The organism is Streptomyces barringtoniae, assembly GCF_020819595.1.
Taxonomy (GTDB): Bacteria; Actinomycetota; Actinomycetes; order Streptomycetales; family Streptomycetaceae; genus Streptomyces; species Streptomyces barringtoniae.
In genome coordinates this window covers 113,240-168,810 of the sequence record NZ_JAJHNP010000008.1, presented here as the reverse complement: position 1 = coordinate 168,810, position 55,571 = coordinate 113,240, and the positions used below count along the sequence as shown (strand labels likewise).

57 protein-coding genes and 1 riboswitch (2 of these 58 running past the window's edge) are annotated in these 55,571 nt (G+C 71.7%); of the genes, 33 read left to right on the top strand and 24 right to left on the bottom strand.

Features of this window, described 5'->3' with window-relative positions; all coding sequences use genetic code 11:
* A protein-coding gene (locus LMU33_RS16440; RefSeq protein WP_228621136.1) for an ArsR/SmtB family transcription factor crosses the window boundary here: on the top strand, positions 1-11 show its end. Its footprint begins 946 nt before the window's first position; 11 of the gene's 957 nt are visible here — the last part of the coding sequence; its start codon lies off the left edge, out of view; its stop codon occupies positions 9-11.
* Between the two features lie 8 nt (positions 12-19).
* Here LMU33_RS16440 and LMU33_RS16435 read toward each other — a convergent pair whose 3' ends face one another.
* Entirely contained in the window at positions 20-406 is a 387-nt protein-coding gene (locus LMU33_RS16435) for an ATP-binding protein (protein WP_228621135.1), read from the bottom strand.
* 108 nt (positions 407-514) lie between these two features.
* On the opposite strand from LMU33_RS16435, the gene LMU33_RS16430 reads away from it, so the two are divergent.
* Together LMU33_RS16430 and LMU33_RS16425 are read left to right on the top strand one after the other, a co-directional pair.
* Positions 515-1,369, top strand: a complete 855-nt coding sequence (locus tag LMU33_RS16430; RefSeq protein WP_228621134.1) for a helix-turn-helix domain-containing protein — start codon at positions 515-517, stop codon at positions 1,367-1,369.
* On the top strand, positions 1,347-1,583 hold the full coding sequence (locus LMU33_RS16425) for a DUF397 domain-containing protein (protein WP_228621133.1): 237 nt from the start codon (positions 1,347-1,349) through the stop codon (positions 1,581-1,583). The genes LMU33_RS16430 and LMU33_RS16425 overlap by 23 nt, the downstream gene beginning before the upstream one ends.
* Before the next feature lie 6 nt (positions 1,584-1,589).
* Here the strand turns inward: LMU33_RS16425 and LMU33_RS16420 are convergent, their stop codons facing one another.
* The 4 genes from LMU33_RS16420 to LMU33_RS16405 all read right to left on the bottom strand — a co-directional run bounded on the left by LMU33_RS16420 (position 1,590) and on the right by LMU33_RS16405 (position 5,137).
* Positions 1,590-2,060 (bottom strand): hypothetical protein, encoded by a 471-nt coding sequence (locus LMU33_RS16420; RefSeq protein WP_228621132.1) that lies wholly within the window; start codon positions 2,058-2,060, stop codon positions 1,590-1,592.
* 81 nt (positions 2,061-2,141) lie between these two features.
* Positions 2,142-3,674, bottom strand: coding sequence for a protein kinase domain-containing protein (locus LMU33_RS16415; protein WP_228621131.1), 1,533 nt, complete (start codon positions 3,672-3,674; stop codon positions 2,142-2,144).
* Complete coding sequence (locus tag LMU33_RS16410; RefSeq protein ID WP_228621130.1) at positions 3,671-4,426, bottom strand: FHA domain-containing protein; 756 nt, start codon at positions 4,424-4,426, stop codon at positions 3,671-3,673. The genes LMU33_RS16415 and LMU33_RS16410 overlap by 4 nt, the downstream gene beginning before the upstream one ends.
* Before the next feature lie 153 nt (positions 4,427-4,579).
* Positions 4,580-5,137 (bottom strand): hypothetical protein, encoded by a 558-nt coding sequence (locus LMU33_RS16405; RefSeq protein WP_228621129.1) that lies wholly within the window; start codon positions 5,135-5,137, stop codon positions 4,580-4,582.
* 262 nt (positions 5,138-5,399) lie between these two features.
* On the opposite strand from LMU33_RS16405, the gene LMU33_RS16400 reads away from it, so the two are divergent.
* The 6 genes from LMU33_RS16400 to LMU33_RS16370 all read left to right on the top strand — a co-directional run bounded on the left by LMU33_RS16400 (position 5,400) and on the right by LMU33_RS16370 (position 12,415).
* Positions 5,400-6,254 (top strand): bifunctional methylenetetrahydrofolate dehydrogenase/methenyltetrahydrofolate cyclohydrolase, encoded by an 855-nt coding sequence (locus tag LMU33_RS16400; protein WP_228621128.1) that lies wholly within the window; start codon positions 5,400-5,402, stop codon positions 6,252-6,254.
* Positions 6,244-6,708, top strand: coding sequence for a DUF3017 domain-containing protein (locus LMU33_RS16395; RefSeq protein ID WP_228621127.1), 465 nt, complete (start codon positions 6,244-6,246; stop codon positions 6,706-6,708). The genes LMU33_RS16400 and LMU33_RS16395 overlap by 11 nt, the downstream gene beginning before the upstream one ends.
* A gap of 218 nt (positions 6,709-6,926) precedes the next feature.
* Positions 6,927-8,096 (top strand): sensor histidine kinase, encoded by a 1,170-nt coding sequence (locus LMU33_RS16390; RefSeq protein WP_228621126.1) that lies wholly within the window; start codon positions 6,927-6,929, stop codon positions 8,094-8,096.
* A 50-nt stretch (positions 8,097-8,146) separates the two neighbouring features.
* Positions 8,147-8,815: a response regulator gene (locus LMU33_RS16385; RefSeq protein WP_228621125.1), complete on the top strand. Its 669-nt coding sequence runs from the start codon at positions 8,147-8,149 to the stop codon at positions 8,813-8,815.
* A 338-nt stretch (positions 8,816-9,153) separates the two neighbouring features.
* Complete coding sequence (locus LMU33_RS41680; RefSeq protein WP_308280786.1) at positions 9,154-10,884, top strand: helix-turn-helix domain-containing protein; 1,731 nt, start codon at positions 9,154-9,156, stop codon at positions 10,882-10,884.
* Between the two features lie 541 nt (positions 10,885-11,425).
* Positions 11,426-12,415, top strand: coding sequence for a malate dehydrogenase (locus LMU33_RS16370; RefSeq protein ID WP_228621124.1), 990 nt, complete (start codon positions 11,426-11,428; stop codon positions 12,413-12,415).
* 56 nt (positions 12,416-12,471) lie between these two features.
* Here LMU33_RS16370 and LMU33_RS16365 read toward each other — a convergent pair whose 3' ends face one another.
* On the bottom strand, positions 12,472-13,908 hold the full coding sequence (locus tag LMU33_RS16365; RefSeq protein WP_228621123.1) for an MFS transporter: 1,437 nt from the start codon (positions 13,906-13,908) through the stop codon (positions 12,472-12,474).
* A gap of 102 nt (positions 13,909-14,010) precedes the next feature.
* Between LMU33_RS16365 and LMU33_RS16360 the strand changes: the two genes are divergently transcribed.
* Positions 14,011-14,937, top strand: coding sequence for a LysR family transcriptional regulator (locus tag LMU33_RS16360; RefSeq protein ID WP_228621122.1), 927 nt, complete (start codon positions 14,011-14,013; stop codon positions 14,935-14,937).
* Here the strand turns inward: LMU33_RS16360 and LMU33_RS16355 are convergent.
* The 3 genes from LMU33_RS16355 to LMU33_RS16345 are packed head-to-tail and all read right to left on the bottom strand — an operon-like array spanning position 14,914 to position 16,691.
* Complete coding sequence (locus tag LMU33_RS16355) at positions 14,914-15,837, bottom strand: helix-turn-helix domain-containing GNAT family N-acetyltransferase (protein WP_228621121.1); 924 nt, start codon at positions 15,835-15,837, stop codon at positions 14,914-14,916. The genes LMU33_RS16360 and LMU33_RS16355 overlap by 24 nt on opposite strands.
* Positions 15,838-15,891: 54 nt before the next feature.
* Positions 15,892-16,503, bottom strand: coding sequence for a DUF2637 domain-containing protein (locus LMU33_RS16350; RefSeq protein WP_228621120.1), 612 nt, complete (start codon positions 16,501-16,503; stop codon positions 15,892-15,894).
* Between the two features lie 23 nt (positions 16,504-16,526).
* Entirely contained in the window at positions 16,527-16,691 is a 165-nt protein-coding gene (locus tag LMU33_RS16345) for a hypothetical protein (protein WP_228621119.1), read from the bottom strand.
* A 324-nt stretch (positions 16,692-17,015) separates the two neighbouring features.
* Here LMU33_RS16345 and LMU33_RS16340 point away from each other — a divergent pair, with 324 nt between their 5' ends.
* From LMU33_RS16340 to LMU33_RS16320, 5 genes are read left to right on the top strand one after another with little or no spacing between them, the layout of a single operon-like run.
* Positions 17,016-18,536: an aldehyde dehydrogenase family protein gene (locus LMU33_RS16340; RefSeq protein ID WP_228621118.1), complete on the top strand. Its 1,521-nt coding sequence runs from the start codon at positions 17,016-17,018 to the stop codon at positions 18,534-18,536.
* Positions 18,537-18,573: 37 nt separating this feature from the next.
* A complete protein-coding gene (locus LMU33_RS16335; protein WP_228621117.1) occupies positions 18,574-20,106 on the top strand; it encodes a GMC family oxidoreductase in 1,533 nt (510 codons plus the stop codon).
* Positions 20,103-21,203 (top strand): quaternary amine ABC transporter ATP-binding protein, encoded by a 1,101-nt coding sequence (locus LMU33_RS16330; protein ID WP_228621116.1) that lies wholly within the window; start codon positions 20,103-20,105, stop codon positions 21,201-21,203. Before LMU33_RS16335 ends, LMU33_RS16330 begins: the two co-directional genes overlap by 4 nt.
* Complete coding sequence (locus LMU33_RS16325) at positions 21,203-23,128, top strand: ABC transporter permease (protein WP_228621115.1); 1,926 nt, start codon at positions 21,203-21,205, stop codon at positions 23,126-23,128. Before LMU33_RS16330 ends, LMU33_RS16325 begins: the two co-directional genes overlap by 1 nt.
* Position 23,129: 1 nt before the next feature.
* Entirely contained in the window at positions 23,130-24,083 is a 954-nt protein-coding gene (locus LMU33_RS16320; protein ID WP_228621114.1) for an ABC transporter substrate-binding protein, read from the top strand.
* Between the two features lie 5 nt (positions 24,084-24,088).
* On the opposite strand, the gene LMU33_RS16315 is transcribed toward LMU33_RS16320, so the two are convergent.
* Together LMU33_RS16315 and LMU33_RS16310 are read right to left on the bottom strand one after the other, a co-directional pair.
* Complete coding sequence (locus tag LMU33_RS16315) at positions 24,089-24,826, bottom strand: isocitrate lyase/PEP mutase family protein (RefSeq protein WP_228621113.1); 738 nt, start codon at positions 24,824-24,826, stop codon at positions 24,089-24,091.
* 77 nt (positions 24,827-24,903) lie between these two features.
* Positions 24,904-25,404, bottom strand: a complete 501-nt coding sequence (locus LMU33_RS16310) for a carboxymuconolactone decarboxylase family protein (RefSeq protein ID WP_228621112.1) — start codon at positions 25,402-25,404, stop codon at positions 24,904-24,906.
* Positions 25,405-25,451: 47 nt separating this feature from the next.
* Between LMU33_RS16310 and pdxR the strand changes: the two genes are divergently transcribed.
* Positions 25,452-26,873 (top strand): MocR-like pyridoxine biosynthesis transcription factor PdxR, encoded by a 1,422-nt coding sequence (gene pdxR / locus LMU33_RS16305; RefSeq protein ID WP_228621111.1) that lies wholly within the window; start codon positions 25,452-25,454, stop codon positions 26,871-26,873.
* Positions 26,874-26,888: 15 nt separating this feature from the next.
* Here the strand turns inward: pdxR and LMU33_RS16300 are convergent, their stop codons facing one another.
* A complete protein-coding gene (locus tag LMU33_RS16300) occupies positions 26,889-27,716 on the bottom strand; it encodes a DMT family transporter (RefSeq protein ID WP_228621303.1) in 828 nt (275 codons plus the stop codon).
* Between the two features lie 126 nt (positions 27,717-27,842).
* Here LMU33_RS16300 and LMU33_RS16295 point away from each other — a divergent pair, with 126 nt between their 5' ends.
* Positions 27,843-28,190 (top strand): hypothetical protein, encoded by a 348-nt coding sequence (locus tag LMU33_RS16295; protein WP_228621110.1) that lies wholly within the window; start codon positions 27,843-27,845, stop codon positions 28,188-28,190.
* Between the two features lie 13 nt (positions 28,191-28,203).
* Entirely contained in the window at positions 28,204-29,388 is a 1,185-nt protein-coding gene (locus LMU33_RS16290; RefSeq protein WP_228621109.1) for a glutathionylspermidine synthase family protein, read from the top strand.
* Between the two features lie 11 nt (positions 29,389-29,399).
* Here LMU33_RS16290 and rocD read toward each other — a convergent pair whose 3' ends face one another.
* Positions 29,400-30,605 (bottom strand): ornithine--oxo-acid transaminase, encoded by a 1,206-nt coding sequence (gene rocD, locus LMU33_RS16285; RefSeq protein ID WP_228621108.1) that lies wholly within the window; start codon positions 30,603-30,605, stop codon positions 29,400-29,402.
* Positions 30,606-30,697: 92 nt separating this feature from the next.
* A riboswitch (ZMP/ZTP riboswitch) is annotated at positions 30,698-30,786 on the top strand.
* A 34-nt stretch (positions 30,787-30,820) separates the two neighbouring features.
* Here rocD and LMU33_RS16280 point away from each other — a divergent pair.
* The 3 genes from LMU33_RS16280 to LMU33_RS16270 all read left to right on the top strand — a co-directional run bounded on the left by LMU33_RS16280 (position 30,821) and on the right by LMU33_RS16270 (position 34,199).
* Positions 30,821-32,272, top strand: a complete 1,452-nt coding sequence (locus tag LMU33_RS16280; protein ID WP_228621107.1) for a glycine hydroxymethyltransferase — start codon at positions 30,821-30,823, stop codon at positions 32,270-32,272.
* A 126-nt stretch (positions 32,273-32,398) separates the two neighbouring features.
* A complete protein-coding gene (trpS, locus tag LMU33_RS16275; protein ID WP_228621106.1) occupies positions 32,399-33,415 on the top strand; it encodes a tryptophan--tRNA ligase in 1,017 nt (338 codons plus the stop codon).
* Positions 33,416-33,617: 202 nt separating this feature from the next.
* Positions 33,618-34,199: a 2'-5' RNA ligase family protein gene (locus LMU33_RS16270; protein WP_228621105.1), complete on the top strand. Its 582-nt coding sequence runs from the start codon at positions 33,618-33,620 to the stop codon at positions 34,197-34,199.
* Positions 34,200-34,213: 14 nt separating this feature from the next.
* On the opposite strand, the gene dprE2 is transcribed toward LMU33_RS16270, so the two are convergent.
* The gene (dprE2, locus tag LMU33_RS16265; RefSeq protein WP_228621104.1) at positions 34,214-34,954 is read right to left on the bottom strand and encodes a decaprenylphospho-beta-D-erythro-pentofuranosid-2-ulose 2-reductase; all 741 of its coding nucleotides are present in this window, start codon (positions 34,952-34,954) and stop codon (positions 34,214-34,216) included.
* A gap of 116 nt (positions 34,955-35,070) precedes the next feature.
* Here dprE2 and LMU33_RS16260 point away from each other — a divergent pair, with 116 nt between their 5' ends.
* The gene (locus tag LMU33_RS16260) at positions 35,071-35,991 is read left to right on the top strand and encodes a YihY/virulence factor BrkB family protein (RefSeq protein ID WP_228621103.1); all 921 of its coding nucleotides are present in this window, start codon (positions 35,071-35,073) and stop codon (positions 35,989-35,991) included.
* On the opposite strand, the gene LMU33_RS16255 is transcribed toward LMU33_RS16260, so the two are convergent.
* Positions 35,939-37,159: a D-alanyl-D-alanine carboxypeptidase family protein gene (locus LMU33_RS16255; protein WP_372477972.1), complete on the bottom strand. Its 1,221-nt coding sequence runs from the start codon at positions 37,157-37,159 to the stop codon at positions 35,939-35,941. The genes LMU33_RS16260 and LMU33_RS16255 overlap by 53 nt on opposite strands.
* Before the next feature lie 91 nt (positions 37,160-37,250).
* On the opposite strand from LMU33_RS16255, the gene LMU33_RS16250 reads away from it, so the two are divergent.
* Positions 37,251-37,490, top strand: coding sequence for an SCO4848 family membrane protein (locus tag LMU33_RS16250; RefSeq protein ID WP_228621101.1), 240 nt, complete (start codon positions 37,251-37,253; stop codon positions 37,488-37,490).
* A gap of 240 nt (positions 37,491-37,730) precedes the next feature.
* The gene (locus LMU33_RS16245; protein ID WP_228621100.1) at positions 37,731-39,290 is read left to right on the top strand and encodes an ABC transporter substrate-binding protein; all 1,560 of its coding nucleotides are present in this window, start codon (positions 37,731-37,733) and stop codon (positions 39,288-39,290) included.
* On the opposite strand, the gene LMU33_RS16240 is transcribed toward LMU33_RS16245, so the two are convergent.
* From LMU33_RS16240 to LMU33_RS16210, 7 genes are all read right to left on the bottom strand, one after another.
* Positions 39,291-40,070 carry a TetR/AcrR family transcriptional regulator gene (locus tag LMU33_RS16240; RefSeq protein WP_228621099.1) on the bottom strand — a complete coding sequence of 260 codons (780 nt, stop codon included), beginning with the start codon at positions 40,068-40,070 and terminating at the stop codon, positions 39,291-39,293. It abuts the gene before it with no gap.
* A 39-nt stretch (positions 40,071-40,109) separates the two neighbouring features.
* The gene (locus tag LMU33_RS16235) at positions 40,110-40,520 is read right to left on the bottom strand and encodes a VOC family protein (RefSeq protein ID WP_228621098.1); all 411 of its coding nucleotides are present in this window, start codon (positions 40,518-40,520) and stop codon (positions 40,110-40,112) included.
* 113 nt (positions 40,521-40,633) lie between these two features.
* Positions 40,634-41,413 carry a succinate dehydrogenase iron-sulfur subunit gene (locus LMU33_RS16230; RefSeq protein WP_228621097.1) on the bottom strand — a complete coding sequence of 260 codons (780 nt, stop codon included), beginning with the start codon at positions 41,411-41,413 and terminating at the stop codon, positions 40,634-40,636.
* On the bottom strand, positions 41,413-43,167 hold the full coding sequence (gene sdhA / locus LMU33_RS16225; RefSeq protein ID WP_228621096.1) for a succinate dehydrogenase flavoprotein subunit: 1,755 nt from the start codon (positions 43,165-43,167) through the stop codon (positions 41,413-41,415). The genes LMU33_RS16230 and sdhA overlap by 1 nt, the downstream gene beginning before the upstream one ends.
* 19 nt (positions 43,168-43,186) lie before the next feature.
* Positions 43,187-43,669 (bottom strand): succinate dehydrogenase hydrophobic membrane anchor subunit, encoded by a 483-nt coding sequence (locus LMU33_RS16220; RefSeq protein WP_228621095.1) that lies wholly within the window; start codon positions 43,667-43,669, stop codon positions 43,187-43,189.
* A gap of 5 nt (positions 43,670-43,674) precedes the next feature.
* Positions 43,675-44,055 carry a succinate dehydrogenase, cytochrome b556 subunit gene (gene sdhC, locus LMU33_RS16215; protein WP_076087831.1) on the bottom strand — a complete coding sequence of 127 codons (381 nt, stop codon included), beginning with the start codon at positions 44,053-44,055 and terminating at the stop codon, positions 43,675-43,677.
* Between the two features lie 191 nt (positions 44,056-44,246).
* Positions 44,247-44,819: a 2-oxo-4-hydroxy-4-carboxy-5-ureidoimidazoline decarboxylase gene (locus tag LMU33_RS16210; RefSeq protein WP_228621094.1), complete on the bottom strand. Its 573-nt coding sequence runs from the start codon at positions 44,817-44,819 to the stop codon at positions 44,247-44,249.
* Positions 44,820-44,973: 154 nt separating this feature from the next.
* Between LMU33_RS16210 and LMU33_RS16205 the strand changes: the two genes are divergently transcribed.
* The 7 genes from LMU33_RS16205 to LMU33_RS16175 all read left to right on the top strand — a co-directional run bounded on the left by LMU33_RS16205 (position 44,974) and on the right by LMU33_RS16175 (position 51,575).
* On the top strand, positions 44,974-46,635 hold the full coding sequence (locus LMU33_RS16205) for a beta-N-acetylhexosaminidase (protein WP_228621093.1): 1,662 nt from the start codon (positions 44,974-44,976) through the stop codon (positions 46,633-46,635).
* A 101-nt stretch (positions 46,636-46,736) separates the two neighbouring features.
* Positions 46,737-47,294 carry a hypothetical protein gene (locus LMU33_RS16200; RefSeq protein WP_228621092.1) on the top strand — a complete coding sequence of 186 codons (558 nt, stop codon included), beginning with the start codon at positions 46,737-46,739 and terminating at the stop codon, positions 47,292-47,294.
* A 169-nt stretch (positions 47,295-47,463) separates the two neighbouring features.
* A complete protein-coding gene (locus LMU33_RS16195) occupies positions 47,464-47,850 on the top strand; it encodes a hypothetical protein (protein WP_228621091.1) in 387 nt (128 codons plus the stop codon).
* 177 nt (positions 47,851-48,027) lie between these two features.
* Positions 48,028-48,621 (top strand): RNA polymerase sigma factor, encoded by a 594-nt coding sequence (locus LMU33_RS16190; protein ID WP_249813878.1) that lies wholly within the window; start codon positions 48,028-48,030, stop codon positions 48,619-48,621.
* A gap of 156 nt (positions 48,622-48,777) precedes the next feature.
* A complete protein-coding gene (locus tag LMU33_RS16185) occupies positions 48,778-49,524 on the top strand; it encodes a hypothetical protein (protein WP_228621089.1) in 747 nt (248 codons plus the stop codon).
* A 279-nt stretch (positions 49,525-49,803) separates the two neighbouring features.
* Positions 49,804-50,466: an RNA polymerase sigma factor gene (locus tag LMU33_RS16180; protein ID WP_228621088.1), complete on the top strand. Its 663-nt coding sequence runs from the start codon at positions 49,804-49,806 to the stop codon at positions 50,464-50,466.
* Positions 50,466-51,575, top strand: a complete 1,110-nt coding sequence (locus LMU33_RS16175) for a hypothetical protein (RefSeq protein WP_228621087.1) — start codon at positions 50,466-50,468, stop codon at positions 51,573-51,575. Before LMU33_RS16180 ends, LMU33_RS16175 begins: the two co-directional genes overlap by 1 nt.
* Before the next feature lie 284 nt (positions 51,576-51,859).
* Here LMU33_RS16175 and LMU33_RS16170 read toward each other — a convergent pair whose 3' ends face one another.
* Entirely contained in the window at positions 51,860-52,738 is an 879-nt protein-coding gene (locus LMU33_RS16170; protein WP_228621086.1) for a L,D-transpeptidase family protein, read from the bottom strand.
* Positions 52,739-52,816: 78 nt separating this feature from the next.
* Between LMU33_RS16170 and LMU33_RS16165 the strand changes: the two genes are divergently transcribed.
* Together LMU33_RS16165 and leuE are read left to right on the top strand one after the other, a co-directional pair.
* A complete protein-coding gene (locus LMU33_RS16165) occupies positions 52,817-54,397 on the top strand; it encodes an acyl-CoA mutase large subunit family protein (RefSeq protein WP_228621085.1) in 1,581 nt (526 codons plus the stop codon).
* 45 nt (positions 54,398-54,442) lie between these two features.
* On the top strand, positions 54,443-55,093 hold the full coding sequence (gene leuE / locus LMU33_RS16160; protein WP_228621084.1) for a leucine efflux protein LeuE: 651 nt from the start codon (positions 54,443-54,445) through the stop codon (positions 55,091-55,093).
* Positions 55,094-55,100: 7 nt separating this feature from the next.
* On the opposite strand, the gene LMU33_RS16155 is transcribed toward leuE, so the two are convergent.
* Positions 55,101-55,571 carry the 3' portion of an FAD-dependent monooxygenase gene (locus LMU33_RS16155; protein ID WP_228621083.1) on the bottom strand. 900 nt of this gene lie beyond the right edge of the window, so the window shows 471 of its 1,371 coding nt (coding positions 901-1,371); its start codon lies beyond the right edge, outside the window; its stop codon occupies positions 55,101-55,103.

Here is a 55,571-nt window from a genome sequence, read left to right as displayed (position 1 = left end):
CCGGACGATGAGCGCGGGCTCACACGGCGCACTCGCACCACACGGTCTTGCCACCGGGACCGTGTTCGACGCCCCACCGCAGCGCGACGGCGTCGATCAGCAGCAGGCCTCGGCCGGACTCCTCCTCGGCGCCGGGGCGGCGTCGTACGAGCCAGGCGTGGGCGTCGGGGTCGCTGACCTCCAGTCGGGTACGGCCGCCGTCCACGCGTGTCAGCCGTACGGTGACCGGGGTGCCCTCGCCGACGTGGTTGATCACGTTGGTCAGCAACTCGCTCACGCAGAGCTGGAGTTCGGGACACGGGGTGTCGTTCAGGTGCTCGCGTACGGCACGACGGACCTCCGGTACGGCCTTGGGCTGGGCGAGCAGGTCCAGGATCAGTGATCGGTTGTGGGGGCGGGGGAGCATGGCCGTATGCCTTTCTGTGACGAATCACTCACAGAGTGGCGTCGGCTGCCCTACCTTGAAAGAGGTTTCGGTTGCGCTGGGTAACTGGTAAACGGGCGGTGGTGAGTTGTGCCTGCGCGTAAGGACCCTGACGCCTCGGCAAGTGTCCCGAGCTTCTACGGCGCCGAGTTGCGCTTCAAGCGGGAGGAAGCGGGGCTGACGCTGGAGCAGTTGGCGGAGGGGAGCTTCCGGGGGATCTCGTTCCTGAGCCAGATCGAGCGGGGGGAGCGGGGCATGCCGATGGATCTGGCCCGGCACGTGGACCGGAAGCTGGGGACAGACGGGTTTTTCGAGCGGCGGTGTAGAGACGCGGCCAAGGCGAGGAGCACGGGGCATCCGCTGTACTACGTGGAGGTGCCGGACCTGGAGAAGCAAGCGGCGACGCTGGAGGAGTGGGCGCCCAATGCCATTCCCGGTCTCCTGCAGACTGAGGCGTGCATGCGGGGTCTTATGCAGTACGGGGCGCCGCTGATTTCCCCGGACACGGTCGAGAAGAACGTGCGTGCACGTATGGCGCGTGCGGAGTTGTGGAAACGCCAGGACCGGCCGACCTACTGGGGAATCCTGCGGGAGTCGCTCATCCGGAACGTACCGCTTCCACCTGCGCTGATGGCCGAGCAGTTGGAGCACATCCTGGACGTGATCGGGTCGACGCGGAGCGTTCTGCAGATCGTCCCGGAAACTCGCCCCTGGCACCCTCTCATGCACGGCATGGTCAAGATCATGACCTTCGCTGACGCTCCACCTCTGGTGTGGACGGAAGGGGACTTCAACGGCCAGATCGTGGACTTTCCGCCTCTCGTGAAGGGCTATCGCGGGTCGTACGATCTGCTTAGGGCCGTCGCACTACCGCCTGACGCGTCCCTTGCCCTGATCGAAGAAGCAGCGAGGACCTACAGACATGAAGCTCGGCAAGGGGATTGACCTGAGTTCGGTCACCTGGCGCAAGAGCAGTTACAGCAACAACGACGGCGCCGACTGCGTAGAAGTAGCCGACGCTCTCCCCAACCTCGTCCCCGTCCGCGACTCCAAGAGCCCGGACGGCCCCGCCCTCCTCTTCCCCGCCCACGCCTGGACAGCGTTCATCGACGGCCTCCGGCCCTCCCCCGAGGGAGCCGGAGGCCGTCGAGGCTCTTAGGTCGGGTCAGCAGGGGCGCAGGGAGTAGATCGGGTCCCAGGTCGCCGTGCCGGCCTCGTACGCCGTCGACGTCCAGCGGGTGCTGCCGTCCTGGTTGTAGAAGCTGGCGACCGTGCCCGGGGTCTGGTTGTTGGTGAACGGGCCGTCCCCGGTCCAGTTGTTCACGGTCCAGGTCTGGCACTTGTAGAAGTCGAACTTGGTGCCCCTGACGATCATGCACAGGTGACCGTAGGCGCAGTCCAGGTCCTTGGCGGCGACCTTGCCACGCGGGGCCCTGGTGAGGGTCAGGCCGTCGTAGCGGACCTTGTCGGCGGAGGCGGAGAGGGGCTTCGGGTGGCCCGCGAGGACCTGGTCGGCGACCTGCTGGACGCCGGTGACCCGGGTACCGTCCGGTGCTGCGGCGGTGGCCGCGACCGTGGGGCCGGCGAGCAGGGCGGTGGCCGCGACGAGCAGCGCGGCGGGCTTGGCGATGTTCACTGTTCCCCCATGTGAACGAGTGGTTCGGTGGTTCCACCGTCCCAGCCGCGCCCGCCCGCAGGTACCTCGGACGTCTGAGGGTCACTTCTTTCCCGGGGGCGTGTACTCCTTGAGGTAGTGGGCGACACGGGCGCAGTAGTCGCGGTACTTCGGGGGAACTCCGCCCGTGTCGTTCACTTTCGAGTACGACGTCCGGTAGGCGGCGGCGAGCAGCACCCGCTTGTCGCCGGGCAGGCCGGACTTCAGGTGGGGTGCCATGAAGCAGAGGTAGCGGCCCATGGCCGGGATGGAGACGGAGGGCGTGAGGGGCGGGGTGGGCGTCGCCGTCGCGGGGACGCCGTCGTCGCGCATGTACCAGCGCAGGACGGCGGGGGTCCAGCGGGCGATGCCGAACTCGTGCTTGGCCGGGTCGGAGAGGTTCGGGTCGAAATTGCTCTCGGCCTTCAGCATCGCCGCGACGAGCGCGGGGGTGACGTCGGGCCCGGGGCAGGCGTGGGCGGAGTCGACGATGAGCTTTCGGTACTGCACGGGGACGCCCTTGTCCGTGCGGAGTTCGGAGGCGCCGTAGGTGGCCACGCCCTTGTCGTCGGTGCCGCCGGCAGCCGTCCAGGTGCTGATGCCGTATCCCAGGGCCGCCACGGCGACGGTGGCGGCCGCGGCGCCCGCGATGACCGTCCGCCGGCGTCTGCGGCGCGGGAAGAGCCGGGGCAGGCGCGGCGAGCGGCCCGTGCCGGCGGCCGCCTCGACGCGGCGCAGCAGCGCCTCGGTGCCGATGCGTGCCTCGTGCGTGCGGGCCAGGCAGTCCCGCACGATCTCCCGCCAGGAGTCCGGGAGTTGGGGTGACAGGCGCAGTTCGTCGGTGCCGCGCGCATAGGCGGCGGCCGCGTCGCGGCGGGCCGTGGGGGTGGCGCCGGACAGCGGGAAGGAGTCGGTGAGGACGAGATGGGCGAGCACGCCGAAGGCCCAGACGTCGGCGGACGGACGGATCCGCCGGCCGCGTTGGCCGATCTCCGCCCACAGCAGTTCGGGCGGGGTGTAGTCGGGGGTGGAGAAGGCCGGGGTGTAGGCGTGGGTGCCCTCCAGTTCGGCGGCCATGTTGAAGTCGGCGAGCCGCGCCGAACCGTCCGCCATCAGCAGCACGTTGGCCGGTTTCAGGTCCCCGTGCACCCAGCCCGCCCGGTGCAGTTGCGCCAGCCCCTCGCAGATCTGGGCGAGCAGGGCGGGCCCGGCGTCCGGGCGCGGCGCGGCGGCGAGCAGGGCGGACAGGGAGCCCTCGGCCCGCTCCAGGACGAGGACGGTGGCGCCGTCGAGTTCGGGGCGGCCCGGGTCGTCGACGACGAGCGACTCGTACATCCGGATCAGCCGCGGCCTCCTGAGCCGCCGGTGCAGGTCGATCTCGCGCTCGATGAGCTCGCGCAGATGGGTCAGTTGGCGCGGGGTGCCGGTGCCGGTGGGCAGGAACTTCAGCGCTGCGGTGCCCGGCAGCTCCTCGCGGTCACCGGTGCGCCGGCCCGTGTACACGCTGCCGAAGGCGCCCGTCGCGATCGGTTCGCGCACCTCCCAGGCGCCGACCCGGTAGCCCCGCGGCACCGGCACGGCGTACGGCTCGGTCACCGGGCCGTACGGCCGGCGTCGGCCTCGGTGTCGGCGGACAGGACGACCAGGTCGTCCTCCCGTACGAGGTCGAAGCGGAGCGCCAGGGACACCAGGGACTCCTTCTTGCCGTTGAGGCGCGGACCGGTGCCCGCGGTCTCCGGGCCGGGCTTGAGCCGCAGCTTCACCGCCAGGTAGTCGATGTTCCACTGCACGGAGGTGCGCGAGGCGGCCGGCCAGGCGGGGCGCAGCCGGTCGACGACCTGGTCGACCGTGGGCAGCGGGGCGTGCGGGTCGCCGCGCAGCCGCGGTTCGCACAGGGCGGCCAGGACGGCGAAGTAGCGCTTGGTGCGGTCGACGGAGAAGGCGGGCGCGGTGGTGTCGCCGTCCGGTCCGGCCTCCTCCCGCAGATAGTCGTGGCGCGGCGCCCACACCTCGATCGTCAGCAGGTCGCCGGCGGCGGGCAGCACGATCCGCGAGAACTCGAACGGGACGGGCGCGTCGAGCCGGCCCGGGCCGACCTTGATGTGCTCGCCGGCGCCCTCCGGGTTCTCCACGACGTAGGTCTGGCGCGCGGACAGGTTGCTCAGTATCCAGAACGCGCCCTGGGCGCTGAGTTCGCCGGCCCGGCGGGAGACCCCGTCGTGCGGGATCGTCAGACCGTTGCCGGACGCCCGTCCGAAGCTGAGGCGCTCACCCGGGGCGAGCCGGATCTGGGTGCTGTGCTGTCGGTCCTCCGGGGTCGGCGGAGGTACGACGATGATGCTGTACAAGGTGCGTCTCCCCGTGCCTGACGGCCACCCCGGCCGGGAACGGCTCCGTCCGCCAGACTAGGGGGAGACACCGGGGCCGTGCCTCCCCCTGGACGGGTGAGACACGGCCCTCTGCGTTGAAATGGCGCGAACTGTTCCGTTGCGCGGGCGCGTTCAGTAACGCGCGCGGTTGAACCAGGCCTTGCCGTTGGAGCCGCCCACGAAGCAGGCGATCAGGATGCCGAGCACCAGGTGGATGATGCCGAGCAGCGTGAACGGGTAGAGAGCGAGCACCGCGGTGATGATGCCGAAGACCAGGGCCGTGACGCGCAGGCTGTTGCCGCCGGTGGTGAACTTCGACGCCAGGACGGCCGCCCACACCAGCCACGCGAGGGCGAGCGCCGCGAAGGCCCACATCACGCCGACCGGGTAGTCCCGGAGGGTCGAGGGGACGGAGCTGTCGTTGTTGGCCTTGTTGAGGGCCACACCGGCGAAGGCGAAGATCGCCACGCCGATCACCTGCAGACCGACGATCACCCACAGCAGCACACGGGCCGCGCTGACGTTGCCCGGCATGGCGGTCATCGGGGCGCCGGCGCCGTACGGCTGCTGGACCGGAGGGGCGGCCGGGTAGCCGTAGCCGGGCTGCTGCTGCGACTGGGCCGGGTAGCCGTAGCCGGGCTGCTGGCCCTGCGGCGGGCCGTAGGGATTGTTCGGGTCACCGAAGCTCATGGCGGTGTTTCCTCCGTTGGTCGAGTGCGGGGACGAGGCGCGGCACTGCACGGAGGAGAGTTACTACAGATGCGGTCGTCCCCCCGATGAGCTGCCCGCTGCACTGTGCTTCTCATCGTTCTTGACCGGTTACTGACTTGTCCAGCCAGATGACGCAGGTGTTGTGCAAGTGCAACATCGTCGATCATCCGCCGACATTGCGGTACCGCGCCCGGCCACCCGGATTGGAACCGGGGGCGGGTCATCCGCGAGGATGGGGGGTATGACCGCCCAGATTCTCGATGGCAAGGCCACCGCAGCCGCGATCAAGTCCGATCTGACCGCCCGCGTGGCGGCGCTGAAGGAGAGGGGCGTCACGCCCGGCCTCGGCACGATCCTGGTCGGGGACGACCCCGGCAGCCAGAAGTACGTCGCCGGCAAGCACCGCGACTGCGCGCAGGTGGGCATCGCCTCCATCCAGCGCGAGCTGCCGGCCACCGCCACCCAGGAGGAGATCGAGGCGGTCGTCCGCGAGCTGAACGAGGACGCGGCCTGCACCGGTTACATCGTCCAGCTGCCGCTGCCCAAGGGCATCGACGAGAACCGCATCCTGGAGCTGATGGACCCGGCCAAGGACGCCGACGGCCTCCACCCGATGAACCTCGGCCGGCTGGTCCTGAACGAGCCGGCCCCGCTGCCCTGCACCCCCAACGGCATCCTCACCCTGCTGCGCGCGCACGGCGTGGAGATCAAGGGCGCCGAGGTCGTGGTCGTCGGCCGCGGTGTCACCATCGGCCGGCCGATGCCGCTGCTGCTCACCCGCCGCAGCGAGAACGCCACCGTGACCCAGTGCCACACCGGCACCCGCGATCTGTCCGCCCACCTCAAGCGGGCCGACATCATCATCGCCGCGGCGGGCTCCCCGCACCTGATCCGCGCCGAGGACGTCAAGCCGGGCGTCGCCGTCCTGGACGTCGGTGTCTCCCGCAACGCCGAGGGCAAGATCATGGGTGACGTCCACCCGGACGTCACCGAGGTGGCCGGCTGGATCTCCCCGAACCCCGGTGGCGTGGGCCCGATGACCCGGGCGCAGCTGCTGGTCAACGTGGTCGAGGCGGCGGAGCGCAGTGTCGGCTGAGGGCGCCCGCGCGGGGGCGGTCACCCGCGGTACGCACAGCGCCGAGGAGCGTCCGAAGCGGACCACCCGCCGCTTCCCGAGGATCACCAGGGACACCGCGCGGCCCGAGGGCGGCGGCCGGGCCGCGCCCGGTGACGCCCCGGCCCCGGCGCGGCAGTGGCCCCTGCTCGTGGTGCTCGGCGGGGTCGCGTTCGGCCTGCTGCTGACCTCCCTCGACGCCTTCCGCGCCGGCACCCTGGTGATCGGCGCGGCCCTGCTGGCCGGCGCGGTCATGCGCTGGATACTTCCGAGCGTCGGCATGCTCGCCGTGCGCTCCCGTTTCACGGACATCGCCACCTACGGCGTCCTCGGCCTCGCGATCGTCCTGCTGGCGTTGATGGCCCAGCCGGATCCGCGGCTGCAGATCCCGTTCCTGAAGGACCTCCTGCACGTCACGCTCAGCAGCAACAAGTAGCCGAGTCCGCGCCGCCGGTGGCCCGCCTCCCCCTGGGACGCGGGCCACCGGCGCATCCCCCGTCCCTGCGAGCGTACGGCCGCCCGCCCGGAGTCCGCCTCCCCCGGCGGGACGAACTGCCGTACCTCCCTGGGCGGGTAGGCCGCCGGTTCCTGCAACTTCCGCTGTACCGCGCAGGGTTGACTCCGGCCTCCGGCCTTGGGCGTTACCCTGCGGCGATGCGACCGCCGACCCCCCGCCCGCTCGTCGTGGACACGCTGATCGCGGTCGCCATGGCCGTGGTCGCCGTGCTGCTCGGGCAGGAGTCGCGGTCGCAGGGCTGGCCGGAACTCGACGCCCGCGCCTACGTCCTGGTCGCCCTCGCCCATCTGCCGGTCGCCCTGCGCGGCCGGTGGCCCCTCGCCGTCTTCGCCGTCGTGCAGGCCGCCGCGATCCTCTACATCACCCTCGGCTACTGGCCGGTGGTGTGCACCTTCGGCTCCATGCTCGCGCTGTACACCGTCGCCTCCGTACGCCCCGTGCGCACCGCCCTGGTCTGCGCGGCCTGCATGACCGGGGTCTGGGCGTACGCCGGGGTGGTCAGCCACACCCCGTCCATGGCGTCCGTGCTCGGCCAGGCCCTGCTCTACTGCTCGGTGCTGGTCTGGTTCGGGCACCTGGCCCGCCGCTCCGCCGAACTCACCCGGCGGCTGCGCGCCGAACAGGCCGAGCGGGCCCGGCGAGCGGTCACCGAGGAACGGGGCCGGATCGCCCGCGAGCTGCACGACGTGGTCGCCCACCACATGTCCGTCATCTCGGTGCAGGCCGGCCTCGCCCGGTTCGTCTTCGACTCCAACCCGGGCCGGGCACGCGGCGCCCTCGGCACCATCGCGGACACCAGCGGCGAGGCCCTGGAGGAGCTGCGCCGCATGCTGCAGGTGCTGCGCGAGGCGGACCCCGAGGCGCCCGAGCGTGCCCCCATGCCCACGCTGGCCCGGCTCTGCGAACTCCTCGACCGGGTCCGGGCCGGCGGACTGCCCGTGGACCTCACCGTGGCGGGCACCGAGCGCCCGCTGCCGCCCGGCGTCGAACTGTGCGCCTACCGGGTCGTCCAGGAAGCCCTCACCAACGCCCTCAAACACGCGGGTCCGGCGCACGCGCGCGTGGAACTCCGGTACGGCGCCCACGAGCTGACCGTGTGCGTCACCGACGACGGGCAGGGGACGATTCCGGCCAGAGTGCCGGCGGGCGGTGGCCACGGCTTGATCGGCATGCGCGAACGGGCCAAGCTCTACGGCGGGACGATCGCGGTCGGCCCACGCTCCGAGGGCGGCTTCGAGGTCCTGCTGACCCTGCCCACCTCGGCCGCCGAGCGCGGCGGCACGGGCGTACCGGAGGCGGAGCGGTAGGGACGGCGCCGGCAACGGGACGGCGCACGGCGAGGGGACGTCCGTACGGCATGACCAGAGTGCTCGTCGTCGACGACCAGTTCCTCATCCGCGCCGGACTCGCCGGCCTGCTGGAGGCCGCGCCCGGCTTCGAGGTCGTCGGCGAGGCCGCGGACGGCGAGGAGGCCGTACGGCTCGCCGCCGAGACCCGCCCCGACGTGATCCTCATGGACATCCGGATGCCCGGGGTCAACGGCATCGAGGCCACCGAGCGGATCCTCGCCGAGGCCGACGGCCGCCCGCCCCGGGTGCTGGTGCTGACCACCTTCGACCTCGACGAGTACGTGTACGGGGCCCTGCGCGCCGGGGCCTCCGGGTTCCTGCTGAAGGACTCCGGGCCCGAGCGGCTGCTCGCCGCGGTCACCGCGGTCGAGGGCGGCGACGCGCTGTTCGCGCCCAGCGTCACCCGGCGCCTGGTCGAGGCGTTCGCCCGCCGGCAGGCCCCGGCCCCGGCCGAGCCGGCCCCGCCCGACCTCGCCGTCCTCACCTCGCGTGAGACGGAGGTCCTCAAGCTCACCGCCCGCGGCCTGTCCAACGTGGAGATCGCCGACCGCCTCTACATCAGCGAGGCCACCGTCAAGACCCACCTCAACCGCACGATGAGCAAGCTCGACCTGGGCAGCCGGGCCCAGGCGGTCGTGCTGGCGTACGAGACGGGACTGGTGACGCCGGGCGGCTGAACGGGCGTGCGGGTCAACGGTGGCCCGCCCCCTCCCCCGACGAGGGGCGGGCCGCCGTCACAACTCAGCCTTCCCCGACGGGAACTGCCTGTTCAACGCCTGTCTGCGCGCTGTGGCACGGAAGTGACCGTTCCGCTACCGTGTCCGCGCACTGCCACATGTGTCCTCACCGTGTCGATGTCTTGACAGTTCGGGATACGTTGGGGCATGACCGGCGGCCGTGTTGCTCCCGTGCGCCCCCACTCCGGGAACTGGGATCCCGAGTCGGCGCATCCTTGTGGGTAGCCAGGACGGGGAAACGCCGGGGGTATGCCGGGGGGAAGCAAGAGGGGGAATCGATGCCTCGCTGGAAGGATCTGCCCGAGGATCTGGACCCGCAGATCAAGGAGTTCACCCAGCAGGTGCGGCGGCTGGTGGACCGCAGCGGCCTGAGCGTCGCGGCACTCGCCGACCGCACGGGCTACAGCAAGACGTCCTGGGAGCGTTACCTGGGCGGCCGGCTCCTCGCGCCCAAGGGCGCGATCGTCGCTCTCGCCGAGGTCACCGGCACCAACCTCGTGCACCTGACCACGATGTGGGAGCTGGCCGAACGCGCCTGGAGCCGGGCCGAGATGCGGCACGACCGCACCATGGAGGCGATCCGCATCTCCCAGGCGCGCGCCGCGCTCGGGGAGTTCGGGGCGGCCGAGGCGACCGGCGGCCCGTCCGGCCGCAAGGGCGCCGGCGCACCCATGGGCATCGCCGGCCCGGCCGGCGTCTCCCCGACGATCCCCACCCAGCCGACGGCCCCCGACGCCGACGCACGGGATGAACCGGGACGCACACGAGACCGCACCGACGGTTCCCTCCGGGGACCGGGCGGTGGCGTGGGGCAGGGGCAGGGGCCGGGGCCTGCTTCGGACGCCGGTTCGTGGCGTGACTCGGGCGACGGCTCGGGGCGTGGTGCGGGTGACGGTTCGGGCCGTGGTCCCGGCGGCGGTTCCGGTCGGGGGCCGGGCGGTGGCGTGGGGCAGGGACCGGGCGGCGGTTCGGGGCATGTTTCGGGGCGTGGTCCGGGCGGGCGGCCGGAAGATGGTTCGGATCGTGGTTCGGGCGGCGGTTCGGGGCGTGGGCCGGGAGATGGATCAGGGCGTGGCTCGGGCGCCGGAGTGGGCCGGGGGCCGATCGACGCAGCAGGTCTGGGTGCCGCCGACGGCGTGGGCCGGGGGCCGGTCGACGGAGCGGGCCGGGGTACGGCTGACGGAGTGGGCCGAGGGGTGTCCGGCAGTGTGGGCCGGGCGGTGTCCGACAGCGCGGGTCTGGGGACGGACGATGCGGTGGGACCCGGTCGGGACGGAGTCGGGCGCGGCGGGACCTCGAGGGGCAACTCCTGGGGGCTGGCCGGGTATCAGGGGCCGTCCAAGGCGAGCACCCGTCCCGACGGCGGGGCGTCCGCAGGGGCCGGCGCCACTGGCGCGAGCGGTGCGCGGCCCGTCGGCTCGCCCGAGGGTCCCGGCTGGACCCAGGCCAATCCGACCCCGTACGACGGCCTGCCACAGGAGCCCCGGCCCGGTGGGGGTACCCCAGCCCCGGGGAACGCCGGCAGACAGCGGGTGATCATGTTCCTCGCGGGGCTCGTCGGCGTGCTCGTCGTCATCGGCGCCGTCTTCTTCTTCACCAACCGGGGCGGAGCGAAGCACGACAACGCCGCCGGGCGACAGTCCCCGAGTGCCACGGCGCACGCGACCCCGCCGCCAGGGGTCAAGTGCACCGGCTCCGCCTGCGACGGCAAGGACGCCGAGGCCATGGGGTGCAGCGGCGACCTGGTGACCACCGCCAAGACCGCCACCGTCGGCACCACCACCCTGGAGGTCCGCTACAGCAAGGCCTGCGGCGCCGCCTGGGGCCGTATCACCGGGGCCGCCCAGGGCGACAAGGTCCAGGTCTCCGCCGGGAAGGCCCGGCAGACCGGCGAGACCTCCGGAGTGGGCGACACCATCGCCTACACCCCGATGGTCGCCGTGAAGGACGCGGCAGAGGCCAAGGCCTGCGCGACGCTGGCGTCCGGGCGGACGGGGTGCACCAAGTAGGGCGAACGGCGCACCGGGCAAGGCGCACCGCTCAGGGCGCTACGGACAAGGCGGCGCCCCGGAAGCAGACGCGGCGGGCGCCGTCGGTCCGGCCGGCACGGCGCGCCCCGACAGCGCGCTCGGGCCGTGGCGATCCGGGCGACGGGGCGGCTCCAACAAGGCAGACGCGGGACGGCACATCGCCGTACGCCGTGCGTAAGACGTGCGTGGACGGCGTGCGGGAAATCGGGAGGATGAAATTCCGGGGCCGGGTGCATGGCGGGCCGGATTCTGGGCACGCGGCCCAATACCCCCACGGGAGTCCGGCGATCCGGTACCCCCACCTGGCGGCCGTCTCCGTCCTCTCCCCCCTCTCCCGGACGGGCGGCCGCCCCTTCAATCGGGCACTCCTCCGACTTGTGGGGTGAGCCACAGGACCCTGCGCGTCTCGCATGCCGGATGCGCGATAGCCTGACCGCTGGATCGATCTCTTGACGCCAAGAGATCGATCATCCGCCCGGGGCAGGGACGCCCCACCGCCAGCTGTCATACGGAGAACGCCATGACCCGCACTCCCGTGAACGTCACCGTCACCGGCGCGGCCGGCCAGATCGGTTACGCCCTGCTCTTCCGCATCGCCTCCGGCCAGCTGCTCGGCGCGGACGTTCCGGTCAAGCTGCGCCTCCTGGAGATCACGCCCGCCCTCAAGGCCGCCGAGGGCACGGCCATGGAGCTGGACGACTGCGCCTTCCCGCTGCTCCAGGGCATCGACATCACCGACGACCCGAACGTCGCCTTCGACGGCGCCAACGTAGCCCTCCTGGTCGGTGCCCGGCCCCGCACCAAGGGCATGGAGCGCGGCGACCTCCTCGAGGCCAACGGCGGCATCTTCAAGCCGCAGGGCAAGGCCATCAACGACCACGCCGCGGACGACATCAAGGTCCTGGTCGTCGGCAACCCGGCCAACACCAACGCGCTCATCGCGCAGGCCGCCGCGCCGGACGTCCCGGCCGAGCGCTTCACCGCGATGACCCGCCTGGACCACAACCGCGCGCTCACGCAGCTCGCGAAGAAGACGGGTTCGACGGTCGCCGACATCAGGCGTCTGACCATCTGGGGCAACCACTCCGCGACCCAGTACCCGGACATCTTCCACGCCACGGTCGCCGGCAAGAACGCCGCCGAGGTCGTGAACGACGAGAAGTGGCTGGCCGAGGACTTCATCCCGACCGTCGCCAAGCGCGGTGCCGCGATCATCGAGGCCCGCGGTGCGTCTTCCGCGGCCTCCGCCGCCAACGCCGCGATCGACCACGTGTACACCTGGGTCAACGGCACCGCCGAGGGCGACTGGACCTCCATGGGCATCCCGTCGGACGGCTCCTACGGCGTTCCGGAGGGCCTGATCTCCTCGTTCCCGGTCACCACCAAGGACGGCAAGTACGAGATCGTCCAGGGCCTGGACATCAACGAGTTCTCCCGCGCCCGCATCGACGCGTCCGTCAAGGAGCTCGAGGAGGAGCGCGAGGCGGTTCGCGGCCTCGGCCTGATCTGAACCCCTTGGGCCCCGCTCCGGTTTTCTGCTGGAGCGGGGCCCACGTGTTTTTGCGGCTATCGGCCGTAGGGCTGGGACGTCGTTGCCGGGTGCGGGTCCCTCGTGGTTGCTCGCGCAGTTCCCCGCGCCCCTTCGGGGCGCCTTTTTCCAGGGCGCCTTCCATATCCCGCCACCACCAGCGCCGTTGCCCCCAGCACCACCACCCCCACCGTCCGCAGCGCCGGCCCCATGCCGTGGAGCAGGTCCGTGTGGGCCGACAGCACCGTGCCGGTGACGGCGACGCCCAGCGCGGCGCCCGTCTCGCGGGCCGTGGTGCCGAGACCGGAGCCGAGGCCCGCCTGGTGGGCCGGGAGGGAGGTGACCACGCCGACGGTCAGCGCGGGCATGGACAGCCCGGCGCCGGCCGAGATGACCAGCAGCCAGCAGACGAACACCGCGTACGGTGTGCCCGCGTCGGCCGTGGACGCGCCGAGCAGGCCGAGGCCGATCAGGGCGAGACCGGTGCCGATGACCGCGCGGGGGCGGCCGGCCCAGCGGGTGGCCAGCTTCTGGGCCACGGCCATCCCGAAGACCAGGGGCATGATCGCCACCCCGGTGACGGCGGCGCCGTAGCCTTTCACGCCCTGCAGGTACTGCGAGTTGACGAAGAACAGGGAGAACAGGCCGAAGAAGCCGGTGGCCGTGCCGAGGGAGGCCGCCCGCAGCCGTGCGGAGGTGAAGACCCGCGGGTCGAAGAGGGGGGCCGCCGAGCGCAGGGCGTGCAGGGTGAAGGCGGCGATCAGCAGCGCGCCCGATGCGAAGGCGCCCAGGATGCGTGCGGAGGTCCAGCCGTACGTCGGGCCCTCGATGATGCCGAACAGGACCGCCACCAGGCCCGCCGTCAGCAGCAGGGTGCCGAGGGGGTCGGGGCTGCTCCGGGCGGAGCGTTCGGTGCGCGGGACCGTGGCCGAGACGGCCACCGCCAGGACGGCGGCGAGCGGGACCATCACCGCGAACAGGGCGCGCCAGGTGAGGAACTGCCCGGCCAGGCCGCCGCCCAGGTTGCCGGCCGCGCCGCCCAGGCCGATCGACAGGGTCCAGGCGCCCATCGAGCGGGCCCGGTGCTCGGGTGCGGACAGCTGCATCAGGATCGAGAGGGTGGCCGGGGTGATCAGGGCCGCTCCGGCGCCGGACAGTCCACGCCCGGCTATCAGGACGGCCGGGCCGGTCGCGAGCGCGCTGGTGGCGGCGCCCGCCGCGAACAGGGCGAGCCCGGCGAGCAGGGCGCCCTTGCGGCCGTACCGGTCGCCGAGCGCGCCGGCCGGGACGAGCAGGCCCGCGAAGACGATGACGTAGGCGTCGACGGTCCACAGGATCTCGGTGTGCGAGGGGTGCAGGGACGACGAACTCAGCTGCGGGATGAGGAGGTTGATGGCGGCGACCATGCTCTGCGCGACCAGGACGCAGGCGCACAGCGCGAGCAGGACGGGGCGTTTCAGGGCGTGCGTGGGCACGGCTCCTCCCGGGAGCTTCGGTGGGTGGTGTGGGATGCGCCCTCACCGTAGGCTCGCCGGTGACCTGCTTTCCAGTGCAACCTTTGCAAGGGATTCCTGCACATGACGCAATCCGCCGGACTCGACCTGAACCTGCTGGTCGCGCTGGAGGTGCTGCTGGAGGAACAGAGCGTGCAGGGCGCCGCCCACCGGCTGCATCTGTCCGAACCCGCCATGAGCCGTACCCTCGGCCGGATCCGCAAGGCGCTCGGCGATCCGGTCCTGGTGCGCGCCGGACGCCGGATGGTGCCCACTCCGCACGCGCTGGCCGTACGGGCCGAGGTGAGCGCGGTGGTGGAGCGCGCCCGGGCCCTGTTCGCGCCGGGCCGCGACACCGACGTGCGGACGGTCTCCCGCACCTTCACGATCCTCGGCCACGACGCGATCGCCGCCACCCACGGCGCCGCCCTCTTCGCCCGCGCCGCCCGCGAGGCCCCCGGCATCCGGCTGCGCTTCCTGTCCGAGAGCCATGTGGACGTCCCGCTCCTGCGCCAGGGCACCGCAGACCTGGAGGTCGGGGTGATCGACACGACCGCGCCCGAGGTGCACCGGGAGACGGTGTACGAGGAGCGCATGCTGGGCGTCGTACGGCCCGGACACCCGCTGCTCGACGGGGAGTTGACGCCCGGGCGGTTCGCCGGGGAGGCCGGTCATCTCGTCGTCTCCCGGCGCGGCAGGCAACGCGGTCCGATCGACGACGCCCTGGCCGAACTCGGTCTCGCCCGCCGGGTGGTGGGCAGCGTCGGCACCTACCCGGCCTCGCTGTTCGTGCTGCGCGAGACCGACCTGATCGGGCTGATCACCACCTACAGCCGCCCGATGGCCGACTCCCTCGGCCTGGTCACCTTCGAGATCCCGCTGCCGCTGCCCGCGGTCGAGGTGGGTTTCGCCTGGCACCCCCGGCACGACGCCGACCCCGCCCACGCCTGGCTGCGCGGCTGTGTACGGGAGTTGATGACCGAGGTGTCAGGCGCCGTCCTCGGCGCGTAGCCGCTTCTCGAACCAGTGGCCGCCGTAGACGTCGTCGTTGTAGCGCGGGATCTCCGCGTACCCGCACGCCCGGTACATCGCCTGCGCCTCGGTGAGCACGGCGTGCGTGTCCAGGCGTACGACCGCCAGGCCGCGCGCCAGCGCCGCCTGCTCCAGCCCCGCCAGCAGCCGCCGCGCGAGCCCCAGCCGGCGCGCCTCGGGGTGCACCCACACATGCCGGATCTCGCCGACCCCGGGGGCGAGGCGTCTGAGGGCCCCGCAGCCCACCGGGCGCTGCTCCTCGTACGCCACCAGGAAGGCGCCGGCGTCGCCGGTCACCTCCTCGGGGCGTACCAGGGCCGCCTTGTCGTAGCCCTCGGGGAAGCGCGCGTCGATGTCCGCCGCGTAGGCGTCCAGGCAGGCCCGCGCGTCGGCCGAGGCGCCGTCGACGGTCTCCACGGTGATCCCGGCCAGCCGAAGCAGCCGCTCCGCGGTCGCCATGGCGGCGGTCAGCTCGGCCCGCTGGGCGGGGCCGAGGCCTTCGAGGAGACCGGCGGCGAGGGCGTCCGCCCGGCGTTGCTGCTCGGCGACCTCGGCGCGGCCGGCCGGGGTCGGCTCGACCAGCCGCAGCCGGTTGTCGTGCGCCGGCACCACGAGCCGGACCAAGCCCTGCGCCTGAAGGGCCTTCGTCATCCGGCTCAGGTAACCGGCGTCCAGACCGAGCCGCCGGCGCAGCTCCCGCAGGGACGCGCCCTCGCCGATCTCGAACAGCAGCCGGGCCTCGCCGAGCGGACGGTCCTGCCCGAGGTAGTGGTCGTCCAGGACGCCGATGCGGCGGGTGAAGTACCGGTTGAAGCGGCGGAAGGCGGCCACGTCCTCCGCCTGGACCGGCGGTCTTTGACTCTGGTCAAAGGATGCCATTCCTTGACTGTAGTCAGAGACCTCCGTCGCGTCCACGGCACCGACGGCCCGGTCTCACGGTGTGGAGTCCGGCGGATCGCTGTGCGTGGCGTGCCGGGGACGGCTCCTGGCCGAGATCTGGCCGACGAGTTCCCAGAAACACACCAGGGCGGTGACCGGCGGAATCCCGAAGATCACTAACGAGAGCAGCGCATGCGACGAGTGGCTGACGCACAGCGCCACGGCCATCGCGGAAGCGGCCAGCACGACGCACCAGGACCGGCGCGCACTGCGGCGCTGAGCGGTGGCCCGCAGGACGGAGAGGGCGGCCACGAACCACGGCCCGTACACCGTCAGCGGCCAGCACTGCGCCAGTCCCGACGGCAGCACCGACGAGGCGATTTCGCGCAGCTGTCCGTAGGAATAGCAGACGGACCAGCCCAGCATGCACACCGCGCACACGGACACCGTCGCGATCAGCAGCGTGATGTGGGTGACGCGCCGGCCGCCGTCGAGCAGATGGTCCTGCCGGAGCCGGCGGCGGCTGACCCTGCGCGGGTGCGGCAGGTCCAGGGGGGTGGCGACGGGGCTGACGCTGGTCGGCGTGGACAGTATCTGGGCCAGTTCCTCGACGGGGTCCCAGTCGTTCGGCGCGATGTCCGGTTCCGGGATGTTCCAGGTGTCCATCGGTTTACCTCCGTACCCCCGCCTCAGTACGCCCTGTACAGAGCCGCCATCGTCCGCCGATATTCATTTTCCATGGTGTTGATTTTTTTCAGGAAATCGTCGAGAAGGTCCGAGCACGAGGTGAGATCCGCCTCCACGCCCCAGCGCAGCATGGTCGTCGTATGATCCTCGGCCGTGAGCCAGTCCAATCGCATCACGGTCAGCTAACGACCACCGGTGGAGGTGGGCTCTGGGGCATTCGGGGGAATGCGGTGACCCGGAAGTGGGGACTATTGAGTCCCCGTTGACGCGTGATCGAAGGAATTATAAATGCGCGGCCAATTGTATTCCGTGAATACTCGAATCAAATGGCCGGGATGTTGATGATCGGGTGCGGGTCGATGTGACACCGCGCACTTTCGGGCCTCGATCACGCATGCGGGACGCCGGTCCTGGGCAGGCGGCGACGGTCCCCGAGCGTGACACGCATGTCACACAGGGGCATGGATCAGGAACGGAAGGCAACACCGAACATGGCGGACACAACGGCACGACAGGCCCAGGCGACCATCCACGCGGGAGGCGAGTGGCTGGCAGGGATCTCCGGCGCGACGCGCGAGATCCTCGACCCCGCGGACGCCCGGCCGTTCGCCGTGGTCGCCGAGGGCGACGAGAAGGACGCCGAGCGCGCGGTCGCCGCGGCGCGGCAGGCCTTCGACCACGGCCCCTGGCCGCACACCCCGGTCGCCGAACGCGCCGCCCTGCTGCGCCGCGCCGCCGACCTCCTGGTGCGTGACCGCGAGGAACTCGGCCTGCTGGAGAGCCGGGACGCGGGCAAGACCGTCGAGGAGGGCCGGATCGACATCGACTGCGTCGCCGACGCCTTCCGCTACTTCGCCGACCTGGTCGCCGCCGAGGCGCCGGGCCGGGTCGTGGACGCGGGCTCCCCCGACATCCACAGCGTCGTCGTGCACGAGCCGGTCGGCGTCTGCGCGCTGATCACCCCCTGGAACTACCCGCTCCTGCAGGCCAGCTGGAAGATCGCCCCGGCGCTCGCCGCCGGCAACACCTTCGTGATCAAGCCCAGCGAGATCACCCCGATGACCACCGTCGCGCTGATCGAGCTGCTGGCGGAGGCCGGACTGCCCGCAGGCGTGGCCAACCTCGTCACCGGCCCCGGCCACACCGTGGGCGCCCGCCTCGCCGAGCACCCCGACGTCGACCTGGTCTCCTTCACCGGCGGCCTGGCCAGCGGCACCAAGGTGGCCCAGGCCGCCGCCCCGACCGTGAAGAAGGTCGCCCTCGAACTCGGCGGCAAGAACCCCAACGTCGTCTTCGCCGACGCCTGCGCCACCGAGGAAGGCTTCGACACCGCCGTCGACCAGGCCCTCAACGCCGCCTTCATCCACAGCGGCCAGGTCTGTTCGGCCGGCGCGCGCCTCATCGTCGAGGAATCGATCAGGGACCGTTTCGTCGCCGAACTCGCCCGCCGCGCACGGAAGATCAGGCTCGGCCGCGGCACCGCGGACGGCGTCGAGTGCGGCCCGCTCGTCTCCGAGCAGCAGCGTGCCAAGGTCGAGGCGTACGTTGCCTCCGCGCTGGCAGAAGGCGCCGTACTGCGCTGCGGCGGCAAGCGGCCGGAGCCCGGTGAGGACCGTCCGGAGTCCGGCTACTTCTACGAGCCGACCGTCCTCGACGCCTGCCACCGCGAGATGAAGGTCGTCCGCGAGGAGGTCTTCGGCCCGCTCCTCACCGTCGAGACCTTCCGCACCGAGGAGGAAGCCGTCCTCCTCGCCAACGACACCGAGTACGGCCTCGCCGGCGCCGTGTGGACCACCGACCCCGGCAAGGCCCGCCGCGTCGCCGGCCGGCTGCGCCACGGCACCGTCTGGATCAACGACTTCCACCCCTACCTGCCGCAGGCGGAGTGGGGCGGCTTCGGCCGCAGCGGTACCGGCCGCGAGCTGGGGCCCGCCGGACTCGCCGAGTACCGCGAGGCCAAGCACGTCTACCAGAACCTCGCGCCGAAGCCCGTGCGCTGGTTCGCCGGCTGAGCCCCTGCCTTTTCCGCACCCCTGGAGTAGTACCCCCATGCCCGAGACCCCCCACGTCTACGACTACGTCGTCATCGGCGGCGGCACCGCAGGCTCCGTCATCGCCTCCCGCCTCACCGAGAACCCGGACGTCACCGTCGCCGTCATCGAGGGCGGCCCGAGCGACGTCGGCCGCGACGACGTCCTCACCCTGCGCCGCTGGATGGGCCTGCTCGGCGGCGACCTCGACTACGACTACCCGACGGTGGAGCAGCCACGCGGCAACTCCCACATCCGGCACAGCCGCGCCCGCGTCCTCGGCGGCTGCTCCTCCCACAACACCCTCATCTCCTTCAAACCGCTGCCGTCCGACTGGGACGAGTGGGAGGAGGCCGGCGCCAAGGGCTGGGGCGCCGTCCCCATGGAGGCCTACTTCGCCCGCCTGAAGAACAACATCGTCTCCGTCGACGAGAAGGACCGGAACGCCATCGCCCGCGACTTCGTCGACGCCGCCCGGGCCGCGCTCGGCGTTCCCCGCGTCGAGGGCTTCAACAGGAAGCCGTTCACCGAGGGCGCCGGCTTCTTCGACCTCGCCTACCACCCCGAGAACAACAAGCGCTCCTCGGCCTCGGTGGCCTACCTGCACCCGGTGATGGACGAGCGCCCCAACCTCACCGTCCTGCTGGAGACCTGGGCGTACGAGCTCGAGCTGAACGGCACCCGCGCCGAGGGCGTCCACGTGCGCACCAAGGACGGCGAGGAACTGCTGGTCCGGGCCCGGAGCGAGGTCGTGCTGTGCGCCGGCGCCGTGGATTCGCCCCGCCTGCTGCTGCACTCGGGCATCGGGCCCCGCCAGGACCTCGAAGAGCTGGGCATCCCGGTCGTCCACGACCTGCCCGGCGTCGGCGAGAACCTGCTGGACCACCCCGAGTCGGTCATCGTCTGGGAGACCCACGGCCCGATCCCGGAGAACTCGGCGATGGACTCCGACGCGGGCCTGTTCGTGCGCCGCGACCCCGGACACGCGGGCCCGGACCTGATGTTCCACTTCTACCAGGTCCCGTTCACGGACAACCCGGAACGGCTCGGGTACGAACGCCCCTCGTACGGCGTCTCGATGACCCCGAACATCCCCAAGCCGAAGAGCCGCGGCCGCCTCTACCTCACCAGCGCCGACCCGTCCGTCAAGCCCGCCCTCGACTTCCGCTACTTCACCGACGAGGACGACTACGACGCCCGGACCCTGGTCGACGGCATCCGCATCGCCCGTGAGATCGCCAGGACCGAGCCGCTGGCGGGCTGGCTCAAGCGCGAGGTGTGCCCCGGCCCCGAGATCCGGGACGACGCCGAACTCAGCGAGTACGCCCGCAAGGTCGCGCACACCGTCTACCACCCGGCCGGCACCTGCAAGATGGGCGCCGCCGACGACGAACTCGCCGTAGTGGACCCGGAGCTGAGAATCCGCGGCCTCGACGGCATCCGCATCGCCGACGCATCCGTCTTCCCGACCATGACCGCCGTCAACCCGATGATCGGGGTGCTCATGGTCGGGGAGAAGGCCGTCGACCTTATCGGAGGTGACGCCCGATGACCCTCACCGTCCCCACCCGCAAGCCGCCCACCAACGACACCCCCGTCTTCTCGGTCTCCGGCCTGTGGAAGGTCTTCGGCCCCAAGCCGCGGCGGATACCCGACGACCCCGAGCTGGCCGCCCTCGAACCCGCCGACCTGCGCGCCCGCACGGGCTGTACGGCCGCCGTCCGCGACGTCTCCTTCGACGTCCGCAAGGGCGAGGTCTTCGTGGTCATGGGCCTGTCGGGCTCCGGCAAGTCCACCCTGGTCCGCTGCCTCACCCGCCTGATCGAACCGACGGCGGGCACGATCTCCATCGACGGCGAGGACGTCCGCGCGATGGACAAGACCCGCCTGCGCGACCTGCGCCGGCACCGGGCCGCCATGGTCTTCCAGCACTTCGGCCTGCTCCCGCACCGCACCGTCCTGGACAACGTGGCGTACGGCCTGGAGATCCAGGGCGTGGGCAAGGCCGAGCGGCGCGAGCGGGCCGCCGAGGTCGTCGCCAAGGTCGGCCTCGAAGGCATGGAACACCGCCGCCCCGCCCAGCTCTCCGGCGGCCAGCGCCAGCGCGTGGGGCTCGCACGGGCGCTGGCAGTCGACCCCGAGGTGCTGCTGTTCGACGAGCCGTTCAGCGCCCTCGACCCGCTCATCCGGCGCGACATGCAGGACGAGGTGGCCCGCCTGCACCGCGAGGAGGGCCGCACGATGGTCTTCATCACCCACGACCTCGCCGAGGCCCTCAAGCTGGGCGACCGCATCGCCCTGATGCGCGACGGCAAGGTCGTCCAGCTGGGCAGCCCCGAGGAGATCGTGGGCTCCCCGGCCGACGACTACGTCCGCGAGTTCGTCCGGGACGTGCCGCGCGAGCAGGTGATGACGGTGCGAACGGCCATGAAGCCGGGCGCCTGCGGCGGCCCGGAGCACCCGGGCGCGCTGGCCCCGGACGCGGTGGTCGTGGACGCGATCAGGACCGTGGCCGAGACCGGCGCAGCGGCGTGCGTGGTGGAGGACGGCACCTGCGTCGGGACCGTGGACCACGAGCTGCTGCTGGACGTCGTGGCCGGCGTGGACGTGGGCGTACCCGGCCCCCGGACCAGCCCGGAGGCCGTCTGATGGCAACGCTGACCGTCCCGGCCTCCCGGACGAACATCCCCCGCCTCCTCAAGAGCAGAACCGCGGCCAAGCTGCTCCTCCTCGCGCTCGTCACCGCCGTACTCCTGCCGCTGCTCCACGGCGGATCCTGGCCCCACGACCTGACCGTCAGCCTGGACAAGCCCCTCACCGGCGCCAGCAACTGGGTGATCGACAACCGCGACAGCCACCCCCTGTTCCTCTACTTCTTCGGCTACATCAGCAACGCGGTCGTGCTCTCCGTGCGAGCCGTCTACCTCACCCTGCTCGCCGCGGGCTGGACCGGCGTCACGGCGTTCGGCGCCCTGCTCGCCTGGCGCGTCGCCGGCCCGCGCCTCGCCGCCGGCACCGCGATCGCCTTCCTGGCCTGCGGCGCCCTCGGCATGTGGGTGCCGACCATGCAGACCCTCGCGCTGATGGTCGTCGCGGTCCTCGCCTCCGTGGTCGTCGGCGCGCTCCTCGGCCTCGCCGCCGGCCTGTCCGACCGCCTGGACCGCGCCCTGCGTCCGGTCCTGGACACCATGCAGGTGCTCCCGGCCTTCGCCTACCTCCTCCCCGTCGTCCTGGTCTTCGGCATCGGCGTCCCCGCGGCCGTGCTCGCCACCGTCGTGTACGCCGCCCCGCCGATGGCCCGCCTCACCGCGCTCGGCCTGCGCGGCGCCGACCCCGAGGTCCTGGAGGCCGTGGAGTCGCTCGGCGCGACCCGCCGCCAGCGGCTGCTGACCGCCCGTATCCCGCTGGCCCGGGGAGAACTCCTCCTCGGCCTCAACCAGACGATCATGATGGCGCTGTCCATGGCCGTCATCGCCTCGGTCATCGGCGCCGGCGGCCTCGGCGACCGCGTCTACCAGGCACTCGCCTCGGTCGACGTCGGCCAGGCACTCGCCGCCGGCATCCCGATCGTGCTGCTCGCGATCGTCCTCGACCGCGTGACCGGAGCGGCAGGCGACGGCACCTCGCGCCCGAAGACCATCGGCCGGGCCTACGCCCTGGCCGTCACCGTGGCGGTCGCCCTGGCCGCCCGGCTCCTCGGCCGCCTCGACTGGCCCTCCGGCTGGACCCTGAACATCGCCGAACCGGTCAACCGCGCCGTCGACTGGATGACCAACCACCTCTACTCCGGCGTCCCGGTCATCGGCGGTACGGCCGACTGGGCGGGCCACTTCACCACCTGGATCCTGGACCCCGTCCGCGGCGGCCTGCAGTGGCTGCCCTGGTGGTCGGTGCTGCTGATCGTCGCCGCGCTGGCCTGGACGATCGGCACCTGGCGCACCGCCCTGACCGCCGTCCTCGCCATGGCCGCGATCGGTGTGCTCGGTGTCTGGGACCCGGCCCTCGACACGCTCTCCCAGGTGCTCGCCGCCGTAGCCGTGACGCTCGTCCTCGGCTTCGCGACCGGCATCGCCGCCGCGCGCAGCGACCGCGTCGAACGCGCGCTGCGCCCGGTCCTGGACGTCTTCCAGACCATGCCGCAGTTCGTGTACCTGATCCCGGTCGTCGCCCTGTTCGGCGTCGGCCGCGCCCCCGCCGTCGCCGCGGCCGTCGTCTACGCGCTGCCCGCCGTCGTCCGGATCACCGCCCAGGGCCTGCGCCAGGTCGACCCGGCCGCGCTGGAGTCGGCGCGCTCGCTCGGCGCGACCGGCCGGCAGCAGCTGTGGCAGGTCCAACTCCCGCTCGCCAAGCGGTCGTTGCTGCTCGCCGTCAACCAGGGCGTGGTCCTGGTCCTCGCCGTCGTCATCATCGGCGGCCTGGTCGGCGGCGGCGCCCTCGGCTACAACGTGGCCTTCGGTCTCGCCCAGGGCGACCTGGCGACCGGTCTGGTGGCCGGTGGGGCGATCGTCTGCCTGGGCCTGATGCTCGACCGGGTGACCCAGCCGACCGAGCGACGCGCGACGAAGGGAGCCTGACATGCGCGCACGTACGACACTCGCGGTGGGCTCACTGCTGCTGCTGACGGTGACCGGCTGCGGCGCCGCCGACATGACCAAGCAGGCCAGCCCGTTCGCGAACGCCCGGGGCTCGAAGACCGTCACCCTGTCCGTGCAGTCCTGGGTGGGCGCCCAGTCCAACGTCGCCGTCGCCCAGTACATCCTGGAGCACAAGCTGGGCTACCGCGTCGACACCGTCCAGGTCGACGAGGTGCCCGCCTGGGACGCGCTCAGCCAGGGCCGTGTCGACGCCATCCTGGAGGACTGGGGGCACCCGGACCAGGAGAAACGGTACGTCGAGGACAAGAAGACGATCGCGCGCGGCGGCGGCCTCGGCGTGACCGGCCACATCGGCTGGTACGTCCCCACCTACCTCGCCAAGCAGCACCCGGACATCACCGACTGGAGAAACCTCAACAAGTACGCCTCCCTCTTCCGCACCGCGGAGAGCGGCGGCAAGGGCCAGCTGATGGACGGCTCCCCGTCGTACGTCACCAACGACAAGGCGCTGGTGAACAACCTGAAGCTGAACTACCAGGTCGTCTTCGCCGGGTCCGAGGCCGCCCAGATCACCCAGATGAAACAGTTCGCCAAGCAGCACAAGCCCTTCCTGACGTACTGGTACGCCCCCCAGTGGCTGTTCAAGAAGGTCCCCATGACGGAGGTGAAGCTGCCGCCGTACAAGGACGGCTGCGACGCGGACGCCGCGAAGGTCGCCTGTGCCTATCCGCACACCCCGCTGCAGAAGTACCTCAACGCCGGCTTCGCCGCGTCGGGCGGCAAGGCGGCGGCCTTCCTGAAGAAGTTCAGCTGGACGACCGAGGACCAGAACGAGGTCTCCCTGATGATCGCCGACCAGAAGCTCTCGCCCCAGGACGCGGCGAAGAAGTGGGCGGACAGCCACCCCGACGTGTGGAGGAAGTGGCTGTCCTGACGCCGTTATCCCCTGAGGGCGTCGGCGAGGTCCTGGACCGCCGCGGTGGCCCGCCGCTGCAGTCCCGGGCCGAACGTGATGCGGGTGGCCCCGAGTTCGCCGAGTTCGGCGGACGAGGGGCCGTCCGCGTCCAGGCGGGCCAGCGCGTTCAGCGGGCCCTGGATGCCGGACCGCAGCAGCGGTAGTACGCCGACGGGGGCGAGGATCGGATAGATGCAGTCCGCGCCCGCCGCCACGTACAGAGCGGCCCGCTCGATGGCCCGCTCGGGATCCCTGTCGCCGTGGACGAAGACGTCCACGCGGGCGTTGACGAACAGCCGGTCGGCGGCGGCCGAGCGGACCTCGGCGAGGAACTCGGCCTGCTCCTGCGGGTCCTTGAGGACACCCCCGTCGGAGTCCTCGAGGTTGCAGCCGACGGCGCCGGCCTCCAGCAGCCGCTCCACGATCTCCTTCGGCGCGAGCCCGTACCCGCACTCGATGTCCGCCGACACCGGCACGTCCACCGCCCTCGCGATCCGGGTGACCGCGGCGAACATCTCGTCGGCCGGGGTGCCCCCGTCCGCGTACCCGAGCGCGGCGGCCACCCCGGCGCTCGGCGTGGCCAGCGCCGGGAACCCCGCCTCCTCGAACACCCGCGCACTGGCCGCGTCCCAGGGGCCGGGTAGGACCAGCGGATCACCCTGGGCACGCCGCAGATGCAGCGCGCGGAACTTCTCGACCTTGCTCGTGCCGATCTTGCTCATGGCTGGTAACCCCCCGGTGGAACACGGCGGCCGACCGTCAGTCGGTTCCAGGACGTCGGCACAGTGACCGCCGCGACTCACTGGTGCTGCGCCGGCTGGTAGTGGCCCGGGGTCATCCGGGTGGTCACACCGAACCGGTTCCAGGCGTTGATCACCGTGATCGCGGCGATCAGCTGGGCCAGCTCGGCCTCCTCGAAGTGCGTGGCCGCCTTCTCGTACACCTCGTCCGGCACGAATCCGTCGGTCAGGACGGTGATCGCCTCGGTCAGCTCGATCGCCGCCAGTTCCTTCTCCGTGTAGAAGTGCCTCGACTCCTCCCAGGCGCTGAGCTGCACGATCCGCTGCACGCTCTCACCGGCCACGAGCGCGTCCTTGGTGTGCATGTCGAGGCAGAAGGCGCAGTGGTTGAGCTGTGAGGCGCGGATCTTCACCAGCTCGTACAGCTGGGCGTCCAGCCCCTGCTTGGCGGCGGTGTCCAGCCGGACCATCGCCTTGTACACCTCGGGGGCGTGCTTGGCCCAGGCAAGTCGCGGGGCCTGCTCGGTGGCGTACTCGACGGTTTCCTCTGCAGTACTCACGCCTTCGACCCTATGAGCGAGGCAGCCCAGGAGTATGGTCCATTTCCATGGTGGAATCCTGGGCCACTCTGGGCGTCGACCTGCACCTGGAACCGGCCGGCTCCGGCGGCCTGCGCCGGGGCCTGACCGACGCCCTGCGCGAGGCCGTCCGCACCGGCCGCCTCGCCCCCGGCACCCGGCTGCCCTCCTCCCGCACCCTCGCCGCCGACCTCGGCATCGCCCGCAACACCGTCGCCGAGGCCTACGCCGACCTGGTGGCGGAGGGCTGGCTCACCGCCCGGCAGGGCTCGGGCACGCGGGTGGCGGAAGGGGCCGCGGCCGTCCCGCCGTCCGGTACCGCGGCGACCGGGACGCCCGGCCGGGGAGCGGCCCCCCGCCGTGGGGAACCGGCCCGTCCGACGTACAGCCTCGTCCCCGGCATCCCCGACCTCGCCGCCTTCCCGCGCGCCGCATGGCTCAGGGCCGCCCGCCGCGCCCTCGCCACCGCCCCGTACCACGCCCTCGGCTACGGCGACCCGCGCGGCCGCCCCGAACTGCGCACCGCCCTCGCCGGCTATCTCGCCCGGGTACGCGGTGTCCGCACCGACCCGGAGCGGGTGCTGATCACCTCCGGTTTCGCACACGCGCTGCGCCTGACCGGCACTCTGCTGCGGGCGCGCGGGGTGCGGACGGTGGCGGTCGAGTCGTACGGCCTCGACGCGTACTGGAGCCTGCTGCAGCGGTCCGGACTGACCACACCGCCCCTCCCGTACGACGAACTCGGCACCGACACAGGGGCGTTGGGCGGGCAGGGCGCGGTCCTGCTGACCCCCGCCCACCAGTTCCCCATGGGCACGCCCCTGCACCCCGACCGGCGGGCCGCCGTCGTGGACTGGGCACGGCGCACCGGCGGGCTGATCCTGGAGGACGACTACGACGGCGAGTTCCGCTACGACCGCCAGCCCGTCGGCGCCCTGCAGGGCCTCGACCCCGACCGCGTGATCTACTTCGGCACCGCCAGCAAGTCACTGGCCCCCGGACTGCGGCTGGGCTGGATGGTCCTGCCGGCGTCCCTGGCGGAGGAGGCGGCCTCGGCCAAGGGCGGCATCGACACCGTCGGGGTGCTCGAACAGTTCACCCTCGCCGAGTTCATCACCTCCGGCGCGTACGACCGTCACGTCCGCTCCTCCCGACTGCGCTACCGGCGCCGCCGTGACGCCCTCGCCGCCGCCGTCTCCGCCGGCGCCCCCGAGGTGACGGTCACCGGCGTCGCCGCGGGCCTGCACGCGGTACTGCGCCTGCCGGCGGGCATGGAACAGTCGGTGGTCCAGGCCGCGAGCTGGCAGGGCCTGGCCCTGCACGGCCTCGCCTTCCACCGCCACCCGGAGGCCGTCGCCGAGCCGCTGGACGCGCTGGTGGTGGGCTACGCGACGCCGCCGGACAGCGCATGGGCGGGGGCGTTGGACGCGCTGTGCAGGGTGTTGCCGTAGGACACCGGGGCGGCCTCAGGCCTCCTCGGCCACCGTCGGCGCCTCCCCGAACCGGGCCAGCGCCAACGCCCCCACCACGGCCACCAGGAATCCCAGCACCGCCAGCCAGGCGAGCCCCTCCTTCGTACGGTCGCCCAGCCACACCACGCCCACGGCCGCCGGACCGATGGTCTCGCCGATCACCAAGCCGGCGGTGGCGGTGGTCACCGAGCCCCGTTGCAGGGCCGAGGTGAGCAGCATGAACGCCGCGCCTCCTCCGATCAGCAGCGCATAGGCCGCCGGGTTGGTCAGGAGATCCAGCGGTGCCAGGCTGTCGACCAGCCGGACCGACACCTCCACCACCCCGAACCCGAAGCCGGCTCCCAGCCCGAGCACGAGCGCCCGGCTCGTGCCGGACAGCCGCCCGCCCGCGAACGCGAGCAGCAGCATGCCGACCGCGACCGCGAGCATCACGTACCGCAACGTGTCCGAACCGTCCTGGTTCCCCTCCGGACCGGACGCCAGCCCCAGCATCGCGAGGCCTGCGCACACCACGCCCACCGCGCCCCACTCCGTGCCGCTCAGCCGCACCCGCAGCAGCCGCGCCGCGACCACCGCGGTCACCGCCAGGCTCGAGGCCAGCGCCGCGCTGACCGCGTAGATCGGAAGCGAGCGCAGTGCCGCGATCTGGAACAGGAAGCCGAGCCCGTCCAGCGCGAGCCCGGCCAGGTACCGCCACTGCCGCAGCGCCCGCAGCAGCAGTGCCGCCTCACCCCCGCCGTCCGTACCGACCGCACGCGCGGCCACCGCCTGCAACACCGTCGCGGTGCCGAAGCAGACCGCCGCGCCAAGGGCGCACACCATTCCAAAGAGCACAAAGGGACTCTAGGAGAGGGGCGACGTGACAACCCACTGCGGCCTGCCCTCTTACCGTTCTCTAGGCTGATCCGACAGTCCTACGAACAGGCCGACATGCGGGGGAACACCACGATGGAGAACACGCGCCGCCGGCTGCGCTCGGGCACGGTCGTCCTCGGCGGCATGGGCCTGCTGGCCGCCGCCCTCACCGCCTGCTCCTCCGACCCGGACAAGCGCTGCGTCGACCGCGACAGCTACACCTACGCCAAGGGCTACAAGGTCGTCTCCGACAAGAACTGCAACTCCTCGTCCCTGAAGACCTCGGTCGACGGCGGCTGGTACTACGGCGGCAGGAAGAAGGGCTCCTGGGTGAGCGGCGGCTCCTTCACCAGGCCCAGGTCGGGTTCGGGCGGCAGCCACGGCGGCAGCGGAGTCCACCGCGGCGGCTTCGGCGGCGGCCACCACAGCTCCGGCGGCTGAGGGCACCCGCCCCATGGAACGCCGTACCACCACACCCCGCCCGGGCTGGCAGCGGACCGTCGAGGAGCAGGGGCTGATCTACCCCCTCACCCGCCACCCCGACGGCTCCCTGCGCCCCTACTGGGACGAGAGCGCCTACTACGTCTTCACCCTGGCGGAGGTCGAGGCGCTGGAGGAGACCGTCGAGGAACTGCACCGCATGTGCCTCGCGGCCGCCGACCACATCGTGGCCGAGGACCGGCTCGCCGACCTCGGCATCACCGACCCGGCCGTGGCCGCCGCCGTCGCCGAGGCCTGGCGGCGCCGCGCCGAACTCCCCTCCGTCTACGGCCGGTTCGACCTCCGCTACGACGGCACCGGCCCGGCCAGGCTGCTGGAGTACAACGCCGACACCCCGACCTCGCTGGTGGAGGCCGCCTCACCGCAGTGGTTCTGGATGGAGGAGCGCTTCCCGGGCGCCGACCAGTGGAACTCCCTGCACGAACGCCTCGTCGGGGCCTGGCGGACCCAGGCCGCGCTGCTGCCCCCCGGCAGCCCGCTGCACTTCGCGCACTCCTCGGCCGACGAACTCGGCGAGGACCTGATGACGGTCGCCTACCTGAAGGAGACCGCCGAACAGGCGGGCCTCGACACCGACTGGCTGTCCATGGAGGAGATCGGCTGGGACAGCCTCTCCGGCCGCTTCGTCGACAACCAACTCCGGTTCATCCGCGGCATCTTCAAGCTCTACCCCTGGGAGTGGCTCACCACCGACGCCTTCGGCGGGCACGTCCTGGACACCCTCGACAACGGCGGCGGCACCGGCAGCACCCTGTGGATCGAACCCGCCTGGAAGATGCTGCTCAGCAACAAGGCCCTGCTGGCGATCCTCTGGGAGCTGTACCCGGGCCACCCCAACCTCCTCCCCGCCTACCTCGACGGCCCCCGCGAGCTGGCCTCCGCACCCGGATACGTCGCCAAACCGCTGCTCGGCCGCGAGGGCGAGGGCGTCACCGTGCACCGGCCCGGCGCCCCGGCCGTACTCCGCGACGAGCCCTGCTGCTACCAGCAGCTCGCCCCGCTGCCCGCCTTCGACGGCAACCACGTCGTCCTCGGCGCCTGGGTCGTGCAGGACGAGCCGGCTGGCCTCGGCATCCGCGAGTCCTCCGGCCTGATCACCGACGGGTACGCCCGCTTCCTGCCCCATGTGATCCTCTGACGCCCCGCGCCTCAGCCGCTCAGCGCCGCCCGGAACTGCTCCAGCCCCCAGTCCAGGTCCTTCTCCCCGATCACCAGCGGCGGAGCGAGCCGTACGGTGGCGCGGTGGGTGTCCTTCACCAGCACCCCGCGGTCCATCAGCCGCTCCGAGACCTCCCTCGCCGTGCCGGCCCTCGGCGCGATGTCCACGCCCGCCCACAGCCCGCGCCCGCGCACCGCCGTCACCGCGCCCGTGCCGAGCAGCGTCCGCAGCTCCCGGTGCATCCGCTCGCCCAGCTCGGCGGCCCGGGCCTGGAACTCGCCCGTGCGCAGCATCGCGATCACCTCCAGCGCCACCGCGCAGGCCAGCGGATTCCCGCCGAACGTCGAGCCGTGCTCGCCCGGCCGGAACACCCCGAGCACCTCCGCGCTCGACACCACCGCCGACACCGGCACGATCCCGCCGCCCAGCGCCTTGCCCAGCACGTACATGTCCGGGACCACCCCCTCGTGCTCGCACGCGAACGTCCGCCCGGTGCGGCCGAGACCCGACTGGACCTCGTCGGCGACGAACAGCACGTTCCGCTCGCGGGCCAGCTCCCGGACCGCGGGGAGATAGCCGGCCGGCGGCACGATCACCCCGTTCTCGCCCTGGATCGGCTCCAGCAGCACCGCCACGGTGTTCTCCGTCAGCGCCTGACGCATCGCCGTCAGATCGCCGTACGGCACGATCTCGAACCCCGGCGTGTAGGGCCCGAAGTCCGCCCGGGCCTCCGGGTCGGTGGAGAAGCTGATGATGGTCGTCGTACGCCCGTGGAAGTTGCCGCCCGCGACCACGATCTTCGCCATCTCCGCGGGCACTCCCTTCACCCGGTACCCCCACTTCCGGGCCGTCTTCACCGCGCTCTCCACCGCCTCCGCGCCGGTGTTCACGGGCAGCACCATCTCCATCCCGCACAGCTCGGCCAGCTCCGTGCAGAACGCCGCGAACCGGTCGTGCAGGAAGGCGCGGGAGGTCAGCGTCACCCGCTCCAGCTGGGCCCTCGCCGCCTCGATCAGCCGCCGGTTGCCGTGCCCGAAGTTCAGCGCCGAGTAGCCCGCCAGCAGGTCCAGATAGCGCCTCCCCTCCACATCGGTCATCCACGCCCCCTCCGCCGTGGCCACGACGACCGGCAGCGGATGGTAGGTGGGCGCACAGTGGGCTTCGGCGGCGGCGACGAGGTCTTCTGCAGCGGTCATGGCCTCTCCCGGAAAGGACGGTGGCCCCCTTCCTATCGTCGCTCGCATGGTGGACGCGGGACCTGCGCCGTCCGGCTCGCCCGGTAGGCTGATCAACGGGCCGTGACTGGCGCGCTGGGATGGGACGGACCATCGGGGAGCGGCCCGAGTGAGATGTGTGCCGTGCGCCTGGGCCGAACGTGAACGCTGTACACACACGCCGTCCGGAGGTCCTCATGCCAGAGCAGCAGCCCCTGTCCACCGAGTCCACCGCCTTCCGCGCCGCCCTCGACGTCGTCCGCGCCGTCGAACCGCGCGTCGCCGACGCGATCGGCCAGGAGGTCACCGACCAGCGCGCGATGCTCAAGCTGATCGCCTCCGAGAACTACGCCTCCCCGGCCACGCTCCTGGCCATGGGCAACTGGTTCAGCGACAAGTACGCCGAGGGCACCGTCGGCCGCCGCTTCTACGCCGGCTGCCGCAACGTCGACACCGTGGAGGCCCTGGCCGCCGAGCACGCCCGCGAGCTCTTCGGCGCCCGCCACGCCTACGTCCAGCCGCACTCCGGCATCGACGCCAACCTCGTCGCCTTCTGGGCCGTCCTCGCCGACCGGGTCGAGGCCCCCTTCCTGCAGAAGACCGGCGCCCGCCAGGTCAACGACCTGACCGAGGCCGACTGGGCCGAGCTGCGCCAGGCCTTCGGCAACCAGCGCATGCTCGGCATGTCCCTGGACGCCGGCGGCCACCTCACCCACGGCTTCCGCCCGAACATCTCCGGCAAGATGTTCGACCAGCGCTCCTACGGCACCGACCCCACCACCGGCCTCATCGACTACGAGGCCCTGCGCGCCCAGGCCCGCGAGTTCAAGCCGCTGATCATCGTCGCCGGCTACTCGGCGTACCCCCGTCTGGTGAACTTCCGGATCATGCGCGAGATCGCCGACGAGGTCGGCGCGACCCTCATGGTCGACATGGCGCACTTCGCGGGCCTCGTCGCCGGCAAGGTCCTGACCGGCGACTTCGACCCGGTCCCGCACGCCCAGATCGTCACCACCACCACCCACAAGTCGCTGCGCGGCCCGCGCGGCGGCATGGTCCTGTGCGACGACTCCCTCAGGGACCAGGTCGACCGCGGCTGCCCGATGGTCCTCGGCGGCCCGCTGCCGCACGTCATGGCTGCCAAGGCGGTCGCCCTCGCCGAGGCGCGTCAGCCCGCCTTCCAGGACTACGCCCGGCGCATCGTCGACAACTCCCGCGCCCTGGCCGAGGGCCTGATGCGGCGCGGCGCCACCCTGGTCACCGGCGGCACCGACAACCACCTCAACCTGATCGACGTCGCCACCTCCTACGGCCTCACCGGCCGCCAGGCCGAAGCGGCCCTGCTCGACTCGGGCATCGTCACCAACCGCAACGCCATCCCGGCCGACCCCAACGGAGCCTGGTACACCTCCGGTATCCGCATCGGCACCCCCGCGCTCACGACCCGCGGGCTGGACACGGCGGAGATGGACGAGGTGGCGAGCCTGATCGACCGCGTCCTCACCACCACCGAGCCGGGCACCACCAAGTCGGGCGCCCCGAGCAAGGCGGCCCACGTCCTGGACGAGAAGGTGGCCCAGGAGATCGCCCAGCGGGCGACGGACCTGGTGGCGGGCTTCCCGCTCTACCCGGAGATCGACCTGGGCTGAAGCCGCCCCGTGACAGGCGCGGGGCCGCATTCGGTATGCGGCTCCGCCGCGGGGCGCGGGCAACCACGGTTCACGCGCAGTTCCCCACGCACGGAACCCCCCGTGCTCTCTGCAACAATAAAAAACATGGCCTCTGCTGACCGACCCCGCGTGCTCTCCGGCATCCAGCCCACCGCCGGTTCGTTCCACCTCGGCAACTACCTCGGCGCCGTCCGCCAGTGGGTGGCCCTGCAGGAGACCCACGACGCGTTCTACATGGTCGTCGACCTGCACGCGATCACGCTCCCGCAGGACCCGAAGGAGCTGCGGGCCAACACCCGCCTCGCCGCCGCGCAGCTGCTGGCCGCCGGTCTGGACCCGGACCGCTGCACGCTCTTCGTCCAGAGCCACGTCCCCGAGCACGCCCAGCTCGCCTGGATCATGAACTGCCTCACCGGCTTCGGCGAGGCCAGCCGCATGACCCAGTTCAAGGACAAGTCCGCCAAGCAGGGCGCCGAGCGGGCCTCGGTCGGCCTGTTCACGTACCCGATCCTCCAGGTCGCCGACATCCTCCTCTACCAGGCGAACGAGGTGCCGGTCGGCGAGGACCAGCGTCAGCACATCGAGCTGACCCGTGACCTGGCCGAGCGCTTCAACGGCCGCTTCGGGCAGACGTTCACGATCCCGTCGCCGTACATCCTCAAGGAGACGGCGAAGATCTACGACCTGCAGGACCCGTCGATCAAGATGAGCAAGTCGGCGTCCACGCCGAAGGGCCTGATCAACCTGCTCGACGAGCCGAAGACCACCGCCAAGAAGGTCAAGAGCGCCGTCACCGACACCGACACCGTGATCCGCTACGACGCGCAGGACAAGCCGGGCGTGTCGAACCTCCTCACCATCTACTCCACGCTCACCGGCAGGTCGATCGCCGACCTGGAGCGGGAGTACGAGGGCAAGATGTACGGCGCCCTCAAGACCGACCTCGCCGAGGTGATGGTCGAGTTCGTGACGCCGTTCCGGGAGCGCACCCAGCAGTACCTGGACGACTCCGAGACGCTCGACTCGATCCTGGCCAAGGGCGCGGAGAAGGCGCGCGCGGTCGCCGCGGAGACGCTGGCGCACGCCTACGACCGCGTCGGTTTCCTGCCGGCGAAGCACTGAGGAGCACGGACCGGCGCCGAGGCGCACGACCGTACACACGTCCCGGTCGGCAGAGCGCTGCACATCACTTCCGCTGCGCCTGCCCACGGGACATCCGTGGCCGTACAGTCGATAGCCAACGGCCCGAACGTGACGAAACGGGACGGCCGCGCAGACGACGGACGGACGACAGACGGACGAAAGACCGACGACAGGAGACGACGTGGGGACCGTAACGATCGGCGTGTCGATCGCGGTCCCGGAGCCTCACGGCAGCCTGCTCCAGGAGCGGCGCGCGGGCTTCGGCGACGCCGCGGCTCACGGCATCCCCACGCACGTCACGCTGCTGCCGCCGACCGAGCTCGACGAGAGCGAGCTGCCGGCCGTCGAGGCGCACCTCACCGAGGTCGCCGCGGGCGGACGGCCGTTCCCGATGCGGCTGTCCGGCACCGGCACGTTCCGTCCGCTGTCCCCGGTGGTCTACGTCCGTGTCGTCCAGGGAGCCGAGGACTGCACCCTGCTGCAGCAGCGGGTGCGGGCCGCGTCGGGACCGCTGGCGCGGGAGCTGCAGTTCCCGTACCACCCGCACGTCACGGTCGCGCACGGCATCGACGAGGCGGCGATGGACCGTGCCTTCGAGGAACTGGCCGGCTTCGACGCGCAGTGGCCGTGCACGGGTTTCGCCTTGTACGAGCAGGGCGCTGACGGTGTGTGGCGCAAGCTGCGGGAGTACACGTTCGGGGGAACGGTGGTACCGCCGCAGGCCGGTGCGCTGCGTGGAGCGGGCCGCAGCGCGGTGTCGTAGCGAGGCGTGGGGCCTCAGAGGGGCAGCCGTCGGAACAGCGCCCTCGGCAGGTGCCGCAGCGCCGCCGTCACCAGCCGCAGCACCCCCGGTACCCACACCACCTCCGAGCGTCTGCGCAGACCCAGTTCGATGGCCGTGGCCACCGCCTCCGGGGTCGTGGTGAGAGGTCCCTCTGCCCGGACGTACCCGGGCCGTACGACCATGACGTGCACGCCCGTGCCGTGCAGGGCGTCGCCGAGGCCCTGGGCGAAGGTGTCGAGGCCGGCCTTGCTGGAGCCGTAGATGAAGTCGGTGCGGCGGGCCCGCTCGCCGGCGACGGAGGACAGGACCACGAGGGAGCCGTGCCCCTGGTCCTGCAGCGCGCGGGCGGCGACCAGGCCCGCGGAGACGGCTCCGGTGTAGTTGGTCCGGGCGACCTGGACGGCGCGTACCGGGTCCCGTTCGTCGTGGGCCTGGTCGCCGAGGATGCCGAAGGCGAGCAGCACCAGGTCGATGTCGCCCTCGGCGAAGACCTTGCCGAGGGCGGTCTCGTGGGACTCGGGGTCGAGGGCGTCGAAGGCGACGGTACGGACGTGCGCGCCGAGTGCGCGCAGGCTCTCGGCGGCCTGTTCCAGGGCCGGTGAGGGGCGGCCCGCCAGCCATACCGTGCGGGTGCGGCGGGCGATCAGCCGGCGCGTGGTGGCCAGCGCGATCTCGGACGTGCCGCCGAGGACGAGCAGGGACTGGGGGAGGCCGAAGGCGGTGTCTCCAGGCATGTCGGTGACCGTATCGTCCAGATATGAGGGATTAGTTACTGAACATTCGGCCGCTCCACACAATGGGTGATTAGTGGGATGTCTTACGAGCGCGCGGTCAGGGGCAGGAGGGGATCATGGACTGGCTGAAGAGACTCCCCGGCATCGGGCCGCTCGTGGTCCGGCTGGCGGAGACGCACGCGTGGCACTGCTACGAACGGCTGGACCGGGTGAAGTGGGCACGGCTGGCGGCCGCGATGACGTTCATCAGCTTCGTGGCGCTGTTCCCGCTGCTGACCCTGGTCGCCGCGATCAGCGCCGCCACGCTCAGCCCGGACCGGCAGAAGACGGTCGAGCACAAGATCGCCGAGCAGTTCCCCGGCGTCCTCTCCAGCCGGCTGGACCTGACCTCGCTCGTCCACAACGCCGGCACGGTCGGTGTCATCGCGGGTGCCCTGCTGCTGCTCACCGGCATCGGCTGGGTCGGCCAGATGCGGGACTGTCTGCGCGCGGTGTGGGAGCTGCCGGACCAGCAGCAGAATCCGGTGGTGGCCAAGGCCAAGGACGCCGGCATCCTCCTCGGCCTGGGCGGGGCCCTGCTCGTCACGCTCGCCGCGTCCACGCTCGCCTCGGCCGCCGTCGGCCTGGTGTCGCGCCACCTCGGCCTGGCCGCGCACAGCTGGGGGAGCCTGCTGCTGCGGATCGCCGCCTTCGCCGTCGCCGCGTCCGCCGACTTCCTGATCCTGCTCTACGTCCTGACCCTGCTGCCCGGTGTCGAGCCGCCGCGCCGCCGCCTGGTGGTGGCCGCGCTGCTCGGCGCCGTCGGCTTCGAACTGCTGAAGCTGCTGCTGAGCGGCTATATCCAGGGAGTCGCCGCGAAGAGCATGTACGGCGCGTTCGGCGTCCCCGTGGCGCTGCTGCTGTGGATCAACCTCACCGCGAAACTCGTGCTGTTCTGCGCCTCCTGGACGGCGACGCAGGGTACGAAGGCCGAGCCCGCCGACGTCACGGACGCGACCGACGGCGCATCAGGTCCGGCAGCGGCCACCGGCGGTTGACCAGGAACGCCGCGCCCGCGAGCAGCACCAGCGCCCCGCCCGTGATGGCCGCGGCGGTGCCGACGCCGGAGCCGGAGGAGGCGGTGGCACCGGCCACCGTCCTGGTGCCGGACCCTTCCTTGCCCGCCTTCCCGCCGGAAGCGCTGGGCCCCGGGCTCGGCAGCGCACTCTTCGGCGGCACCAGCTCGCCCACCGGACTGACCTTGCCGGCCGCCTGGAAGCCCCAGTCGAACAGCTTGGCCGTCTCCTTGTAGACCTCGTTGTGCTCGGGCTTCTCCGGATGCATCACCGTGACGAGCAGCACCCTGCCGCCCCGCTCGGCGACCCCGGTGAAGGTGGCGCCCGCGTTGGTGGTGTTGCCGTTCTTCACACCCGCGATGCCCTGGTAGACGGGCACGTCGCTGTCACCGCTCAGCAGCCGGTTGGTGTTGCGGATCTCGCCCGACTCGAACTTCGCGCTGACGGTCGAGCAGTAGTCGCGGAAGTCCTTCTTCTGCAGCCCGGACCGGGCGAACAGCGTCAGGTCGTACGCCGACGACAGCTGGCCCGGCTCGTCGTAGCCGTCGGGCGAGACCACGTGCGTGTCCCGGGCCTGCAGTTCGTCGGCGTGGTCCTGCATGTCCTTGACGGTCTGTGCGACACCCTGGTTCATCGCGGACAGCACGTGCACCGCGTCGTTGCCCGAGCGAAGGAAGACCCCGAGCCACAGGTCGTGGACGCTGTAGGTGTGCCCCTCCTTTATCCCGACCACGCTGGAGCCGTCGCCCATGCCCGCGAGGTCGGCCGGCGCCACCTTGTGCCGCTCCTCCTTCGGGAAGCGGGGCAGCAGGGTGTCCGCGAACAGCATCTTCAGCGTGCTCGCCGGGGGCAGCCGCCAGTGCGCGTTGTGCGCGGCGAGCACCTCCCCGGACTCGGCGTCGGTGACGATCCAGGAGCGCGCGGTCAGGTCCTTCGGCAGCACCGGGACACCGGGCGCGAGATCGACCTGCGTGCCGGGCTGTCCCAGCCGGACGCCGCCCACGGTCGACATGCCGGCCGGGGGCGTGGCCGTGGGACTGGCCGGGGGGGACGGGGCGGCGAGGGCGGCGGGCGCGGTGGCGGACAGGGACAGCAGGGTGGCGGAGGTGACCAGCAGGGATCGCCGGCCGGTCTTCTTCGGAGCGGGCACGGCCGAGAACGTACCGTTTGCCGGCCGTGAAGTCCCATGACCCACCTCACCCCCGACACGGAACCGGACGGCGAACGGCAATACTGGTCGCATGAAGCTCAGCCGCCCGGTCTCCTGGTTCCTGCTCGCTTTCGGGGTGTGGTCCTGGGTCATCTGGGTCACTTTCGTCAAGAACCTGGTCAAGGACAGCAGCGGGCTCGCCTTCGACAACGGTCACCCGACCGCGTACTTCTGGGTGCACCTGCTGCTGGCGGTCGTTTCCTTCGTATTGGGGACGGTCGTCGGGGTCATCGGGTTGCGCGGGCTGCGGGCACTGCGCCGTACGTCATAGCGGACACCCGGGACTTCGCACCGAGCCCCCGTACCCCCTCGCCGAAACCGCTCCCACACCTGTGAAGGCGCTGTGAAACCCGGGGGAAACAGCGCCTCGGTAAGTTCTTTCCCCATCTGGTCAGAAAGCCCTTCCCCCAGGCGAAACCCGTGTGATTAGGTGAGCCGCGCCACTAGGGGAGTGGCGAAATCGTGCTGGCCAGGGGTAGGGCCTCTGAAGGGGCCTGGGGAGGGCACCACCATGCGATCTGTTCGCATGCGCGTTCTCGTGGCACTGCTCGTGCTCGCGATCGCGGGAATCGGCGGCTGGGAACTGCTGCCGTCGCAGGACAACAGGAACAGGACCATCGCGGTCGGTACGACGGACGCCGTCACGGACCTCGACCCGGCGGGCGCCTACGACGCCGGTTCCTGGGCCCTGTTCAGCAATGTCTTCCAGACGCTGCTGACATTCGAGCCGGGTGGCGTCGAGCCGGTCCCGGACGCGGCGAAGAGCTGCGCCTTCCAGGGCAGCGGTCTGCGGACGTACCAGTGCACACTGCGCTCCGGGATCACCTTCCCGAGCGGGCGCACGATGACGGCCGAGGACGTGAAGTACTCGTTCGACCGGGTCAAGAAGATCAACTCCGACGTCGGCCCGGCGTCGCTGTTCTCCACGCTCGCCTCGGTCACCGCGGACAACGCGACGACCGTCACCTTCCACCTGTCGTCCGCGGACGCCACCTGGCCCCTGAAGGTCGCCACGGGCGCCGGCGCGATCGTGGACAAGGACAAGTACCCGGCCGACTCCCTGCGCAAGGACACCGCCGTCGACGGCACCGGCCCGTACACCCTGACCTCGTACACCGAGAACCAGAAGGCGGTGCTCCGGCCGAACGGCGGCTACAAGGGCTACCTCAGCGGCACCGGCCGCCCGATCGAGCTGCGCTACTACGCGGACTCCGCGAAGCTCGACAGCGCCTGGAAGGCGGGGCAGGTCGACGTCGCCACCCGGGAGCTGCCGCCGGGCGTGCTGTCGGCGCTGAACCCGAGCGACCCCAACCAGCGGGTCACCGAGTCCGACAGCGCCGAGACCCGCAACCTGTACCTCAACACGCGCGCCGGCTCCCCCCTGCACGACGCGCGGGTGCGTCGCGCGATGGCCTGGCTGGTCAACCGCGAGGAGCTCGCCTCGACGGTCTACGAGGGCACGGTCGACCCGCTGTACTCGCTGATCCCGACCGGCATCCCCGGCCACACCACCTCGTTCTTCGACGACTACCCGACGCAGAGCCTGCAGAAGGCGCGGGCGCTGCTCACCCAGGCCGGGGTGTCCCTGCCCGTCCGGTTCACCTTCGGCTACGGCAGGAACCGGGGCGTGGGTGAGCAGGAGGCCGCGGCGCTGAAGAGGCAGCTGGAGGCCGGCGGCCTGTTCAAGGTGGACGTCCAGGGGTACGAGTGGACCGACTTCCAGAAGCGCTGGGCCACCGGGAAGATGGACGCGTGGGCGGTCGGCTGGGTGCCCGACTATCCCGACCCGGACACCTTCGGCGCGGCGCTCGTCGGCACGGGCTCCACGATGAGCACCGGGTACAGCAACAAGCTGGTCGACCATCTCATCCTGGACAGCCAGCAGTACGCCGACCGCAGCCGGGCCGCGAACGACTTCAAGGACATCCAGGCCGACGTCGCCCAGGACGTCCCGCTGATCCCGCTGTGGCAGCGCAAGGAGTACGTGGTCAGCACCGAGGACGTGGGCGGCAGCCAGTACCTCGACGACGGCACGGGTGTCTTCCGCCTGTGGCGTCTGCAGTGGATCTGATCAGCCGCCCCGCTCGTCGCGCCCCTTGGTCCCCCCGGTGCCCTCGGTCCCCTTGGTCCGCGGGTCCGGCAGTGCCTTCGTCATGCCGGGCAGGAAGTCCGTGAACAGCTCGTGGATCTCCAGGACCAGGGGGCGCAGCACGCGGAAGCGGGCGAGCGCCACCCCGCGGGCGGTCAGCCGGGCGCCGCGCCGGGCCAGCCGGTAACTGCGCTCGCGCCCTTCCGTCCGGTCGAAGACCCAGTACAGGACGAGGCCCATCTGGGCCAGCCACATCAACTCCGGGAGGACGTCCCGGAGTTCGGCCGGAACCTTGGACCTGGACCCGGCCAGCACCTCGCGGTGGACGGCGATGGCCTGCTCGCGGGCGTGCTCGCTCTCCGGGGAGAAGGGGCTGAGCGGGCTGTCGGGGTCGGCGGCGTTCTTGAAGAACTGCACGGCGAACTCGTGGTAGGGCCGGGCGATGTCGAGCCAGACCGTCAGCACGCCCGCGAGCCGCGCCTCCAGGTCGGTCTCCCGGTCCAGGACCTCGCGGACCGCCCTCTGGTGCTCGGCGGCGATCCGGTCGTAGAAGCCCTGGATCAGGTGTTCCTTGCCCTCGAAGTAGTAGTAGGCGTTGCCGACGGAGACCCCGGCCTCCTTGGCGATGGCCCGCATGGTGGTCTTGTCGTACCCGTGCTCCTGGAACAACCGCATCGCGGTCTCGAGGATCAGCGCGCGGGTCTGCTCGGACTTGCTGGCGGGGGAGTCGGCCGTCTCGGGGCCGTCGTTCATCGCGGGCACGGCAAAGAGCCTAACGAGTGACTCGGGTGCCCCGGGTGGTCAGCTCCGGCGGCCCAGTTCCGGGCGCTTGGTGTAGTCCGTGAAGCCGAGGACGTTGCCCCAGGGGTCGGCGAACTCCACGGTCCAGCCGGTGGCCACCTGGAAGACCTCGTCCAGCGGCGGGATGCCGGCCGCGGCCAGCTCCCGTGCCGCCGCCCGGGCATCCGGCACCTCCAGCCAGACGCGCGGCGAGGGCCAGGGCGGGGTCCTGCGGCCCACCGCCTCCTCCGCCTGCAGCAGGATCCCGGGTGTCTCCGCCCCGACCTTCAGCAGCGCGATACCGGCCTCGTCGAAGCGGAACCCGACGGTGAACCCGGCCCGCTCGTAGAAGCCGACGGCCTGGCCGAGGTCGCCGACGGGAAGCAACACGTTGTCGAAACCGAGCAGCTCGTAGGACTCATCGTCTGCCATGTCGTCAGATTAGAGCCGGGGGGAACACAAAGCGCGCAAACCCGGTCAAAAACGCCCGAGGGCCCCGCTTCCGGAGGATCGGAAGCGGGGCCCTCGGCGTGGGACCGGCAGGATCAGTAGCGGCGCGTGATCAGCGCGCGCTTCACTTCCTGGATCGCCTTGGTGACCTCGATACCGCGCGGGCAGGCGTCCGTGCAGTTGAAGGTCGTACGGCAACGCCACACGCCGTCACGGTCGTTGAGGATCTCCAGGCGCTGCTCGCCCGCCTCGTCACGGCTGTCGAAGATGAAGCGGTGGGCGTTCACGATCGCGGCCGGACCGAAGTACTGGCCGTCGTTCCAGAACACCGGGCAGGAGGAGGTGCAGGCCGCGCAGAGGATGCACTTCGTCGTGTCGTCGAAGCGCTCGCGGTCCTCGGCCGACTGCAGTCGCTCGCGGGTCGGCTCGTTCGTGTCCTTGGTGATCAGGAACGGCATGACGTCCCGGTACGCCTGGAAGAACGGCTCCATGTCCACGACGAGGTCCTTCAGGACCGTCAGGCCCTTGATGGGCTCGACCGTGATCGGCTTCTCGGGGTTGATGTCCTTGATCAGCGTCTTGCAGGCAAGGCGGTTCTTGCCGTTGATCCGCATCGCGTCCGAGCCGCAGATGCCGTGCGCGCACGAGCGGCGGAAGGTGAGGCTGCCGTCGAGGTCCCACTTGATCTTGTGGAGGCCGTCGAGGACACGCTCCTTCGGGTCGAGCTCCAGCTGGAAGTCTTCCCAGGTCGCCTCCGCCGAGACCTCCGGGTTGAACCGGCGGACCCGGAAGGTGACCGTGATGTAGGGGGAGTCGGCGAAGCCGGGCTCGGGCTTGCCGGCCGCCTCTTCCTTGTCCAGAACAGGGGTAGCCATCAGTACTTACGCTCCATCGGCTGGTAGCGGGTCTGGACGACCGGCTTGTAGTCGAGACGGACGGTTTCCGAGCCGTCGGCGCCGACCTCGCGGTACGCCATGGTGTGACGCATGAAGTTGACGTCGTCGCGGTTCGGGTAGTCCTCGCGGTAGTGACCGCCGCGGGACTCCTTGCGGGCCAGGGCGGACACCGCCATGACCTCGGCCAGGTCGAGCAGGTTGCCCAGCTCGATGGCCTCGAGGAGGTCCGTGTTGAACCGCTTGCCCTTGTCCTGGATCGCCACGTTCTTGTAGCGCTCCCTGAGCTCGGCGATCTTCTCGACGGCCGTCTTGATCGTCTGCTCGGTGCGGAACACCATGACGTTGGCGTCCATGGTCTCCTGCAGCTCGCGACGGAGCGTGGCCACCCGCTCGTTGCCGGTGGAGTTGCGCAGCCGCTCGATCTGCTCGACGACGAGCGACTCCGGGCTCTCCGGCAGCTCGACGAAGTCCGCCGTGTGGGCGTACTCGGCGGCGGCGATGCCGGCGCGGCGGCCGAAGACGTTGATGTCCAGCAGCGAGTTGGTGCCGAGGCGGTTGGCGCCGTGCACGGAGACGCAGGCGACCTCGCCGGCCGCGTACAGACCCGGGACGACGGTGGTGTTGTCCGCCAGGACCTCACCCTCGACGTTCGTCGGGATGCCGCCCATCGCGTAGTGCGCGGTCGGCTGGATCGGGATCGGGTCCGTGTACGGCTCGATGCCGAGGTAGGTGCGCGCGAACTCGGTGATGTCCGGCAGCTTGGCGTCCAGCTGCTCCGGCGGCAGGTGGGTCAGGTCGAGGTAGACGTGGTCGCCCTCGGGACCACAGCCGCGGCCCTCGCGGATCTCCGTGTAGATGGAGCGGGACACGACGTCACGGGACGCCAGGTCCTTCATGACGGGAGCGTACTTCTCCATGAAGCGCTCGCCGTCCTTGTTGCGCAGGATGCCGCCCTCGCCGCGGGCACCCTCGGTGAGCAGGATGCCCATGCGCCAGATGCCGGTCGGGTGGAACTGGAAGAACTCCATGTCCTCCAGCGGCAGACCCCGGCGGTAGACGGCGGCCTGGCCGTCACCGGTGAGGGTGTGCGCGTTGGAGGTCACCTTGAAGAACTTGCCGCAGCCGCCGGAGGCGTAGATGACGGCCTTCGCCTGGAAGACGTGGATCTCGCCGGTCGCCAGCTCGTAGGCGACGACACCGGCGGAGCGCTTGACCCCGTCGACCTCGGCGATCAGCTGGTCCAGGACGTAGAACTCGTTGAAGAACTCCACGCCCTCCTTGACGCAGTTCTGGTACAGCGTCTGGAGGATCATGTGGCCGGTGCGGTCCGCGGCGTAGCAGGACCGGCGGACCGGGGCCTCGCCGTGGTTGCGGGAGTGACCGCCGAAGCGGCGCTGGTCGATGGTGCCGTCCTTGGTGCGGTTGAACGGCAGGCCCATCTTCTCCAGGTCGAGGACGGCGTCGATGGCCTCCTTCGCGAGGATCTCGGCGGCGTCCTGGTCGACCAGGTAGTCACCGCCCTTGACCGTGTCGAAGGTGTGCCACTCCCAGTTGTCCTCCTCCACGTTGGCGAGCGCGGCGGCCATACCGCCCTGCGCGGCGCCCGTGTGGGAGCGGGTGGGGTAGAGCTTGGTCAGCACGGCGGTGCGGCTGCGCTTCGTCGCCTCGATGGCGGCACGCATGCCCGCGCCGCCGGCGCCGACGATGACGGTGTCGTACTTGTGGATCTTCATGATTCTCGCAGCCCCGTGCCTAGCGGATGTTCGGGTCGAAGGTGAAGATCACCAGCGTGCCCAGCAGGATGGTCCACACCGTGGCGGTGTACAGCAGGGCCTTCAGCCACATGCGGGAGCTGGCGCGCTCCGCGTAGTCGTTGATGACCGTGCGCAGGCCGTTGGCGCCGTGCAGCATCGCGAGCCAGAGCATCAGCAGGTCCCAGACCTGCCACCAGGGCGAGGCCCAGCGGCCGGCCACGAAGGCGAAGCCGATCTTGGAGACGCCGCCGTCCAGCACGAGCTGGATGAGCAGGTGGCCGATGACCAGGATGACCAGCACGATGCCGGACAGGCGCATGAACAGCCAGGCGGCCAGCTCGAAGTTGCCCCGGGTCGACTTCGGGGACTTCTTGGTGCGCTTGCGCGGCGCCTCGATCAGCGGGGCCGGGTTGTCGACGGTGTAGACGGGGGCGCCCTCGACGGGGCCGACTCCGGACGCGGTGGTTTCAGTCGTGGACATCGGCGTCAGCTCCCGAACAGGACACGAGCGGCGTGGCCGAGCACGGGGTAGATCGCGCCGGCCATCAGGACGACCCAGACACCCATCACGGTCCAGAACATCTGCTTCTGGTAGCGCGGGCCCTTCGACCAGAAGTCGACGGCGATGACGCGCAGGCCGTTGAGCGCGTGGAAGAGGATGGCGGCGACGAGGCCGTACTCCAGCAGCGCGACGATCGGCGTCTTGTACGTGGCTACGACCTTGTCGTAGTCCTCGGGGGAGACACGCACGAGAGCGGTGTCCAGCACGTGAACGAACAGGAAGAAGAAAATGAGGACGCCGGTGACTCGGTGAGCCACCCAGGACCACATTCCTTCCCGGCCGCGGTACAGCGTTCCAGCCGGCACGGAAGTCCCTCCGGGAGCGGGGATTGGGGCCGCGCCGGCTTCGGTGTCGGGCGGGCCCGGCCGGGTACGGTCCACCGGCCCCCAGCATCGTAGCGAGACGCTGCGCTGTGCTTTACGGGGGGCCTACCTGTGTGATCAAACTGGCACCGGATGGGGGAGCGGGTGGGCGGCAACCGGGGTGGGGTGTCCCGCTATCTCCCCGGTGCGGATGCGTTGCGGCTGGTCGCGCCCCGCGGCGGAGCCGCTGATGGGTGCAGTCCCGCGCCCCTCAGGCAGGTGCCCAGCCTGCTTCTCGCCAGGCGCCGGAGTTCCTCCGCCGCTATGACCCGCTCCTCCTCCGGATCGTTTGTCAATCGTGATCGGATGCCTTCGAGGATCCGGTCGAGGGATTCGTCCGGGTGGGTGTCGCCCAGGTAGATGACGAACGCGTGTCCGAATCTGGCCTCGTAGGCCGCGTGGGCCGCGCTCAGGGCCATGTGGGCTGCCGAGTAGGTGCCCTCGGGCAGGTCCGGGAGGGTCTCTCCGGCCAGGGCCTCCGACAGGTCGCCCGGTGGCAGGTCGTATGCCGCCTCGTCCGCCGCGGCCAGGAGGGAGTCCAGGTCGGGGTAGGGGCGGTGGTCCGCGACGCGGTGGGACCAGCGCAGGCTGTGGAGGCAGTGCAGCAGGAGGGCGCGTGCCTCGTCGGCGGGTGCCGCGTTGAAGGCGTCGAGGGGCTTGGGGAGATACGGAAGGCGGTGGGCGGGCAGCGTGGGTCCTCGCGTCACATGTGGCGTGGCAGGGGATGCTGTGAAAGGTGTGTCGTCAGGTTATCGAGAGTGGTCACTGTGTGTCCGTGTGATGCCTGAAATTCACCCGAACGGGAGAGTTTCAGAACGCTTGAGTGACGGGTGAAGCCCGGATCGGTCGTACGTTGGCAGCGTGACCCAGCACAAGCGCCGTGCTTCGGCGCAACAGGTGATACGCAAGCGGGCGGTCGTGGCCGCCGCGGTAGTGGGGACGGTCGCGATCGGCACGGGGGTCGGCGTGTGGGCCTCGTCGGGCGGGGGCGGCGGGACGTCGCAAGGGGGTGCGCGGCAGTCGTCGTCCGGCCGGATGGCCGGTACCGTCTCCGGCGGGGCGGCCACGCCGTCGGCGAGTCCGACGCCCAGCCGGTCCTATCCGCTCTCCCGGGCGCCGCGCACGATACCCGCGGTGCGTTCCCACACTCCGGCGCGCGGGCCGGGCTGGAAGCCGCAGAAGGCGGACCGGGTGGTGATCAGCGACGGGGAGCTGGCCGACGAGGGGCGGCTGGTGGCCGGGGAGCTGGGGCTGACCTACGCGGGGGAGAAGGACGACGTGCAGGCGGGGGACGTCCGGCTGGCGCTCGGCGGCGGGGGCGGGAACCAGGAGTCGTACACCATGACCGTCCGCGACGGGCGGGTCGACATCAGCGGGCCCGGCGAGGCCGGGGTCTTCTACGGCACCCGCACCCTGAAGCAGGAGGTGCACGGCGGCGGCACGGCCCCCGAGGGGGTCGTACGGGACGAGCCGGCCAAGCCGGTGCGCGGCTTCAATCTGGACATCGCCCGCAAACCGTACTCCGAGTCCTGGATAGAGGACCGAATACGGGAGCTGGGGGACCTGAAGTTCAACGAGCTGGGGCTGCACTTCTCCGACGACCAGGCCTTCCGGATCGAGTCCAGCACCCACCCCGAGATCGTCTCGCCGAACCATCTGACCAAGGCGCAGGTCAAGCGGATCGTGGACCTGGCGAACAGCCGGCACATCACCGTCGTGCCCGAGATCGACTCGCCGGGGCACCTGGGCGCCGTCCTCGCCGCCCACCCGGACCTCCAGCTGCGCAACGCCGGCGGGGTCGCCACCAAGGGCGCCATCGACATCTCCAAGCCCGCCTCCGCGAAGCTCGTGGACGATCTGCTGAACGAGTACGCGGGGCTGTTCACCGGCAGCCAGTGGCACCTCGGCGGTGACGAGTACCAGGCGCTGACCGTGAAGGCCCCCCAGACCTCCTATCCGCAGCTCGCGGCCGCCGCCCGGCAGAAGTACGGCTCGAGCGGCACGGTAGCCGACCTCGCCACCGGCTGGCTGAACGACCGCGCCGCCACCGTCCGCGCCCACGGCAGGACCATGCGCGCCTGGAACGACGGCTTCTACCGCGGCACGTCCGTGCAGGCGGCCAAGGACCTCCAGGTCGCCTACTGGACCGGCAAGGAGATCGGCGCCCGGCAGCCGGTCGACTACCTGAGCGCGGGCCGGAAGGTCATCAACTACAACGACGAGTTCCTCTACTACGTCCTCGGCCAGCCGCAGACCTTCGTCTATCCGACCGGGCGGCGGATCTACGAGCAGTGGAACCCGCGGGTGCTGCGCGGCACGACCGCCGTACCGGCGAGCTACGACGGCCAGATCCTCGGCGGGTCGTTCGCGGTCTGGAGCGACTTCCCGAACGCCCAGACCGAGGCCCAGGTCGCGGCCGGCATCCGGATGCCCCTGCGGGCCACCGCCCAGAAGCTGTGGGACCCGGGCGCGCCGGCGTTGTCCTGGACCGGCTTCCAGAACCTGGCGAACCGGCTGGGCTGACTTGGCTCAAAACATCCGCTGTGACACTCCCGCGCCGTATCACGCAGTAAAGGGAAGTGCGGGCTCCGTAACGGTCGGCGCCCCGGCGAGGGAGACATTTCATGAGCCTGGTGGAACGGATCGCACAGGCCGACGAACGCGGACTGGCCGCCAGTGGGCTGGCTTGTTTGGATCGGTGCCTGCCGCTGCTCGGCGCCGACGACGAGTTGCTGCGGCCGCTGTGGGCGAGCCTTGCCGACGGCTCGGACTGGGGGGCGAGCCTGGAGAAGGCCCGGGATGCCCTCGGCGCCGAGGAGCCCGGCGACGACGAGGCCGCGCGGCTGGCCCGCCGCATGCTGCAGGCGGCCCCGGCCGAGCGCACCGCCGACGCGGTACGGCCCTGGGCCGACGCCTGCTCGGTCGCCTCCCTGCGCATACACCGGCTGCTCGACCCCGCGGCGGACGGTACGTCGGCGACCGAGGGGCTCGACGCCGGTCGGGCCGGGGACACCGAGGATCTGCCTCCGCTGGTCGCGGCGGAGCTGCGCCGGCAGACGGCGGTGCTGGACCTCCTCGCCGAGCACGGCCCGCACGGCCTGCGCCGCGCCCTGGACCTGTCGATCGAGGGACGGCGGATCCTGCGCGCGGTGGTGTCGCGGCGGGCCCGCAGCGGGGCCTGAGCGGCGCCGCGGCCACGGCGATCCGATGGTCAAACCCCTCTGTGTGCGCGAGTTCTGTGCCTGTCGTGCGGTGGACGTGGGGTAGTTCCGCGACGGTTGCCGAAACGTTTCGGAATGGCGTGACGGATGATCGGTCCGGCTCGCTCTTCCCTATGTGACAGCCCATTACGTGACAGCACAGCAGGAGACCAGGCCGCACGCCGCGGCGAAGCCCGTGCGGTGGGCCGCGGACGCCGTGGCGACCATGCGCGAGGGCGCGCGGGTGCGGCTCGACTACTCGGCGCAGAGCCTGTGGCGGGTGGACCGGATGATCGAGGAGATCCGGCGCGAGGGACCGCCGTACGCCGCCGTCGAGAGCGTGCTGCGCGGCTTCGGTGCCTACGCCGGCGAGGTGATCGTCCGGCACAGCGGCGCCGAGTGGTGGACGACCGGCGGCGACCACTGGGTGCGCACCCCCGACGGCCGGCTCTGGGACCCCATCGAGGAGGCCCGGCGCGTCTACGACGGCCAGGGCTCGCTGCGCCTGCTCTGCCGGGACGCCACGGGCTCGCGCTGACGTCCGGCGACCCGCCGGAGCGTCACTTCCGCCTTCGGCAAGGCACATCGCCTCGCTGTGACACTTCTGTGAGGCCCGGCGCTGATCATCGTGGAGGGCGGAGACACGGCCGGAGCGTGTCGGACCGTGAGGGACGTGCCACGCAGTGGCCATGAACTCGGCGCGAACGAGGACGTCTTGGGCCAGGCAGGGGAACCCCGCCGCCCGCAGTCGCGGGACGGGGAGCTGGGTGCGGCCGTCGCGCGGGCCCAGGACGGCGACGAGACCGCCTTCGCGGTCGCCTACCGGATCGTGCAGCCCGGCCTGCTCGGCTATCTGCGGGGCCTGGTCGGCGAGGACGCCGAGGACGTGGCGTCCGAGGCCTGGCTGGAGATCGCCCGCGACCTGAGCCGCTTCAGGGGCGACGGCGCCGGCTTCCGTGGCTGGACCGCGACCATTGCCAGGCACCGCGCCCTGGACCATCTGCGCCGCCGGCGGGTACGGCCCCAGGCCGCGCCGCTGGAGCACGACGCGCTGGAGCTGCCCGGCCGGCTCGACACCCAGGACCAGGCCCTGGAGTCGCTGTCCACCGCACGGGCGCTGGAGCTGGTGCGCACCCTGCCGCGCGACCAGGCCGAGGCCGTACTGCTCCGGGTGGTCGTCGGTCTCGACGGCCCGGCCGCCGCACGCGTCCTCGGCAAGCGCCCCGGCGCCGTCCGCACGGCCGCGCACCGCGGGCTGAAGCGCCTCGCCGGGCAGCTGGGCGTCCGGGACGCGGCGACCGGGGTGTGACGGACGGCGGCACCCGGAACGGGACGCTGGGTGAGTCGACATGAACGGTGCCGGCCGCGAGCCGTATGGATACGGGAGGGCGGTCGGTCCCGGGGTCCGCAGGAGGCCCGGGGGGACGGTACGTCTTCGGTGAGCCGGGCGAGGACGGGATCGGGCATGGGTGAACGGCACGGCGGCGACGGCCCCTTCGGACGCCGGCGCGCGCACCCCGGCGGCCCCCTCTTTGCACCGGGCCGGGCCTACGCGGACCAGGCCGACGCGGACCGTGCGGACTCCCGGTTCGAGGCGCGGCTCGGTGCCGCCCTGCGCACCCGCGGCGTCGACGCCGAGGCCGAGCGCCGGGCCGTGGCCGCCTTCCGCGCCGCCCATGCGACGCAGGCGTCCCGCGCCCGCACCCGGCGCCGGGACGACTGGCGGCCCGCCGCGCCGAGGCGTGCCCGGGTGTCGCTGAAGGCCACGCTCTCGGTGGTGCTCGCGAGCCTCACGCTGGGCGGTGTCGCCTTCGCGGCGATCGGCTCCGCCGGATCCGGCACCCACGCCCGCCCCGGCACCTCGCTTCCGGCCCACCAGCCGGCGAGCACCCCGGAACGGCCGTCCGCTGCCGGCACGTCCGCCGGGACCGCCCACCCGCCGTCCGGCATCCCGTCCGCGCGCCCGCACCATCCGGACACCGCCCGGGACACCGTGGCCCACTGCCGTACCTACGAGCGGGCCGGGAACCGGGGCGGCGCCCTGGACGCGACGGCCTGGCAGCGGCTCGTCTCGGCGGCGGGCGGCGAGGACAAGGTGGCGGCCTACTGCGCGGCCCAGATGAAAGCCGCAGAGGGGAAGCGGGACGACAACGGCGGCAATAGCGCCACAAACGGTGGCAATTCGGGTCGTAAGGCCCCCGGGAAGAAGTAGCCCCCGCCACCCGGGCGTACCGCGAAAGGCAACGGCCGGGGCCGCCACCCCCCACAGGAGAGGCCCCGGCCGTCGCGCTGACGAGCCGCGAGCGGCCCGTACTCTCTACAGCGCCGTGCGTGCTGTTTCTGTCACACCCGGCCACCGCCGAACCTCACCCTGCGCACATCCGCACCCGGTCACGAGTTAGTTGCATCTTCTACGGACATGGACGTGGAGCGGTTTCACGCCGTAACGTGCCTTTCGCGCCGACCGGGATACAGGCGTAAAGGGAGTCAGGTGCTGGGGGACGACGCGGAGCTGACCGCCGCGGTGCGATCGGCGCAGGACGGTGACGAGACCGCGTTCCGTACTGTGTACCGCGCGGTGCATCCACGGCTGCTCGGATACGTACGCACGCTGGTCGGCGATCCGGATGCCGAGGACGTGACGTCCGAAGCCTGGCTCCAGATCGCCCGCGACCTCGACCGGTTCAGCGGGGACGCCGACCGCTTCCGCGGCTGGGCCGCCCGGATTGCCCGCAACCGCGCCCTGGACCACATACGCATGCGTGGCCGCCGCCCCGCCATAGGCGGCGACGAGACGGAACTGACCGGCCGGGCCGCCGAGTCCGACACGGCCGGCGAGGCCCTCGAGGCCCTGACCACCGACAGCACCCTCTCCCTCATCGCCCGGCTGCCCCAGGACCAGGCCGAGGCGGTCGTCCTGCGGGTCGTGGTCGGCCTCGACGCCAAGAGCGCCGCCGAGACCCTCGGCAAACGCGCCGGTGCCGTCCGCACCGCGGCGCACCGCGGCCTGAAGCGGCTCGCGGAGCTGCTCGGCGACGATCCGGAATCGGCGGGCGTGCTCGACGCGCTCCCGCCGCAGCGAGAACCGCGCGGCCGCGCGGTGTCGTCCGCAACTGTGACGGATACGCGTGCGCGGACGCAGAAGGACATGTGATGGCCGACGAGCAGTACAAGTGGCTGAACCGTGAGACGGCGGAACGCCTGCTGCGCGGTGAGCCGCTGGAAGCCGTCGACGCCTCCGCCCGTGACCAGGCCGAACGCCTCTCCCGGGCGCTCGGTGCGCTGACCTCTCGGACGGCTCCCGCCACCGGTGAACTCGCCGGTGAGGAGGCCGCCCTGGCCGCGTTCCGCAAGGCCCGCGAGGCCGCCGTTGCCGAGGGGCCCGCCGTCGGCCGTGCCGAGGGCGCCTCCGGCCTGCCCGTGCCCGGCAGCGACGCGGGGCTGGTCCGCATCGGCGCCCCGGCCCGTACCGGAATGCCCGTCCGCCGCCCCCGCTGGGGCCGCCCCGTGCGGCTGGCGCTGGCCGCGGCGGTGGCCGTGGGCACGGTCGGCGGGGTCGCCATGGCCGCAGGTACCGGGATGCTGCCCACGCCGTTCGGGCCCGAGCACCCCGCCGCCTCCGTCTCCGCCGACCCGTCCTCCCCGACGCCGCTCGCCTCGGTGCCGCAGGGCACCCCGGGCACGACTGCGGGGCCCGGCGCGCCGAGCGGCAGCGCGGGCACGAACCGCGGCGGCACCTCCGGCGAGGCCGTGGTACCGGGCGACCGCAACGACCGGAGCACCTCTCCCGGCACCGGCGACTCCTCCGGCACCCCCGGCGGCCGGTGGCGGGATCTTGCCTCGGCCTGCCGGGACATCCGCGACGGCAAGGAGCTGGACTCCGGCCGCCGGCGCGCCCTGGAGCACCTGGCGGGCGGCAGCGGCCAGGTGAGCCGGTACTGCAAGGTCGTCCTGGCCGCCGTCGACTCGGCCGACGGCACGGCGGGCGGCGGCAAGGGCGACGAGAACGGCAACAAGGGCAAGGGCAACGGAAGCGGCCAGGGCGGCGACGAGGAAGGCAACCCCGGCCACGGCGCTGACGGCCACTCCGGCTGGGGCGGCAACCCCGGCGAGGGCAACGGCGGCAAGGGCAGCGGCGGCGGAAAGGGCCGGCACGGCGACGATGTCGCGCCCGCTCCCACGGTCTTCTCCCCGACCCACCCCGCCCGGACCACCGGCATCCGGCTCGGCCCGACGCCGAGCCCGACGTACACCGCTCTCTGATCCGGCCGGATCGGAGGATGATCCGGTCGGTCCGCAGCCCGCTCAGGCGCTCGGCGCGCTCTCCCCTTCTCCCCTCTTTTACCCATCTGACCTGCGCTTTTGCGGTCCGCGAAAAATTCTTCGCGCGGGGTGTGACGTTTTTGGCACCCGGTACGCAGTACTGAGTGAGCCGACTGGTCATCGGCCGTCGCACTGAGCCGGGGTTCCCCCCGTACCCACGGCTCGTGCACCTGGCGCGGGCGGGACACGTTCCCCCGGTCCCGCCCGCGCCCCGCAATCCCGCCTCACCAGTGGACGACCACCTTGTCGCCCACCCGCACCTGAGCGAAGAGCTGCCGGATCGCCGTCGCGTCCCGGACGTTCACGCACCCGTGCGAGGCTCCCGCGTAGCCGCGCGCCGCGAAGTCGTACGAATAGTGCACGGCCTCGCCGCCGCTGAAGAACATCGCGTACGGCATCGGCGAGTGGTAGAGCGTCGACACCCAGTTCCGCTCCTTGCGGTAGACATGGAACACACCCTCCCGGGTCGGCGTGTACTGCGCCCCGAACCGCACCGCCGTCGTCGAGAGCGTCCGCCCGTCGACCATCCAGCGCAGCGTCCGCGTCGTCTTGTCGATGCACAGCACGCGCCCGGTCATACAGCGCGGATCGGGCGCGCCGGCCGGCTGACCGCCCATCAGGTACAGCTCCCACGTGCCGGGCTGGTGGGTCATCCCCACCAGCCGCTGCCAGGTGACGGTGTCCGTCCGCCCGGTCCGCGGCAGCCCGCGCTTGCCCTGGAACCCCTGGACGGCCTGCTCGGTCGGAGCGTCGTACGACCCCGTCGGCCCCTCGAACAGCCAGCCCAGCTGGCGCAGCCGGGCCTGCAGATCCCGTACGCCCGCCCCGCTGTCGCCGCGCGAGTACATCGGCCGGGGAACGGGCGCGGGAGCCGGCGCGGCCGGGGAGGGCAGCCGGGGAGCGGGCGTGGCGGAGGCCGGCTGCTCCGTCCGGGTGGACTGTGCCGGGCGGCTTTCCAGGGGCGGCGCCGGGCTCTGGGCGTGCACCGGGGCCCGGGGCTTGCCGTCGGCGTCCGTGGGCTGCACGGTGCAGCCGCACAGGGCGGTGAGGGCGGCGAGTGCGGTGGCCGACGTCAGGACGGCGGGTCTTCGCGAGATCGTCATGCCGGGATGCTTCCCCGCGTGACCGCCGCCGAACGACGGGGCATGGTGAGGGTGACAAGACGTACTCCGGAGGCATCCATGACGCGTGAGTCCGAGTCGGGACTGCCCATCGAGCCGGTCTACGGGCCGCAGGACCTGCAGGGCTGGGACCCGGCCGGGAGACTGGGCGAACCGGGCATGTACCCCTTCACCCGCGGGGTCTACCCGACCATGTACACCGGACGCCCCTGGACCATGCGCCAGTACGCGGGCTTCGGCACGGCCGCCGAATCCAACGCCCGCTACCGGCAGCTGATCGCCCACGGCACCACGGGCCTCTCGGTCGCCTTCGACCTGCCCACCCAGATGGGCCACGACTCCGACGCGCCCCTCGCGCACGGCGAGGTCGGCAAGGTGGGCGTGGCGATCGACTCGATCGAGGACATGCGGGTGCTGTTCGACGGCATTCCGCTCGACCAGGTCTCCACGTCGATGACGATCAACGCCCCGGCCGCCCTCCTGCTGCTGCTCTACCAGCTGGTGGCGGAGGAACAGGGCGCGCGCGCCGACCGGCTGACGGGCACGATCCAGAACGACGTGCTGAAGGAGTACATCGCGCGGGGGACGTACATCTTCCCGCCGAAGCCGTCCCTGCGCCTGACGGCGGACATCTTCAAGTACTGCACCGCAGAGATCCCGAAGTGGAACACGATCTCGATCTCCGGCTACCACATGGCCGAGGCCGGGGCGTCGCCCGTCCAGGAGATCGCCTTCACCCTGGCGGACGGCATCGAGTACGTCCGCACTGCGGTCGCGGCGGGTATGTCCGTCGACGACTTCGCGCCGCGCCTGTCCTTCTTCTTCGTCGCCCGTACGACGCTGCTGGAGGAGGTCGCCAAGTTCCGCGCCGCCCGCAGGATCTGGGCGCGGGTGATGCGGGAGGAGTTCGGCGCCCGGAACCCCAAGTCCCTGATGCTCCGCTTCCACACCCAGACGGCGGGCGTCCAGCTGACGGCCCAGCAGCCGGAGGTGAACCTGGTCCGGGTCGCGGTGCAGGCCCTGGCCGCGGTGCTGGGCGGCACCCAGTCCCTGCACACCAACTCCTTCGACGAGGCGATCGCGCTGCCGACCGACAGGTCCGCCCGGCTGGCCCTGCGCACCCAGCAGGTGCTGGCCCACGAGACGGACGTGACGGCGACGGTGGATCCCTTCGCGGGGTCGTACGCGGTGGAGCGGATGACGGACGACGTGGAGGAGGCAGCCGTCGATCTGATGCGGCGGGTGGAGGACCTGGGCGGGGCGGTCGCGGCGATCGAACGGGGCTTCCAGAAGGCCGAGATCGAGCGGAACGCGTACCGGATCGCCCAGGAGACGGACTCCGCGCAGCGGGTGGTGGTCGGCGTGAACCGTTTCCGGCTGGACGAGGAGGAGCCGTACGAGCCCCTGCGCGTCGACCCGGCCATCGAGGCCCGGCAGGCGGAGCGCCTGGACAAGCTCCGGGCCGAGCGGGACCAGCGGGCGGTCGACTCGGCGCTGGAGGCGCTGCGGAAGGCGGCGGAGGGGGAGGAGAACGTCCTGTACCCGATGAAGGATGCGCTGCGGGGGCGGGCGACGGTGGGGGAGGTGTGCAACGCGCTGCGGGGGGTTTGGGGGGCGTATGAGCCCTCGGAGGTGTTCTGACTCCCCGGAACCGGAGTGTCAGACCCCCGTGCGACACTCCTTTCCATGTTCGGCGTCATCGACCTCCCCACCTATCTGGCAGGACTCGTCCTGATCGTCCTGCTGCCCGGGCCCAACTCCCTCTACGTCCTCTCCGTGGCCGCCCGGCGCGGCGTGCGGGCCGGTTACACCGCGGCCGCCGGGGTGTGGTGCGGGGACACCGTGCTCATGACGCTGTCCGCCGCCGGAGTCGCCTCGCTGCTCAAGGCCAACGCCCTGCTCTTCGGGATCGTGAAGTACGCCGGTGCCGGATATCTGACCTGGCTGGCGATCGGGATGCTGCGGGCCGCCTGGCAGATGTGGCGGACCCGCAGAGAGCAGGCCGTGGCGGAGGAGGCCCCGTCCGGCACCGGAGACGAGCGGCCCTTCCGGCGGGCGTTCGTCGTCAGTCTCTTCAACCCCAAGGCGATCCTGTTCTTCGTCGCCTTCTTCGTGCAGTTCGTGGACCCCGGCTATGCCTATCCGGCCCTGTCCTTCGTCGTCCTCGGCACCTTCGCCCAGCTGGCCAGCTTCCTCTATCTCAGCGCCCTGATATTCAGCGGCACGCGCCTCGCCGCCGCGTTCCGCCGCCGCAAGCGCCTGTCGGCGACGGCCACTTCGGTGGCGGGCGCGCTGTTCCTGGGGTTCGCCGTGAAGCTGACGCTGGCCAGCGCGTAGGACAGGGTCAGACGCCGACCCCGGCCAGGTAGGCCTCGACGCCGTCCGACGAGTCTCCCGCCCAGCCCACATAGCCGTCCGGGCGGATCAGGAAGGTGCCCGGGCCGTAGGACTGCGGTGCCGCCGGGAGAGCTCGCACGCCGGTGAGCGGGGTCGGCGCGCCCAGCAGTGTCCAGTGCGGGCCGCGGAACGCATCGAAGAGGCGGATGCCGGACACCGTGCCGTCCGGGGCGCGGTCGCCCGCCCGGATTCCGGTCGGGTTCTGCCGCCTCTCCACGGTCAGGGAGGACTCCCGGTAGTCCAGCCCCAGCTGTACCGTCGCCCTTCCGCGCCGTACCTCGCCGCGGTGGACGCCCGTCGACAGGTCCAGCATGGCCGCCGCGTTCGCCCGGCGCTCCTCCTCGTAGCTGTCCAGCAACGCCTGCGGCGCCCCGCCGTGCAGCACCGCGCCCAGCTTCCAGCCCAGGTTGTAGGCGTC

Coding starts and splice junctions, on each gene's coding strand:
- LMU33_RS16290 (WP_228621109.1), top strand. CDS start 28,204: ATGGAACGCCGTACCACCACACCCCGCCCGGGCTGGCAGCGGACCGTC.
- LMU33_RS16295 (WP_228621110.1), top strand. CDS start 27,843: ATGGAGAACACGCGCCGCCGGCTGCGCTCGGGCACGGTCGTCCTCGGC.
- LMU33_RS16230 (WP_228621097.1), bottom strand. CDS start 41,413: ATGGCTACCCCTGTTCTGGACAAGGAAGAGGCGGCCGGCAAGCCCGAG.
- LMU33_RS16400 (WP_228621128.1), top strand. CDS start 5,400: ATGACCGCCCAGATTCTCGATGGCAAGGCCACCGCAGCCGCGATCAAG.
- LMU33_RS16370 (WP_228621124.1), top strand. CDS start 11,426: ATGACCCGCACTCCCGTGAACGTCACCGTCACCGGCGCGGCCGGCCAG.
- pdxR (WP_228621111.1), top strand. CDS start 25,452: ATGGTGGAATCCTGGGCCACTCTGGGCGTCGACCTGCACCTGGAACCG.
- LMU33_RS16340 (WP_228621118.1), top strand. CDS start 17,016: ATGGCGGACACAACGGCACGACAGGCCCAGGCGACCATCCACGCGGGA.
- rocD (WP_228621108.1), bottom strand. CDS start 30,605: ATGACCGCTGCAGAAGACCTCGTCGCCGCCGCCGAAGCCCACTGTGCG.
- LMU33_RS16330 (WP_228621116.1), top strand. CDS start 20,103: ATGACCCTCACCGTCCCCACCCGCAAGCCGCCCACCAACGACACCCCC.
- LMU33_RS16170 (WP_228621086.1), bottom strand. CDS start 52,738: ATGACGATCTCGCGAAGACCCGCCGTCCTGACGTCGGCCACCGCACTC.
- LMU33_RS16390 (WP_228621126.1), top strand. CDS start 6,927: ATGCGACCGCCGACCCCCCGCCCGCTCGTCGTGGACACGCTGATCGCG.
- LMU33_RS16175 (WP_228621087.1), top strand. CDS start 50,466: ATGGCCGACGAGCAGTACAAGTGGCTGAACCGTGAGACGGCGGAACGC.
- LMU33_RS16260 (WP_228621103.1), top strand. CDS start 35,071: ATGGACTGGCTGAAGAGACTCCCCGGCATCGGGCCGCTCGTGGTCCGG.
- LMU33_RS16325 (WP_228621115.1), top strand. CDS start 21,203: ATGGCAACGCTGACCGTCCCGGCCTCCCGGACGAACATCCCCCGCCTC.
- LMU33_RS16250 (WP_228621101.1), top strand. CDS start 37,251: ATGAAGCTCAGCCGCCCGGTCTCCTGGTTCCTGCTCGCTTTCGGGGTG.
- LMU33_RS16355 (WP_228621121.1), bottom strand. CDS start 15,837: ATGGCATCCTTTGACCAGAGTCAAAGACCGCCGGTCCAGGCGGAGGAC.
- LMU33_RS16165 (WP_228621085.1), top strand. CDS start 52,817: ATGACGCGTGAGTCCGAGTCGGGACTGCCCATCGAGCCGGTCTACGGG.
- LMU33_RS41680 (WP_308280786.1), top strand. CDS start 9,154: ATGCCTCGCTGGAAGGATCTGCCCGAGGATCTGGACCCGCAGATCAAG.
- LMU33_RS16200 (WP_228621092.1), top strand. CDS start 46,737: ATGAGCCTGGTGGAACGGATCGCACAGGCCGACGAACGCGGACTGGCC.
- LMU33_RS16425 (WP_228621133.1), top strand. CDS start 1,347: ATGAAGCTCGGCAAGGGGATTGACCTGAGTTCGGTCACCTGGCGCAAG.
- trpS (WP_228621106.1), top strand. CDS start 32,399: ATGGCCTCTGCTGACCGACCCCGCGTGCTCTCCGGCATCCAGCCCACC.
- LMU33_RS16405 (WP_228621129.1), bottom strand. CDS start 5,137: ATGAGCTTCGGTGACCCGAACAATCCCTACGGCCCGCCGCAGGGCCAG.
- LMU33_RS16360 (WP_228621122.1), top strand. CDS start 14,011: ATGACGCAATCCGCCGGACTCGACCTGAACCTGCTGGTCGCGCTGGAG.
- LMU33_RS16320 (WP_228621114.1), top strand. CDS start 23,130: ATGCGCGCACGTACGACACTCGCGGTGGGCTCACTGCTGCTGCTGACG.
- LMU33_RS16220 (WP_228621095.1), bottom strand. CDS start 43,669: ATGTCCACGACTGAAACCACCGCGTCCGGAGTCGGCCCCGTCGAGGGC.
- LMU33_RS16435 (WP_228621135.1), bottom strand. CDS start 406: ATGCTCCCCCGCCCCCACAACCGATCACTGATCCTGGACCTGCTCGCC.
- dprE2 (WP_228621104.1), bottom strand. CDS start 34,954: ATGCCTGGAGACACCGCCTTCGGCCTCCCCCAGTCCCTGCTCGTCCTC.
- LMU33_RS16185 (WP_228621089.1), top strand. CDS start 48,778: ATGGGTGAACGGCACGGCGGCGACGGCCCCTTCGGACGCCGGCGCGCG.
- LMU33_RS16350 (WP_228621120.1), bottom strand. CDS start 16,503: ATGGACACCTGGAACATCCCGGAACCGGACATCGCGCCGAACGACTGG.
- sdhA (WP_228621096.1), bottom strand. CDS start 43,167: ATGAAGATCCACAAGTACGACACCGTCATCGTCGGCGCCGGCGGCGCG.
- LMU33_RS16315 (WP_228621113.1), bottom strand. CDS start 24,826: ATGAGCAAGATCGGCACGAGCAAGGTCGAGAAGTTCCGCGCGCTGCAT.
- LMU33_RS16245 (WP_228621100.1), top strand. CDS start 37,731: ATGCGATCTGTTCGCATGCGCGTTCTCGTGGCACTGCTCGTGCTCGCG.
- LMU33_RS16335 (WP_228621117.1), top strand. CDS start 18,574: ATGCCCGAGACCCCCCACGTCTACGACTACGTCGTCATCGGCGGCGGC.
- LMU33_RS16280 (WP_228621107.1), top strand. CDS start 30,821: ATGCCAGAGCAGCAGCCCCTGTCCACCGAGTCCACCGCCTTCCGCGCC.
- LMU33_RS16385 (WP_228621125.1), top strand. CDS start 8,147: ATGACCAGAGTGCTCGTCGTCGACGACCAGTTCCTCATCCGCGCCGGA.
- LMU33_RS16300 (WP_228621303.1), bottom strand. CDS start 27,716: ATGGTGTGCGCCCTTGGCGCGGCGGTCTGCTTCGGCACCGCGACGGTG.
- LMU33_RS16235 (WP_228621098.1), bottom strand. CDS start 40,520: ATGGCAGACGATGAGTCCTACGAGCTGCTCGGTTTCGACAACGTGTTG.
- leuE (WP_228621084.1), top strand. CDS start 54,443: ATGTTCGGCGTCATCGACCTCCCCACCTATCTGGCAGGACTCGTCCTG.